This is a genomic window from Fibrobacter succinogenes (genome assembly GCF_902779965.1).
GTDB classification, from domain to species: domain Bacteria; phylum Fibrobacterota; class Fibrobacteria; order Fibrobacterales; family Fibrobacteraceae; genus Fibrobacter; species Fibrobacter succinogenes_F.
The window spans coordinates 1-44867 of record NZ_CACZDK010000029.1 but is presented as its reverse complement, the minus strand read 5'-3'; the positions used below and the strand labels follow the sequence as shown (position 1 = coordinate 44867).

At 45.7% G+C, this 44867-nt stretch carries 29 protein-coding genes, 2 pseudogenes and 1 CRISPR repeat array; of the genes and pseudogenes, 20 read left to right on the top strand and 11 right to left on the bottom strand.

Features of this window, described 5'->3' with window-relative positions:
• Together HUF13_RS17410 and HUF13_RS12975 are read left to right on the top strand one after the other, a co-directional pair.
• On the top strand, positions 1–324 hold a 324-nt coding region (locus HUF13_RS17410), incomplete at its 5' end, for a PD-(D/E)XK nuclease family transposase (RefSeq protein ID WP_304039152.1).
• Between the two features lie 78 nt (positions 325–402).
• Positions 403–1233 (top strand): PD-(D/E)XK nuclease family transposase, encoded by an 831-nt coding sequence (locus HUF13_RS12975; RefSeq protein ID WP_304039150.1) that lies wholly within the window; start codon positions 403–405, stop codon positions 1231–1233.
• A 187-nt stretch (positions 1234–1420) separates the two neighbouring features.
• Here HUF13_RS12975 and HUF13_RS12970 read toward each other — a convergent pair whose 3' ends face one another.
• Positions 1421–2191: a DUF6261 family protein gene (locus tag HUF13_RS12970; protein WP_173475534.1), complete on the bottom strand. Its 771-nt coding sequence runs from the start codon at positions 2189–2191 to the stop codon at positions 1421–1423.
• A gap of 955 nt (positions 2192–3146) precedes the next feature.
• On the opposite strand from HUF13_RS12970, the gene cas12a reads away from it, so the two are divergent.
• The 6 genes and pseudogenes from cas12a to HUF13_RS17610 form a co-directional block, all read left to right on the top strand.
• The gene (cas12a, locus tag HUF13_RS12965) at positions 3147–6935 is read left to right on the top strand and encodes a type V CRISPR-associated protein Cas12a/Cpf1 (RefSeq protein WP_173475533.1); all 3789 of its coding nucleotides are present in this window, start codon (positions 3147–3149) and stop codon (positions 6933–6935) included.
• 43 nt (positions 6936–6978) lie between these two features.
• Complete coding sequence (cas4, locus tag HUF13_RS12960) at positions 6979–7545, top strand: type V CRISPR-associated protein Cas4 (RefSeq protein ID WP_173475532.1); 567 nt, start codon at positions 6979–6981, stop codon at positions 7543–7545.
• Positions 7532–8500 (top strand): type V CRISPR-associated endonuclease Cas1, encoded by a 969-nt coding sequence (gene cas1, locus HUF13_RS12955; RefSeq protein WP_173475531.1) that lies wholly within the window; start codon positions 7532–7534, stop codon positions 8498–8500. The genes cas4 and cas1 overlap by 14 nt, the downstream gene beginning before the upstream one ends.
• 2 nt (positions 8501–8502) lie before the next feature.
• A complete protein-coding gene (gene cas2 / locus HUF13_RS17615) occupies positions 8503–8775 on the top strand; it encodes a CRISPR-associated endonuclease Cas2 (protein WP_173475530.1) in 273 nt (90 codons plus the stop codon).
• Between the two features lie 184 nt (positions 8776–8959).
• Positions 8960–10080: direct repeats of the CRISPR family, unit length 36 nt; unit sequence GCCTAGAAGCTTCATAAAATTTCTACTCTTGTAGAT.
• 479 nt (positions 10081–10559) lie between these two features.
• Positions 10560–10784, top strand: a complete 225-nt coding sequence (locus HUF13_RS17405; protein ID WP_304039148.1) for a hypothetical protein — start codon at positions 10560–10562, stop codon at positions 10782–10784.
• 22 nt (positions 10785–10806) lie between these two features.
• Positions 10807–11016, top strand: a pseudogene (locus tag HUF13_RS17610) (ATP-binding protein); the annotation flags it as partial.
• A gap of 200 nt (positions 11017–11216) precedes the next feature.
• Here HUF13_RS17610 and sfsA read toward each other — a convergent pair.
• The 4 genes from sfsA to HUF13_RS12925 all read right to left on the bottom strand — a co-directional run bounded on the left by sfsA (position 11217) and on the right by HUF13_RS12925 (position 17273).
• Positions 11217–11936 carry a DNA/RNA nuclease SfsA gene (sfsA, locus tag HUF13_RS12940; RefSeq protein WP_173475529.1) on the bottom strand — a complete coding sequence of 240 codons (720 nt, stop codon included), beginning with the start codon at positions 11934–11936 and terminating at the stop codon, positions 11217–11219.
• 161 nt (positions 11937–12097) lie between these two features.
• Complete coding sequence (locus HUF13_RS12935) at positions 12098–13333, bottom strand: PD-(D/E)XK nuclease family transposase (protein ID WP_173475528.1); 1236 nt, start codon at positions 13331–13333, stop codon at positions 12098–12100.
• Positions 13334–13831: 498 nt separating this feature from the next.
• A complete protein-coding gene (locus tag HUF13_RS12930) occupies positions 13832–16162 on the bottom strand; it encodes a glycosyl hydrolase (protein ID WP_173475527.1) in 2331 nt (776 codons plus the stop codon).
• A gap of 109 nt (positions 16163–16271) precedes the next feature.
• Positions 16272–17273, bottom strand: a complete 1002-nt coding sequence (locus tag HUF13_RS12925) for an aldose 1-epimerase (protein ID WP_173475526.1) — start codon at positions 17271–17273, stop codon at positions 16272–16274.
• Between the two features lie 545 nt (positions 17274–17818).
• Between HUF13_RS12925 and HUF13_RS12920 the strand changes: the two genes are divergently transcribed.
• The 4 genes from HUF13_RS12920 to HUF13_RS12905 all read left to right on the top strand — a co-directional run bounded on the left by HUF13_RS12920 (position 17819) and on the right by HUF13_RS12905 (position 24115).
• Positions 17819–19315 (top strand): tRNA modification GTPase, encoded by a 1497-nt coding sequence (locus HUF13_RS12920; protein WP_173475525.1) that lies wholly within the window; start codon positions 17819–17821, stop codon positions 19313–19315.
• Positions 19305–20159, top strand: coding sequence for a GRP family sugar transporter (locus tag HUF13_RS12915; protein ID WP_304039146.1), 855 nt, complete (start codon positions 19305–19307; stop codon positions 20157–20159). The genes HUF13_RS12920 and HUF13_RS12915 overlap by 11 nt, the downstream gene beginning before the upstream one ends.
• 118 nt (positions 20160–20277) lie before the next feature.
• Positions 20278–22458, top strand: a complete 2181-nt coding sequence (locus HUF13_RS12910; RefSeq protein WP_173475524.1) for a M6 family metalloprotease domain-containing protein — start codon at positions 20278–20280, stop codon at positions 22456–22458.
• 187 nt (positions 22459–22645) lie between these two features.
• Positions 22646–24115, top strand: coding sequence for a pitrilysin family protein (locus HUF13_RS12905; RefSeq protein ID WP_173475523.1), 1470 nt, complete (start codon positions 22646–22648; stop codon positions 24113–24115).
• 72 nt (positions 24116–24187) lie between these two features.
• Here the strand turns inward: HUF13_RS12905 and HUF13_RS12900 are convergent, their stop codons facing one another.
• From HUF13_RS12900 to pelA, 3 genes are all read right to left on the bottom strand, one after another.
• Positions 24188–25099 carry a hypothetical protein gene (locus tag HUF13_RS12900; protein ID WP_173475522.1) on the bottom strand — a complete coding sequence of 304 codons (912 nt, stop codon included), beginning with the start codon at positions 25097–25099 and terminating at the stop codon, positions 24188–24190.
• A 19-nt stretch (positions 25100–25118) separates the two neighbouring features.
• Positions 25119–27182: a pectinesterase family protein gene (locus tag HUF13_RS12895; RefSeq protein ID WP_304039144.1), complete on the bottom strand. Its 2064-nt coding sequence runs from the start codon at positions 27180–27182 to the stop codon at positions 25119–25121.
• Positions 27183–27334: 152 nt separating this feature from the next.
• Positions 27335–29074 carry a pectate lyase gene (gene pelA, locus HUF13_RS12890; protein ID WP_173475520.1) on the bottom strand — a complete coding sequence of 580 codons (1740 nt, stop codon included), beginning with the start codon at positions 29072–29074 and terminating at the stop codon, positions 27335–27337.
• A gap of 352 nt (positions 29075–29426) precedes the next feature.
• On the opposite strand from pelA, the gene HUF13_RS12885 reads away from it, so the two are divergent.
• The 5 genes and pseudogenes from HUF13_RS12885 to HUF13_RS17605 form a co-directional block, all read left to right on the top strand.
• On the top strand, positions 29427–30248 hold the full coding sequence (locus tag HUF13_RS12885) for a TIGR02147 family protein (RefSeq protein ID WP_173475519.1): 822 nt from the start codon (positions 29427–29429) through the stop codon (positions 30246–30248).
• Between the two features lies 1 nt (position 30249).
• Entirely contained in the window at positions 30250–31779 is a 1530-nt protein-coding gene (locus tag HUF13_RS12880) for a hypothetical protein (RefSeq protein ID WP_173475518.1), read from the top strand.
• 113 nt (positions 31780–31892) lie between these two features.
• Positions 31893–34121, top strand: a complete 2229-nt coding sequence (locus tag HUF13_RS12875) for an NADP-dependent isocitrate dehydrogenase (RefSeq protein WP_173475517.1) — start codon at positions 31893–31895, stop codon at positions 34119–34121.
• A gap of 85 nt (positions 34122–34206) precedes the next feature.
• Positions 34207–36918, top strand: a complete 2712-nt coding sequence (locus tag HUF13_RS12870; protein WP_173475516.1) for a TIGR02171 family protein — start codon at positions 34207–34209, stop codon at positions 36916–36918.
• A 49-nt stretch (positions 36919–36967) separates the two neighbouring features.
• Positions 36968–37245 (top strand): annotated as a pseudogene (locus tag HUF13_RS17605) (NADP-dependent isocitrate dehydrogenase); the annotation flags it as partial.
• Positions 37246–37824: 579 nt separating this feature from the next.
• Here the strand turns inward: HUF13_RS17605 and HUF13_RS12860 are convergent.
• Positions 37825–39603, bottom strand: coding sequence for an ATP-dependent endonuclease (locus tag HUF13_RS12860; protein WP_173475515.1), 1779 nt, complete (start codon positions 39601–39603; stop codon positions 37825–37827).
• 378 nt (positions 39604–39981) lie between these two features.
• On the opposite strand from HUF13_RS12860, the gene HUF13_RS12855 reads away from it, so the two are divergent.
• Together HUF13_RS12855 and truA are read left to right on the top strand one after the other, a co-directional pair.
• The gene (locus HUF13_RS12855; RefSeq protein WP_304039142.1) at positions 39982–40932 is read left to right on the top strand and encodes a hypothetical protein; all 951 of its coding nucleotides are present in this window, start codon (positions 39982–39984) and stop codon (positions 40930–40932) included.
• Positions 40932–41684, top strand: coding sequence for a tRNA pseudouridine(38-40) synthase TruA (gene truA, locus HUF13_RS12850; RefSeq protein ID WP_173475513.1), 753 nt, complete (start codon positions 40932–40934; stop codon positions 41682–41684). Before HUF13_RS12855 ends, truA begins: the two co-directional genes overlap by 1 nt.
• A gap of 152 nt (positions 41685–41836) precedes the next feature.
• On the opposite strand, the gene HUF13_RS12845 is transcribed toward truA, so the two are convergent.
• On the bottom strand, positions 41837–42565 hold the full coding sequence (locus tag HUF13_RS12845; RefSeq protein WP_173475512.1) for a pyridoxine 5'-phosphate synthase: 729 nt from the start codon (positions 42563–42565) through the stop codon (positions 41837–41839).
• 8 nt (positions 42566–42573) lie between these two features.
• Positions 42574–43683: a divergent polysaccharide deacetylase family protein gene (locus HUF13_RS12840; RefSeq protein WP_173475511.1), complete on the bottom strand. Its 1110-nt coding sequence runs from the start codon at positions 43681–43683 to the stop codon at positions 42574–42576.
• On the opposite strand from HUF13_RS12840, the gene miaA reads away from it, so the two are divergent.
• A complete protein-coding gene (gene miaA, locus HUF13_RS12835) occupies positions 43666–44607 on the top strand; it encodes a tRNA (adenosine(37)-N6)-dimethylallyltransferase MiaA (RefSeq protein ID WP_304039140.1) in 942 nt (313 codons plus the stop codon). The two genes, HUF13_RS12840 and miaA, sit on opposite strands and share 18 nt — an antisense overlap.
• The last annotated feature ends 260 nt before the right edge of the window (positions 44608–44867 follow it).

Sequence of the window (44867 nt, the reverse complement as noted above, 5' to 3'; positions counted from 1 at the left end):
AGGAGAATTATGTCAGAAAAACAAAAAACGCTCGAATTTTCAATCACGACTTCTCGTGACCAGTTGGTTGACAAAACTATCGAAGAAATCAAGAAACACACTTATCTCGATCCGCTCTTTGATGCCGCATTCAAGGCTTTATTAAGCGATGAAGAAGCTCTGATAAATTTCTTGAATGGTGTATTTCACTTAAAAGAGAGTAACAAAATAGAATCGGTTGTCATCAAAAATTCAGAAATCAATGTTATTTTCCCGGCGGTCAAGTCCTTTAGACTCGATATCCGAGCGACAACCTCGAATGGCATACACATTAATGTAGAGTAGCGTGCTAGCCGAACGTTGCAAAAACAAGCTTGCTTGTTTTTATAACTGAGGCGAAGCAGCTGACGCCGTAGGCGTCAAATGCAAAAGGCGAAACCAGACTATTTTGTCGATAGAGTTCTTTTACAACACAGCGCCTTCATGCTCCAAAGCAAATGCGAATGGGACCAGCTGATTTTTGGAAATCTCCCTTCTGACTTGACGAAAGAACAACGCGCCACACGCGAAATTCACCGTTATGAAGTACCTCCGACCTACGCCATCTGGATTTGTGACTTTCCCATAAGCGAACAGAAAAATTTCCGTGGTGATTGGGCTGTCCGCAACAAGGACGGCTTGACGCTGAGCGATAAGATGATGTATATTCTATATGATTTGACGAAGTTCAACAAAACCTTCGAAGAAATCATGACCGCAGAAGAACGCTGGCTTTACCTGCTCAAGCACGCTGGCAAAGCAGAAAAGCTCCCTGACTTCAACGATTCCGTTATTGCGAAGGCTATTCACAGGATCTTAGTGAACCGAGCGTCAGAAAAACTCATCAAGGATCAGGCTAACGATATGGTATGGACAGAAGAGGAATTGGATCATTTGGCCTTGTTGGAAGTCCGTGCCGAACAGAAAGGGCTTGAGAAAGGCTTAAAGAAAGGTCTTGAACAGGGGCTTAAACAGGGGCTTAAACAGGGTCTTGAACAGGGTCTTGAACAGGGCCATGAACAGGGCCATGAACAGGGACTTGAAAAAGGACGTGCTGAAGGTGAGATTAAAGGCCTTGAAAAAGGCCGTATTGAAATGGCTCTCGATATGCTTTCCAATAACGAACCTATCGAGAAAATTGTCAAGTATTCGCATCTGCCTGAAAGCAAGATTCTTGAGCTTAAGGCTTCATCGTCAGGCGATGCTATCAAGTAACAGCAAGCATGTGCCTTTGATTTTCGAACCATGAATGTACAAATTTAGATTGCATAATAGCAACCGTCATCCTCCGTTAGGAGGATCCATACAGTTCTAACCGCGTTTAACTGTAATTTGTAAAAAAAACTCCCGCTTGATTCTTCATCAGGCGGGAGCTATTTTGTATGAATTGTGTGGCTTAATGTTATGCGGCATTTTCCTCTTCCTTCGTTTCGGTATGGAGCTTGGCTACCGCGGTTTCTGGCGTTACGGTAGCTTTACTCTTTCCCTTGCGAATTTTGAGCTGCACCTTTTTCTGGTCGATGTGGTGGTTGATTGCCTTTATAAACTGCGTGCAGGCCTCGTCTTTGTTGACTGTAGCCTTCACTATGGCGAGTGTGGCTACAAGGTTGAACGCTTCCAGGCATTTTTTTCGATAGATCTTGTTGACACCAGTTTCTTTTGAGGCAAGTTCCTTGTTGCGCGTCTGCACGGCGTTCAAGTATTCGGCTTGCTTGCGTTCAAGATTTTCGAGGTATGGCTTGAATCCGCATTTGCTCAGGGTATCGTTGCCGGTGTTCTTGAAGCCTGCGATAAGGTTCTCGTAAATACCGGTAGACTGGTCCTGATTAAGCTTGAGCGGGTCCGCGTTTTCGGTAATGAGTTTCCAGAGCGCCGAGCCGATGGCCTGCATTTCGCTGTCGGGGAGAAGCTTGATACTCTTCACAAAGTTCTTGCAGGCGGTGTAGGCAATGTTGCGTTCCTTGTCAAGGCGGGCAGCAATGCTTGCAGCACTATCGTCAACGGAAACCTCAATCGAATTTGCAAATTCAGTCACGGCGGTACGGTAAGCTTCGATAGGCGTTAAAATTTCTTCTGCAGTGATGTTGGCTGTCAGTTCAACGAAATTCTTGTGGAGACCCAAAAATTCTTCGTTGCGTAATTTCTTGTTGCTGATAGTATTGATTTTCATCATTATTTTATCCTCGTTCTAGAAGGTTTATGGTTTTTGTTTCTGAAAGGCTTTCTAACCACCTTTCAACAAATTAGATGTGCCGGTTGCATAGCTGGTTGCTCTATTTTTGCTTGATTTTGTACAAGTTTTGTCAAGTTTGTGTAAAATAGTGTTTTATTTGTAAAAACTTGTTTAAAAAATGATTTTAGGAACGGGAAAGTGCTTCTACAAAAGTTTGAGAGCTTTCCCGAAAGTGGAAAAGTGCTTCTACAAAAGTTTGAGAGCTTTCCCAAAAGTGGGAAAGTGCTTCTACAAAAGTTTGAGAGCTTTCCCCAAAGTGGGAAAGTGCTTCTACAAAAGTTTAAGAGCTTTCCCCAAAGTGGGAAAGTGCTTCTACAAAAGTTTAAGAGCTTTCCCCAAAGTGGGAAAGTGCTTCTACAAAAGTTTAAGAGCTTTCCCAAAAGTGGAAAAGTGCTTCTACAAAAGTTTAAGAGCTTTCCCAAAAGTGGGAAAGTACTTCTACAAAAGTTTAAGAGCTTTCCCAAAAGTGGGAAAGTGCTTCTACAAAAGTTTAAGAGCTTTCCCAAAAGTGGGAAAGTACTTCTACAAAAGTTTAAGAGCATTCCCAAAAGTGGGAAAGTGCTTCTACAAAAGTTTAAGAGCAATTTCCGAAGTAATTACGAATGGGGTTAGCCGATTATTGAAAACATCCGTTCCGATTTGATAAAAACGTACTGTGAACAAATCGTGAACGCCGAAGAGTGCAGGCATAACCTGCTCAAGCACGCTGGCAAAGCGGAAAAAACACCAAGGAGTAGGCTAACGATATGGTATAGGCAGAAGAAAAATGGAATCACCTTGCCTTATGAAGCACGGCTCGATGATGGGGGGGGATTTTTTTTGAAAAATAAGTTGAATGTCAGTATTTGTCGTGTAAAGATGTTATATTGAAAAAGAATAATATATAGAGGCAAAAATGAACCTAAATACATACTTCTCCCAGTTCACTGGACTTTACCCAGTTTCCAAAACCCTGCGCTTTGAATTGAAGCCAATGGGAAAAACACTTGAAAAAATCAAAGAAACTGGCATCATTGAAAATGATAAAAAACGTCACAACGACTATTTTGACGCGAAAAAGATTATTGACAAATATCATAAATATTTTATTGACGCTGCTCTTAGTAAGTTTCCTTGCATAGATTGGAACCCCCTTAAAGAAGCTATTGAAAGATCTCTTGATAGATCTGACGCAAGTAAAAAGAAACTTGAGAAAACCCAGACGGAATTTAGAAAGAAAATTGCTAAAGCTCTGACTACTCATGGCCACTATAAAGAACTGACCGCATCTACTCCTAAAGATTTATTTTTGAAAGTGTTCCCAGACCATTTTGGCAAACAGCCTGCCATTGATACGTTTGATGGTTTTTCGTCTTATTTTACAGGTTTCCAAGAAAATCGGCAAAACATTTACTCGGACGAAGCCATCAGTACTGCTATTCCATACCGTTTAGTTCATGACAATTTCCCGAAGTTCTTGTCTAATATCGAAGTTTATAATATTTTGAAAGACAATGCTCCCTCAGTGCTGTCTGACGCAGAAAATGAATTAAAAGATTTTTTGAACGGAAAACCGCTTGCTAACATTTTCGAACTTAATGCATATAATGATGTATTGACTCAATCTGGAATTGATTTCTTTAATCAAGTGATTGGGGGGTTCAGTGGTGAAGGTGGCGAGAAAAAGACAAGAGGCATCAATGAATTCTCGAACCTCTATCGCCAACAGCATCCCGAATTTGCACAAAAGCGTCTTGCGACAAAGATGATTCCTCTTTACAAGCAAATTCTTAGTGATCGCGAAACAAAATCTTTTATTTTGGAATCTTATTCCACTGATTCTCAAGTTCAAGAAAGTGTGAAAGAATTCTTCGAATCGCAAATCCTGAATTGTGATATTGCCGGTCGTAAGGTCAATGTCCTTAAAGAATTGTCTTCCTTGATTAAGCGAATCACAGAATTTGATTTGGGTAGCATATATGTTAATCAAGAAGAACTTTCCAGCATTTCTTTGGAACTGTTTAAAAGTTGGAACACAATTAATGCAATTTTATTCAAAAATGCCGAAAATAGAATTGGATCTGCAGAAAAAGCTGCAAATAAAAAGAAAATAGACGCATGGATGAAGAGCAATGAATTCTCCATAGCAACATTGAATCTTGCTATTGCAGAAAGTGATTCTGAAGAGATTTCAAGAGTTAAGATTGAATCATATTGGAATAATTTTGAGGCGAAGGTCCAAAGTATTCTTTGTGGAGATAACCGAAGGAATCTTGATGAATTCATCTCAGCAACTTTTAACGAGAATAACGCATTAAGAGAAGATTCTAAAGTCATTGAAAAACTGAAGGCTTTCCTTGATGCCTTAATAGAAATCATGCATTCAATCAAGCCCTTGATTTCTGATGCAGAAAATCGAGACTTGTCTTTCTACAACGAACTGATGCCGTTGTACGACCAACTTTCTCTCGTCGTCCCTCTTTACAATAAGATTCGTAATTATGCAACCCAGAAACTGACTGAATCTGAAAAGTTTAAGTTGAATTTTGACAATCCCACATTGGCAGACGGTTGGGATCAAAACAAAGAGGAAGCAAACACAGCCATTTTGCTTCTGAAAAATGGATTGTATTATCTCGGCATTATGAATGCCAAAAATAAGCCTAAAATCAAAGATTTCAAGACTTCAGAAAGCGAAGATTGTTACGATAAAATGGTGTATAAGCTGTTGCCTGGTCCGAATAAGATGTTACCAAAGGTTTTCTTCTCCGAAAAGGGGCTAGCAACCTTTAAACCGCCCAAAGATATTCTTGACGGCTATAACGCTGGTAAACACAAAAAAGGCGACTTGTTTGATATTGGTTTTTGCCATCAGTTGATAGATTTCTTTAAGGAATCCATTGCAAAGCATCCTGATTGGAAGAAATTTGATTTCAAATTTTCGGATACTTCTTCCTACGAGGATATTAGTGGTTTCTACAAGGAAGTTACAGATCAAGGCTACAAAATCACCTTCTCCAAAATTCCCACACCCCAAATTGATGAATGGGTGAATGAAGGAAAGCTCTTCCTCTTCCAGATTTACAACAAGGATTTCGCTCCTGGAGCAAAGGGTTCTCCAAATTTGCATACTCTGTATTGGAAGTCCGTATTCTCTCCTGAAAACTTGAAAGATGTTGTTGTCAAGTTGAATGGCGAAGCCGAACTTTTCTATAGACCTAGCAGCGTCAAAAAACCTTATAGTCATAAAGTTGGCGAAAAACTTGTGAATCGAATAGGAAAAGATGGTCTTCCTTTGCCGGAATCAGTCTTTGGCGAATTATTCCGCTATTTCAACGGGAAACTTGATGGCGAACTTAGCGATGAAGCAAAAAGGTATCTTGATGTAGCTGTCGTTAAGGATGTCAAGCATGAAATTGTAAAGGATCGTCGATACACGCAAGACAAGTTTGAGTTCCATGTGCCGCTAACTTTAAACTTCAAGGCCGATTCAAAGAATGAATACATGAATGAACGTGTTCGTCATTTTTTGAAAGACAATCCTGATGTAAACATCATCGGCATCGACCGTGGCGAACGTCATTTGCTTTATATGACATTGATAAATCAAAAGGGTGAAATTCTTAAGCAGAAAAGTTTCAATATCGTTGAGTCAGTCAACTACCAAGCAAAACTTGTTCAACGTGAAAAGGAACGAGACACTGCTAGAAGGAGTTGGAGTAGTGTTGGCAAAATCAAGGACCTTAAAGAGGGCTTCTTGAGCCAGGTAATTCATGAAATCACCACAACAATGATTGAAAATAATGCCATTGTCGTTCTTGAAGATTTAAACTTCGGCTTTAAACGAGGTCGTTTCTGTGTGGAACGTCAGGTTTATCAGAAGTTCGAAAAAATGTTGATTGACAAACTCAACTATCTTGTTTTCAAGAATAAGCCTGAAGGAGATGTAGGTGGCGTTCTTAAAGGTTATCAACTTGCGGAAAAATTTGATAGTTTCCAGAAATTGGGCAAGCAGAGCGGATTTCTGTTCTATATTCCTGCTGCGTATACATCAAAGATTGATCCGACCACAGGTTTCGCAAATCTGTTCAATATGACAGAATTGACGAGTGCAGAAAAGAAAAAAGAATTCCTTTCTCACTTTGAAGACATTACTTATGACGGAAAGAATGACAGATTTTTGTTCAGCTTTGATTACAAGAAATTCAAGTGTTTCCAAACGGATTACATCAAGAAGTGGACTGTTTACTCTCAAGGTAAACGAATTGTGTATGACAAGGAATCAAAATCAGCAAAGGCGATTTCCCCTGTTGAGATCATCAAGGCAGCTCTCGCAAAACAGAACATAGCTTTGACAGACCAATTAGACGTTCTTTCTGCAATCAATTCTGTCGAGGCTTCTCGCGAAACAGCTTCTTTCTTTGGTGATATTTGCTATGCGTTTGAAAAAACTCTTCAAATGCGTAATAGCATTCCAAATACTGATGAAGACTATCTTGTATCTCCCGTAATGAACAAAAAAGGAGAATTCTATGATAGTAGGTCTTGTGGCGACTCCTTGCCAAAGAATGCAGATGCAAATGGAGCGTACCATATTGCACTTAAGGGGCTATATCTAATAAAGAACGTATTTGACGCTGGAGGTAAAGATTTGAAAATTTCGCACGAAGATTGGTTCAAATTTGCACAAAGTCGAAATCGTTAAAACCTCTAACCAATCCGGAGGTAAAATCTCCGGATTTTTGTATATGGATAACTACATACTCATATCTACATTGAATGATTTCATCTTCTGTCCTTATTCCATATATCTCCATAATGTTTATATGGAGACTGATGAATCCATATACTACGCAACACCTCAAGTTCGAGGGAAAATTGCCCATACTGGCATAGACAAGAAAACCTATAGTCCGCGAAACGACTGTATTACCGCTTTGCCTGTTTTTAGTGACAAATACGGTCTTTTAGGTAAAATCGATTTGTTCAAGGTCAACGAAAAGAAATTAATAGAACGCAAATATCAATTAAAGCAAATATTTCGGGGGCAAATCTATCAATTGTGGGCGCAATATTTTTGTATGCACGAAATGGGTTATGACATAGAAAGTCTCGCTTTTTATGAAATATCTACAAATAAAATGCACCCTATTGGCATACCCACCCAAGAAGAAGAAAAAGAATTTTCAGATTTCATAACAAAATTTCGAAACTACAATCCATCTGATTCGATAAGCGTCATTGCTAGCAAATGTCAACATTGTATATACAACAGCTTATGTGACAAAGCGGAGGTTGAAAATGTTTACCAGTAAAGACATTGAATGTCGAAGCATTTTCGTCATCAACTGTATAAAGGAGCGAAACCTAAGGGTTTCTTCAGGAGAACTGCTTCTTGAAGAAGGTGAGGAACACAAAACTCTCACAAAATTTCCGTTCCAAAAGATCTTGGCTCTCTTTATCATTGGGCCGATTACAATAACAACGCCTTTACTGGAAAAATGCAAAAAATTTGACGTGGCTCTTGTTGTAATGAAATCTAATTTGCGACCAGTCTTTTTTTGGGCTAATCATGCCGAAGCCAATTTCTTATTGCATCAAAAGCAATATTTCTTTGAAAAAACAGACATTTCCTTTGCAAGAGAAATTGTTCGAAATAAAATAATGAATCAAAAGAAAACTCTAGAAAAAACAAGATTAAAAAGTTTCGCGATACTTGAAGCAAGGGAATTGTGCGATAAAGCCCTGGACAATCTAGGCGGCATTGATGATTACAACGAACTTATGGGTACAGAGGGCTACATTTCAAAGAAATTCTTTGAAAGTTACTTCGATGGATTCAATTGGACCGTTAGGCTTCCTCGGGCAAAGAATGACGCTATAAACGCAACGCTAGATATTGGTTACACAATTCTATTCAATTACATCGAGGTCTTTCTACGGTTATTCGGGTTTGACCCATATGTTGGCGTTTATCACCGACTTTGGTTCAAGAGAAAGTCTTTAGTATGTGATATCATGGAACCTTTTCGCTGTTTAATTGATGCGAAAGTTCGGAAGGCTTTAAATCTTAAGCAAATAAAAGAGGATGATTTTAATATAGTCAAAAAAGAGTACTTGTTGAAATTTGAGAAATACTCTGATTATGCGGCTCTATTTTATCAAGATTTAGTTAACTACAAAAAAGAAGTTTTCAAATTCGTGCAGTCGTACTATAGAGCATTTATGAAGGAACGTGCTGATTTAATGGACTTGTTCATATTGGAGTAAAAATGCTATTAGTAAGCTATGACATAAAGGACGACAAATTGAGAACTACCTTCTCAAAGATGCTCCAATCAAATGGAGCTATACGACTTCAATATTCAGTGTACGAAGTTAATCATACACAACGTTTTCTTGACATTCTGAAAATGGAAATAGAGACCTATTTCAAGAAAGAGTTTTCTCCAGATGACAGCGTCATATTATTTGATGTTGATGTAAAAAAGACTATCAAATATGGAAATGCTGTTCATCGTGATCAGGACCTGTTATTCTTTTAATGCAAACCTCGGTCTTAACATTTTTGATGGAGTTTCAAGACAACTCCGTATTTCGTTGTATATCATAAAGTTAGCATCAAATTTGTTGCTAGTGCGCATCTAAGCAGTATGTCTAAGAAGTTTTTCAAACGTCGCTCGTTTTCCTTGAAATTCTTACTATTTTAAACTATATTATAAATGTAGAGCCTAGAAGCTTCATAAAATTTCTACTCTTGTAGATGTGCTTTCTGCGTTTTCGACAAACGAGCCGCCTAGAAGCTTCATAAAATTTCTACTCTTGTAGATCCCATACCATCTGCGCACTGGGCACAAGCCTAGAAGCTTCATAAAATTTCTACTCTTGTAGATAATGGCTTGTACGTGCAAACGAGAGTCAGGGCCTAGAAGCTTCATAAAATTTCTACTCTTGTAGATCCTGGTTGGGAATGTATCCGAGGGTACGCCTAGAAGCTTCATAAAATTTCTACTCTTGTAGATTGCTAAAATGGTAAATCCACGTCCTCGTCGGCCTAGAAGCTTCATAAAATTTCTACTCTTGTAGATTACGGAAGCACCTCGTGATAGAAGCTCGCCTAGAAGCTTCATAAAATTTCTACTCTTGTAGATTACAAAGTACATCCTTTAGCAAGCTCGCGGCCTAGAAGCTTCATAAAATTTCTACTCTTGTAGATAAGTCTAACCACGCACCGCCGAAACGATGGCCTAGAAGCTTCATAAAATTTCTACTCTTGTAGATCCGAATGCGATACAGGATGCGTCGCCGGCCTAGAAGCTTCATAAAATTTCTACTCTTGTAGATGTTTATGTATGCGATTGTCGCAAGCGGGCCTAGAAGCTTCATAAAATTTCTACTCTTGTAGATTCAAGCTCACGCCTCATTAATCGTCAGCCTAGAAGCTTCATAAAATTTCTACTCTTGTAGATGTCGGTTGTCATTATTTTGTCTCCTTTATGCCTAGAAGCTTCATAAAATTTCTACTCTTGTAGATTTTGCCATGTTGTTTTTCCCTTTTGTAGCCTAGAAGCTTCATAAAATTTCTACTCTTGTAGATAACAATGTTGGCTCTAACGCTAACTTCGCCTAGAAGCTTCATAAAATTTCTACTCTTGTAGATTTTTAAGTATTCTCCAACAAAGGGATTGCCTAGAAGCTTCATAAAATTTCTACTCTTGTAGATCGTTCCGCCTTTCGTAAGTGCTCTCTTGCCTAGAAGCTTCATAAAATTTCTACTCTTGTAGATGAAAATAAGGATTTTGAATTATTTGTACGCCTAGAAGCTTCATAAAATTTCTACTCTTGTAGATTTGTGAATTGCTTTCAGATTAAGTCATGAATATAGACAAATTTTTTTAGTTGTTCCGTTCTTTAGTGAAAAGACGTCTGACAGTTCAAGCAAGTGGCTTTTTTCGCTGTTTGCATAGATGTATATACGGATGTATGATAATCTGACTATTGGCATAGTTCTCTGTTCTAAGACAGATGAAGATATCAATCGCTATTCTGTATAACATGATTCAAATCAGATATTCAAGGCAAAGTACATGCCCTATATGCCCACGCAAGATGAGCTGAAACTGGCCATTGAACAAGAAAAGAAAAATTTCTATTTGCAACATCCAGATTTGAAAATAGAATATCAAAAGAAAAACTTGCCTAAATCCAAAGGGAAAACTCGCCCCTCCAAAATAAAGTATTGAAATGTCAAATGACCAAGAAAATGTCCAAGAAAATGACTGAGATAATGTCTAAGAAAAAAGCCGGTACGGAAGTAGGATAACGATTAATGTCTGATGTCTTTATCATAGGTGCCGGTTGCAGTGTCCCGTATGGATTCCCTACGGGCCGTGATTTGATGCAGAGCTTAAAAAGATTCAATTATGGCCGAAAATTTTATAGCGACCCTAGCCGAGTTCAAAACGGAAGCTATGTAAAAATAGGCCGGTTTGGTGATGGTGCTGATTTGCAGTACCAGGATACCATTGAAGATTCTCTCATAAAAATCGTATAATGCGATAGTCCATAACTGTTATATGTTCGGTAGTCCCGTTCAGATTCGGGTGGAAAACGAATCCGTTATCATAAGCAATCGTTGCGTTTTGCCGGATGGGTGGACTGCAGAAACGCTGATGAACCCGCATGATTCTATTCCCTATAATCCCGACTTTGCCAGTGTATTCTACCGTGCCGGGTATATTGAAAACTGGGGTCGCTGCATCGAAAAAATTTGCGACGCGTGTCGGAAACTCGGTGTAGATTTGCCCTGGTACGAGATTGTTGGAAACGGGATGCGGGTACATTTTAGCGCCCTAAAAAGTGCCCTAATTGGCGAAAATGAGACAACTGAGTGGGTGAATGTCGGTATAAATGTCGGTATAACCGAGCAAAAGGTAATTGGGCTGATTGTCGAGAATCCCTATGTAAACTTCCCCACCGCGACCTTTCACAAAAACAGGTCAACGGGCTTGTCGGCCACGAGGCTGTCTGGCGTGACTTTGCAGTCCACCGCGAAAATTTCCACACCTGCTTTTTGGGCGCCTCGGAGGGCCTTGCCGAATTCCGGATGGATTTTGTCGTCGGGACCAAAGCGCTTGCAGCCTTTCATCTGTATCAGGAACAGGACGCCGCATTCGTAGGGCGTGCCGTCTTCGGCGGTCATTTGCTCCGATTTTATGCGGGTGAGTTCCGTCAGGTGCTTGATTCCCCTTTCCGTGGGGGCGTCGGGGAAGGTGGCAAAACCGTCGTGTTCTAGGGTAACGCCTTTCACTTCCAGGAACATCTTGCGGCCATTGAATTCAATGTAGAAATCGAATCGCGAATTCCCGAAGGTAAATTCAGGGCGTACTAGTTGCAATTTTGGAAACCGCCGCTTGTTTGCTCGAATCCATTCTGCCGCTACTTTGTTTGGAGCTTGGCTGTCCATGTTTACGAGAATCGTGCCTCGTGGCGTAACTTTTTCCACTGCTATGAGGTCGTAAGGAGTCTTGCGGGCGGGATTGGTAGATTCTTCGAGGTAAACAACAGCGCCGGGTTGCAACAGTTCCCGGCATCGGCCCGTATTTTTCACGTGGACTACGGTCTTTTGCCCCTTGATGTTCACATGGGCTATAAAGCGGTTAGGTCGAGAAATGAATGTCGCCTTTACAATTTGACCGTATTGCATAAATCGTGATGAATATACATCTTTCGCAAAGTCCTTGTCAATCCGTTTCTTTAGCTTTTTGATGGGCGAGCAACAATCTATTATTGGCAAGCTGTGCCAGTATATGAAGAACCGCCGGTTTTGAACTGAGCCGGCGGGAGTTTTTTAGGTGAAAGCGTTTTTTACAGTTTGCGGATTTCGTCTTCGGAGAGTCCTGATCTGCGGACGATGATTTCCATCGGGACTCCGTCATCGCGGAGCCCTTTTGCTATTTCACGAGCTTTCCTCAGTTCGCCTTCGTTCAACCCTTCGGTCTTGCCTTGCGCAAAACCTTCTGCGCGTCCTGCTTCGCGACCTTCAGCGAGACCCGCTTCACGGCCTTCAGCGTGTCCCTCAGTTTTGCCTTGAGCGAAACCTTCCGCACGACCTTCAGCGAGACCCGCTTCGTGTCCTTCGGCGTGTCCCTCAGTTTTGCCTTGAACAAAACCTTCAGCATGACCTTCTTTCTTGCCCTCGGCAAATCCGATTTCATGTTCTGCCATCAAGTCCGTCACGTTTTTTATCTCGCAGTTGAAAAGCTCTTCTGCAAAATTAATCAATTTCACCGAGTCGAGCAACCTTCGGAAGGTCTCGTTCTGCATAATCTTTTCGGGAACGGGTTCCTCGTTGATTGTCACCTTGATGGCGCGAAGCCACTGAGCGGCTTCTGAGTTGTCGTTTGTAGTAATCCCCTTTTCTTCAAGCCTGAAAAATTTCTCGATTTCCACGAAAATCTTCTGGATTTTCGGGAAGAACTTCCTCCCGTTGCACATTTCATCGACATGGTGAATGTATTTCTGAGGCTCCTCCGGGAAAAGTGTAAAGTCCAGGAGCCCGAGGAAGTAAATACGCGGCAACTCATACTTTTCGCTTGTATGCACCTGATTCTCGATGACGCGGGACATGTAATATTCCACACGGTCGCGGTAAAATTCGTCACCCTGCTGCTGTCCTTGAGGCTCCGCAATTTTATTGCGGGAAAGCGGCTTCGCCGCTTGATAGCCGAAGGATGTCTGAATCCATTCCTGTCCAAAACTTGTTTTGGAAACAGGAATGAGATTGTTGACCACTTCCACTAGCACGCGTTCGCCCGCGTTGGTCGTTCCGATAATATCCACGATGCAGTCCTTCTTGGTGAACGCGCCGGGGAACTCCTGCATTTCAAGCGTGATTTCCTTGATGGTTTCACCGCCGTGCAAGTCGAGCATCGCGTTCACAAGCGAAATGAGGAGCGTATGGTCCTTTTCTTCGGCAAACACAATCTTGAAAATGCCGTCGCTGAGGATGTAGGCGTAGTTGTAGATTTCCTGGTACTTGAGAAGGTTTTTCTTGTCGATTTCCATTGCCCTGAGCAAGGAATAATGTTGTGTGCGATTCATCTGAATCTCCGTATAAGTTTGTTAAAGCCCGCATGCGAAAGCTGCAAAGACAACAGCCATAAACCACGGTCGCCGTCAGGCAATCGCTTGCAAATTTTTCAATGACTCGGTTTTAACGTCCGCCAATTCTAAGGCAGACGGTGCTCTACGTTGATAGCCACGGAGCCGGTCCTCCACAGGGCAACTGTCTCGATTCGCGGTGTCGTCGGCACAGCAAAGGGAAACGACCTCAAGCAGATAGTGGAACTTCCTGCCCTGAATAGTACTGAGTCGAGAGTCGCAGTTTCAAGCTTGGAAACTATGACCGAGACTATGATACGGACGCCAACGGCGTCAATTTCTCGGTGTCGGCAGGATTAATGCAATCTACGGGGTAATATATACTTGTCCGATAATGTGTGTCAAGGGGCCGCTTTTTTTCGCGAATCAGATGCAAAAACGAGAAAAGGTGGCCGCTTTCGCGGTCACCTTTGTGTATTTAGCTTTATGTGTAAAAATCTACTTGATGAGAACTTTCTGCGTGGCAGCGATTCCTGCGCCCTTCGCGCGGATGATGTACTGACCCTTGGTGAGGTTCTTGAGGCTGAACGAGTGTTCGCCTGCACTGAGGTTTCCGCGGTAGAGTGTTGTGACGCGCTTGCCGATCATGTTGAACACGTCGATGCTTGCGAAGCCCGCCTTGCCTGCGGTGAGTGCAACGTTCATGCCGTTCACGCGGAGGCTAGCCTTCTTTGTCGCTGCGATGGGCTTGATGGCGTTCGGAGTGAGCGGCGTGCCGTCTTTGTTCAAGAGCTCAATGCTTGCGATGTGGCCCTTGCTTTGGTCTGCTGCGGTGAAGAGTTCTGTTTTCTTGTTGAATCCGTTGATGATGATTCCGTTGTCGGTGACCATGTTGTCGAAGAGCACTGTGCCTTCAAAACCGTTTGCACCAGCCAAGATGAAGGTGACGGAGAATAGGTTGTCGAGATCCATCGGGTGTTCGACGCCCTTATCGTCGGTGTAAGTCGTGATGTCAAATTCGCAGGTCAATTTGGCACCGTCGTTGAGCCAGCAGCCGTCAGACGGGGACTGTTCCCAGGTCCATTCCTTGTCCTTGGACCCGTCGCGGACAAAAGCCATGCCAATCCAGATGCCGTTATCGGCTCCGCCAGAGCCCTTGTTTTCGATGGTCACGGAGATGCTCTTTGCGCCTGTTAAATTAGGTACCTTTCTGTATTCGATATTGGCACCGCTGTCATTGATGGCCTTGTAGGTTACGCCCATGATAAGGTCTACGTTTTCTGGGTTTGCCTTGGCTGTGTCGGCACCGAACTTGGCGTTAGCGGTAGACGTTGGGCAAACGTTTGTTGCGGCGGCAGCTTCGTTGTAGTTGTCCCAGCCGGGCATTTTGTCGAGGGTGATGATGCGTTCGTCGGCGAGATTCTTCTGCCATACGCTTGCGGAAGTTTGGCTAACGTATCCGCCTCCCCAAGATGGGGATTCGTACCATGGCATCCACCAGCTCCATGTGGCTCCATCTTCGTACATTTTTTCGACGTCAGGAATCGGGCCGTTTTCGCTGAGCGAGATGAGCTTGTTTGTGCCAGCCTTGTTCGTGAGGTCGATGAATGCGGAGCTGTTGCTCTGGTGATCGTTTGCGGCGTTGTAAATGTCAACGCTTAGAACGTCATAGTAGGTTTCGCCCGGAGTCCAGGACATGGTTGCGGCGTCTTTCGGGTTAAAGTCCCAAATGAGGTTGTTCACGCCGTTCGTGAATACCATGCGTTCGTAGAGCAACTGGTAGAGGGCTGCGAACTGCTTGCCGGTATGCGTGCTCCACCAGAACCAGTTCCCGCCGGATTCGTGCAACGGACGGAAGATAGCTGCGACGCCTTCTTTCTGCAAGTCAAGGAAAATTTTAGAGACGAGGTCGATGTCGCCGATGAGTGCTTTATAAGCGGTCGAAACGGTATCCCAATTGGTGGTGCCGGTAATGAATGCTTCGGTGAAATCGAATTCGGTGTAGGTTTCGCCTTCTTTGCGTGCGCTCTTTACGTAAAAGTCGGTTTCGTCACCTGGGCGCCAGTGCCATGTGAAAGCGGGAATGCCGCCCTTCTTCCAGGTGCTCTTGGCGATGTCGATGGACTTTTTGGTGTATTCCTGGAACCATGCGTTGTCCTTGTCTCCGCCGGTGGCGTTCATGAGGTCAACGCCGACGAGGGCGGGGTACTTTCCGCCTGCTGAGAACACGGCCTGAACGTCTTCGTGCTGGGTGGCGTCGCCCACGGTGTAGGCGTCCATGTTGCCGGTCATTACGCCAGAAATGGTCTTTTTACCAAAGTTATTGACGAGGAAGTTGTAAAGCTTGATGGCAGACGGGGTGGCGGTCTTGGTTACCGGAGCATTGCAGAGGTTGAACGCTTTTGCTTCGTAGCCCTTGATGTCGATGTAGTCCACGTCGATCCAGCCCCAGCTATTGGTGATGGCGATGGTGTTCTCGCCGGCGGCGAGGTTCATGACTGTTTCGACATCGACGAATTTGCCTTTATCGGTCACGTCGAACGTGACTGCAGAGGAGGCTCCGCCGACTTCGACGTTGTTGATTTTGGAGCCGCCGTAATTGTTCATGTAATGGATTACGATGGTGTATTTACCTGCTTTTTCGACTGTAACCTTAGAAAATGTGATGTCGCCACCGTTCATCTTGACGTACTTGCCGCCGGATGCTGCTGTGCTATTGCCAACGGCTGCGTCCCCGGAAAGGGTTGCGCTCTCGGCTTCGTACTGAGCCGCAAAGACGGAACATGCTGCAGAAAGGCCGCATGTTAACAAAACTTTTTTGAATCCCATGTTCACTCCTTAAAAGGTATGTTCTCAAAATATATAAGAAAAAGCAAAAATGCAACCGCATTTTTGCTTGAAAGGAAAAAATATGTTTACTGGTAGCTCTTAGGGGCGCCTAGCCGATTTTTTCCACCGTTGCGCCAAAGCTGAACGTCTTGGTTTCGCCCGGCTTAATTACAATTAAGTCTCTATGGTGGTTTAAAGTATCGGGTTCTGCGGTCATTGGTTCAATGGCGATGCTCATGCGGTCAGGGGGTGTGTAGATCTGGATGGCGTTATATTGTTCGTCGCCGGCTTTCTGCCAAATCTGGAGGGATTTTGTGTCGCTTTTGAGCTCTACAGTAGCTAAAATGTTCTCAAAATTTTTCTTGTTTTTGAGGACGTAGGGGCCGTTGCCCTGGTTTAAGCAGAAACAGTCGTTGATGAATTCGTCTTTGATGAGGCGTCCACCTACAAAACGGGTATCCGGCTTAAATTCTCCTGTTGGGATGTCGGCCTTGTCGAGGAGGGCGAGGTTTGTTTCGGGGAGGGTCATGGTGAGGTTGTCGATTTTCTCGCCAAGCGTGTAATAGGGGTGCCAGCCTTCGGAATAGGGAAGGTCGTTTGCGCCGATGTTCGTGACGGTGGATTCTACGGTGTAACTTTCGCCGGTAAACGTGATTTTGTTAATCGCGCGGAAGGGGAACGGGAATCCGGTAAATGCTCCTGGCCAGTCGATGGAGAATGTCGCGGTGCATTTTTCGTTATCGCTTTCGAAGCTCACGAATTTCCATTCTTTGTTTTGCAAAAAGCCGTGGAGAGCGTGCGGGGCCCAGCTCACGTTGTTCACGAGCTGGTAATCGTTGCCGTTCCAGTTAAATTTGGCGTAGGCCACGCGCCCTGGGAATGGGGCGAGTCGGCAACCGGCGTTGGTGTCCGGGCCCATTTTGTAAATGTCGTCGCCTTCGCGGTAGCCGAAAAGGAGGTCGGTGAGTTTGCCGCTTGCGTCGGGGATGCGCCAAGCGTTCAGGCCTGCGCCGTAACCGCTTAAAATTTCAAATTCAGCGCCGTCGTCGCGCTGTAAAACGTAGCACTCGACGGTGCCAATGGGGCGGGAAATAAGTTTGAAGTTGCTCATTGTATAGTTATTAGTTAATAGTTATTAGTTACTAGAGAATTTAGTAATAAGACGAAAGAACGCTCGTGGGCTCGCTATAGGCGAGAGTGTGTTTAAACTGTCACTTTTTTCTTGATTTTGAATTTTTGCCATTTTTTACGTCAAAATGATGGAAAAATTTCGTTTTTTTACGTAAAATTCTGTACAAACTAACTGATTTTGCGCGAAAATGTCGTGTTTTGATGTCGCCGGGCTTTTTTCCTTTAAAAAGTTATTTGTTTCCGTCTGTTTTTGAAGGATTTGCCTCCAAAATCCTGAAAACTTCATAAAAAATTGCAGACAACATTAAAATTTTACGTCAATATCTTTGAAAATACACCATTTTTGACGTAAATTTCGCCCTTTTTTCAATTTCATCCTTTCTGATGAGCTCTCGTTCCCTTTCCAAACTACTTATCGCAACTTGTTGCTGATTACTGACTGCTGTCTACTGCGGCGGAGCCGCGATTATAAACCGGCTACTGTCTACTTCCAACTGCCAGCTGAAAAAAGCTATCTTTCCCTTCATGGATTCCCTGACGATTGTTGCCCCGATGACGCCTGCGGGCGTGAGTGCCGTAGCTGCTATTCGAGTTAGCGGTTCTCGCGTACGTGAGGTTGTGCGCTTGCTTTTTGGCGAGGCTGCGTTAAAAAATTTGAAAGCCCGCGAAGCTAAGTTGGCGACTGCGAGGGATTATCGCACGATGGCAGGCGATGACCGTGCCACGGCGCAAGTCATTGATAGTCTCCTCTACATCTTTTTTGAAGGTCCGAATTCCTACACAGGCGAAGATGTTCTGGAACTTTATCCGCATGGCAATCCGATTATCGTGCGCGAACTGATTCAAGTTATTAAAAGTGTTGATGGGGTTCGCCTTGCCGAACCCGGCGAGTACACGCGTCGTGCTTTTTTGAATGGCCGGATGGACTTGGTGCAAGCAGAATCCGTTGCCGATGTGATTCACAGTGCCAATCGCGATGAGCTCAAGAACGCCCATCGCTTGCTCGGCGGTGCCCTCTCGAAAAAAGTCAAGACGCTTACGGAACAGGTCATGGACATTTCGGCGCGTCTCGAATTAGATGTTGATTTTGCCGAAGAAGAGGCGGACCCGGATTATGCGACTTGGGGTACAAAGATCGAAGCCATTCGCGAAAGCGTGTTGTCTATTTTAAAAAGTTTCAGGGAAAAGGCGGCCGTGAGTCGCTTGCCGCTGGCGGTGCTGTATGGCGCTCCGAATGCAGGCAAGTCGAGTCTTGTAAATGCGCTCCTTGGCGAAGACCGCATTCTCGTGAGTGACATTCCGGGGACAACCCGTGACTTTGTCGAAGTTCGTTTGTTCTTGGATGGCGGTGAAATTCGCTTGGTGGACACTGCGGGTATCGCAGACAAGGCTGCTGATGCTCTCGATGCGCTTAGCATGGAAAAAAGCCGTGAAATCCTCGCCGAAGCGGACATGAAAATTCTCGTCCTCGACGGGGCCAACGAAAATTGCGCATTTTCGCCATCCTCGACTGGTTTGCCTGCGTCATCCTCGACCGATTTGCCTGCGTCATCCTCGACCGATTTTCCTGCGTCATCCTCGACCGAAGGGAGGGGATCCATTATTTCTAGTCTTCGCCATAGTGACGATGCAATCCATCCGGACTTTATCGTCATTTCAAAGAGCGACTTGGGCGCATCTCGACAGGGCAATGCTTGCATGGATATGACGAATTCGATCCACATTTCTTCCAAGACCGGTGCGGGCCTTGTGGAACTGCGCCAGACGATGAATGCCGCGCTTTTCAAGAAAACGGAGAATTCTGAAGATCTCTGGATTACGAGCGAACGCGAAAAGACTTGCCTCGAAGAAGCCCTTGCGGGTATTGACCGCACACTTTCGCTTATCCGCACGAATCCGGCAGTGGAGCTTATTGCGTTTGAAATGCAGCTGGTGCGCCGTGCGCTCCAAAGTATAACGGGCGAAATTTCGTCCGAAGATGTTTTACAAAAGATTTTTGCGGGGTTCTGCATTGGGAAATAGTTATATCGGCGTCGTTCTCGCAATTGTTGCGTTTGGAACTTACATGGTCCCGCTCAAGGCGTGGCCAAAGTTTTCGTCTTGGGCGTACCTTGCGTGTGTTGCATTAGGCCTTGCCTCTGGTGAACTTGTCATCTCTCTTTTGACGGGGACTTTGTGCATTTTGCCTGTGGGAATCCTTTGCGGGTTCCTTTGGGTCCTTGGCGGCGCGTTTTGTTTTTGGGCGGTGCAGACCGAAAAAGATTTGGCGGGTGCGGGTGTCCGTTCGATGGGCATGAGCATTCTAGCTTCGTTCTTGAGCGGCGTGCTGATTTTTTCGGAATCCACGTTGCTTTATTTCTCGATTCCGGCGATTGTGCTTTTGCTGTTCGGACTTAAATTGCTAGCTCCGCCGCAGGGGAATATTTTAAGGAATTGGCGTTCGCTTTTGGCGGGTATGGTGTTCGGACTTTTTCTGATTCCGTATAAGTTTGCCGAAGTCCCCTTGCTCGAATTCATGAGCTCGTTTACGATCGGTATTTTTATCGCTGCACAACTTTTGGTTGGAATTTTGTGTATAAAGCGTCGTGCGATTTTTGAATTTCGCTTGGCTCCTTCCATAGTCTCCATTCTGATGGGACTTTTGTGGGTAATCGGGCAACATGGCTGTTTTTGGGCGATTGATACCAAGGGCGCTTTGGGCTATGCTGTTGGCTATCCGCTTACGCAGTTGAACTTGCTCGTCAACTTGCTTTGGGGCGTTGTCGTTTTCCACGAATACCCTACAAAACCGGAGCGGATTAGACTTGCTATTGCGACCATGGTCATTCTTGGCGGTGCCGTATTGCTTGCAATGTCCAAAATGTGAGGATTTGTTTCGATTTTTTTGTGATTGTTGTCGTTTATTGGCTTTCTGTCAACGAAAAAAATCGTAAAAATAACATATAATTTAAAGCAAGTCTCCCATAAAAGTATATGTTTATGGTATGAGATTTGGGAAATATTTTTTAATTGCGTCTTTGCTGGGGGCCGCTTCGACGTGGGCTATTAAAGCTGCACCGTTTTTGATTAATTCCACGCAGCCGGATGGCTCTGTGGTGCAGATTCGAAAAATCGGAAACGAGCGCTTTAATTATACAGTTACTGGTGAAGATAGCGTGCTTGTGGTACGCGATTCCAGTGGTTATTGGAACTATGCTGACGAACATGGCAAAAAGACGGGAATGAGGGTCCATGCCAAGTCCAAACGTACCCCAAAAGAGCGAAATTTTCTAAAAAAACGCAATTCTCGTGAAATTCTTGAAAAATTCCGCGAAAAACGCTTGAAACAGCTTGAGGAACAAAACTCCTCCGAGCCCCAGATCCTTCGGTCCTCTTCTCCCATGAAAGCTAATGCTTGGGGGGGCGGTGGAACCAAAAATACCAATACCCCAACTCGACCGAACTTAAATTCTGTTAAAAAAGAGGGCGATGTTCGCGGGCTTGTTGTCCTTGTCCAGTTTAGTGATGTAAAGTTCAAACGCGATAATGCCAATGAGGAATACCACGATTTCCTCAATAAAGAAGGCTATTCAAATTACTATATGAAAGGTAGCGCCAGAGACTTCTTTATTTTGAATTCTTCTGGAAAATATCGCCCTACATTTGACGTTTTTGGACCAGTGACGCTTAAGGGTAAACGCGATTCGTATGGCGCCTTGGTTGATCCCAATAACATCGCGGCGGGTGCAGTCAAAGCTGTCAGTGAGGCGATGGATTCTCTCGTGGCTGCGAATGTTGATTTTACGCCTTATGATAGTGACAACGATAGAATTGTTGATTTCGTCTATATGATTTATGCGGGTGTCGGTTCGGCGGATACTGATGTGCAGTCAGCCATTTGGCCCCATTCTTACAATATAAGCAAGCGCCTTACGCGCAATATGTCCATGTACCGTTATGCCTGCTCTCCAGAAATTGATGGTCAGGCGTATTTGTACCGCAAAAGTACCGATGCGTTAAATGGCATTGGAACGTTCTGCCATGAATTTAGCCATGTCCTTGGCTTGCAAGACCACTATGATGTTGGCGTGAATGAATCACGCACGAAGGTTCGTTATACGCCGGGTGCTTGGGACTTGATGGATGCTGGCTCTTACAACTGTCCGCAAAATAAGTATAAGTCTACATCTTGCTCGCCTGCGAATTTATCTGCTTTTGAGCGTTTTAGCTTGGGCTGGCTCGAACCGCGCCGTTTGGAAATTTCGGATACGACATTTATCTTAAATGCAATTCAAGAAAATGACGGTTTGGTATTGACTTCGAAAAATGATAATGAATATTACTTTGTTGATTTTCGCCTGAAAAATGATTTTGACGAAGGCCTTCCGAATCAGGGAATGTTGATTTGGCATATCAATTATGACAGGTATTCTTGGATGTACAACGAAGTCAACACTTCGGATCCTATGCGTGTCGATTTGATTGAAGCTGATGGCAAAGCGGATGGCTATACGACGAAGGATGACGCTTTCCCGACGAAAAGTGTGAATCGCTTTAATGGCTTTGTAACTTGGAGTGGCGATAGCCTTGGTCTTGAAGTCTATGATATTAAAATTGTCGATGACCATGTAGAATTTGAAACTCGCGGCAGTCGTGTGGCTCCTGTTTTGTCATCTTCGAGTGTTGCAAAGTCATCTTCAAGTTCTGCAAAGTCTTCGTCGAGTTCTGCTAGGTCTTCGTCAAGCAAGGTGGTTTCTTCATCAAGTAAGCCTGTATCGTCATCGTCTTCTAGAGTAAGCTCTTCGTCGGTTGCATCGAGCAGTTCTGTAAAGGTTTCGTCGTCTTCTGTTTTGTCAAGTTCATCGAATGCTTTGAGTTCATCCAGCAGTGTCCATGTATTTAAACAGAGTTCCTCTTCTGATGGCGTGATGATTTCGGAAAGTAGGATTGCTTCTTCTGCGGTTCGATTCTTCGTGGATAATCGAATTTTGAGAGTGGATGCGAATCTTGAAGGGCGTAAGACGGTCAATTTGTTCGATGCTAACGGAACGCTCCTTTTGAGCAATACCTTTGCCGATAAGTATTGCGAAATTAGCATGGATGCCTTGCGTGGAAAATCGTTTGTGATTGTAACGCTAGAATCCGGCGGACAACTCATAAAAACAAAGAAAATTCGAGTGAAATAAATTTGGGGCGTAAGCCCCTTTTTTATAGGGTCATTTCGGCTTAAGTCTTGGAAACGTCATTCTTTTGTACCGTCTTCCTGAACGGAGTGATATATGAAACTTGGCACTTTAGTGCCTTAGTTGAATTAGGTTCGTAGGAGCAGGATCCAGTGCATATTTTTTTTGAAAAATATCTAAATTGTTTTATATGAAAAAACTTTTCGCCCGAATTGCTTTAAGTTGCGCCTTGGTTCCAGCATTGCTTGCGGGAACATCCATGGCAGCTGTAAATTTACCCGTGCATAAAGAAGTTCTGGATAATGGACTTACGGTGCTTTTATACCCCAACAAGCAGGCTCCTACAGTGAGTTTCCGTCTGTTTTATGTGACCGGTTCTGTTCACGAAGTTCCGGGCAAGTCCGGGCTTGCTCACATTTTGGAACATGAACTGTTCAAGGGAACGAAAAAGGTCGGCATTTCGGATAGCATTGCCGATGCCAAGTTCATTGCAACTCAAGACTCCTTGCAGGCGCTCATTCGCCCGGCAAAGTTGGCTCACGATACGGCTCTTGTCAAGAAGCTGACTGCCGAGCACGATTCTGTGTTGAATGAACACCGCAAGATTTTTGTGAAGGATGAACTTTGGGGCGCTTATCAAGCTGCCGGTGGCACTGGGCTTAACGCCTTTACAAGCGATTTGCTGACAGCTTACACGGTCACGCTCCCCAAGAACAAGATTGAACTTTTCATGTGGCTTGAATCGGACCGCATGCAGAATGCCGTTTTGCGCGAGTTCTATTCGGAACGCTCTGTTGTGCGCGAAGAACGCCGTATGCGCTATGACGACCGCCCGACAGGCCGTTTTTACGAAACGCTCAATTCCATGATTTATGAAGCGTTCCCGTACCGTGTGCCGACCATTGGCTGGCCAAGCGATATCGACAACTTGACTCGTGAACAGGCGGATGAACATTACCGCAAGTACTACAAACCGCGCAATGCGATTCTCGTTATGGCGGGTGACCTTGATACGCTTGAAACGATGGAACTTGTCAAGAAGTATTTTGGACCGATTCCGACGGGCGATGCTTTCCCGGATCTTACGGTGCGCGATCCGGAACAGGCGGGTGAAAAGCGCTTGGTCGTAAAGCGCAAGGACGCTCCGAATTTGTATACGCTTGTCTTCAAGACTCCAGCCGTTGGCGATAGCACTCTCTATGCACTCGACATTGCCGAAGGCGTTTTGAACGGACGTTCCGGTCGCCTTTACAAGCGCCTTGTCGAAGAAGAAAAACTGGCTGTCGGTGTCAGTGCAAGCAATAGCCCGAACAAGTATGTTTCAGAGTTCTCTGTCCGCGTGAACCTCCGCCCCGATGCTAACCGCGAAAAGGTCGAGAAAATCGTGTGGGAAGAACTCGAAAAGCTCAAGAAGGAACAAGTCAGCGAACGAGAATTCCAGAAGGTGAAAAACCGCGCCTATGCAGGCCTTATCCGCAGTTTGACCGATATGGAAAATGTGGCGACCATGCTTGGTTGGTACGAAGTCTATGGAGACTACCGCCTGTTCCTCAACTGGGCTGACAATTTGGACAAGGTAAATGTTGCCGAAGTTCAGGATGTCGCTAAGAAAACATTCGTTCGCGAAAAATCTGTTGCCGGATTCTTGGTGAAAGAATAAAACGTAACTTTTCCGCCGAGCGGAAAAATTTCATTATAAAAAACGAGCGACGCTGATGCGCCGCTTTTTTAATTACACCCCTTCGATGGCTTCGATCTGCTTCCCGAGTTCACTAGCGAGCTGCGAATCTTCGTTGTAGATGGCGTTGATTCTTTGGCAGCTGAGTTCGAGCAAGTGGCGAGCTTCGATAGAATCGCTTTGCTTGCGGAGAATTCTCAATGCCTTGTCGATTCTTTCGATGTCGTTCTGGTCGGGGTAGCCCTTCATGAACGTGTAGAAAAGCTGGATTTGCGTGTTGTATTCGCTGTCAGATTCGCAGGCGAGCAAGAACGGAATCACTCGCACGTTGAGGAGCTTTGAAAGATCGCCCATGAACGTGTTGAGCGTAAGCCCTTTCGGGAATAGCTCTTCTGTGTTTTTTTGAATGTCTTCGGTGTTGACGAAATCGCCTTCTTCGAATTGCGAAAGCATTTCGTTGAGCATGTCCATTTCGCTTCGCTTTGCTTGTTCGCGATACTTCGCCTGATAGTAAATCGGGAGTGTCGTGAGGCAATAGTGCGCCTGATTTGCACCGATGAATTCACCAATGTAGTAGATGTCGGCATCTTCTTTGAGGATGTCTTCTTCGTTGGTGAAGTTTCCGATGCGGGCCGGAATAGGAATCACTTCCATGTTCGAAAGTTCATGGAGGCGTTCGCGCATGGCATCGACGTCTAAATTTTCGGGAAGTTCAACGCCGTTTTCTTCCATCGTCTTGAGAAAGTTGTTGAACTTTGCATCGACGGCGCGGTTGACTTCTCTTTTACTTGGCGTGTGGGCAAATTGGCGAAAATCGCCTTCCAACGTCAAAAGACCGTTTTTGATCATGTCGTCAAACGGAGTTTCGTTGGGTTCGGCATCGGGGGAGGGCAAAATGCGCGCATAGGCAATCATTCTGCCGCACAACTGATCGTCATTTCCTTTTTTCTGTTCAATTCCAAGCATGCCCTAAAATTAACAAATTCTAATGGACTTGAACCAATGTTTGTTTATTATAACCTTTTACAAAGGTTTTTACGACGTAAATTCCGGGGGCAAGACCGGTCAAATTGGCGTCCCCTTTCGCATAGCGCACGAGTTTTCCGTTCGTATCGTAGATGCGTGATTCGGTGACTGCTGCGTTTACGCGGTTGATTTTCACGATGGCGACGCTTCCTTTATCGACGTCTTTTTCGGTGAGTTTGATTTGGTCGAGGTTCGGACCGTCATTGCCGTCAACGATGGAAAACGTGATGTAGCTTGCGCCTTTGGGGAGTGTAATGGTTGCTTCTTTTGTTTGGTATGTGGTCCACTTGTCGGTGGCTTCGAACGAAATGACTTCGGCGCCTTTGCATCCGTCAACGCCTGTGGTGCATGTGCCGGGTTCGGCGAAGGCAAGGCTGCGAGCTTTGCCGCTGCCGTTTGCGTAAGTCATTTCCATCGTGTATTCGCCGGGATATTCTACATAGACGGGAACTTGGACGGTTGATTTTCCCGTGCCGAAGTTGATGTAGCCCGTGCCTGCAAAGCCTGCGTTTGTGCTTTCGTTGATGGCGTTATCGATGATGCCGTCTTCGGCTTGGAATGTGGTTGTGCCTTTGGCTTCGAAGATCGCGCCGAGTTCGATGTCCTTGGTCATCGTTGTTTTCCATGTGCTTTCGCTGCCGGCATCGCTTGCGCTTTTGCCGGTCCAGCCTGCGAATTTCCAGCCGCTGGCGGGTTTTGCGGTAAATGTGACTGCGGTGCCTTCGGCGATTTTTTCGCGGTTCGGGGAGGCGACAATGGAGCCACCGATAGAAGAATTAATTGTTAAGTTGTAGTAAGTGACGTTTGCTTCGAGAACGGTAATTTCGTTGGAACTTGCGCCGAGGCCGCCCATGGAATTTGCGGCGCGGACGGTGACTTTGGAGCCTGTGGCAATGCCGCCGATGTCAATGGAATTTGTGGTAGTGTTGCTGTGGTATTTGCCGTTCACAAAGATGGCCCAGCAAATGGCGTTGTCGTCATCGTTCCATACAATGTTGGCGCCTTCCTGAGAAATCTTTGGCGCAGAGACTTGCGCTGTGAGTTTGTTCGGTTCCCAGTTGTCGCTACCGCCAAGGACGTTTTTGAGCGTGTATTTAGCAGCGTCGCTTGCATTCCAAACAGTCTTGAGCGTCGTTGCAGTGGATTTGTCCTTGCCGCCATCAAAATACGTTTTGCGTTGGCTTGTGTTGATGGCGCCACCATTCCCGTTTTTGCTGTTGTATTCGCCAAAAATCTGCGGAGCGGAATTCATGTCGGGACCCCAGCCTTCGGCTCTGGGCTCTGCACGCATGATGGTATTTAAGAAGACGACTTTTGCACGGCCCCAGGAGCGTCCGAGATAAAATGTTTTATTGAAACTAGAATTGCTGACTTCGATAATGGCGTTGTTGAAAACGTAGCCCCAGGTATCTGGATTTTGTGAAGCGGTAATGTAGCCGCCGTTTCGCGTCATCACAAGCTTCGTGCCTTCGAAGAATACGTCGCCGCCACCACAGATAAAATCTACCGTTCCGTCAATTTCGCCGCCTTCCCAATAGGTGCGGCCTTTCTTGGTGTAGTAAGTGTCTTGGCCGCTCAAAAGGCGTACGTTTTTGTAGATAAATTTATCGCCCGCATTTTGCTGCAAGGCGACTTGTCGCGCTGCATTTGAAGAGCTAACGGAACTTCTGTTTTGCAGGGTGATGTCCTGCATGTACATGTTTTTGTTGCTTGGGAAGTATATTGTTGCCGTGGTGCTTATGCCTTCGGTATCGGTCGTGTTCCAAATAATTGTTTTATCAGCCGATTGCCCGATAATGGAAATGTTCGAACCGCTGAAAGTCGATCTGCCATGTTCATCGCCGGTGATCTTGGTGATATTGTATTCACCGTTTGGCACGAATAAAATAAAGCGGTTTGATTCGCTTGCGCCCGAAGAAGATGCCTTTGCGATTGCCGCCTTGAAGTCTCCATCGACGCCCAATACAAAATCAAAGCCGTGCTTTGCAATTGCGGAAGCGCTCACCGTCATTGCAAACGGCATACAAACTGCAAACCTGTAAAACCAATTATTCAACATATTACCTCAATTCTAATGCATGGATTGCTTCGCCAGGCTCCCACGCTTCGCTCGGAGTAAGTGTAGCTCGCAATGACGTTTTTTTTGCTTGTCGCCCGGCCTCTGTGCCGGGGCGCCTATTTTGCGTTCCTTCCGTTTACTCTGTACGTTTTTCCATTTCCTCTCGTAAAGTAAGCTCCCGCGCCATTGGCTTTGCCGCCAAAGTCCACAAAGTAGCGGTTGCCTTGTTTCGTTTTGCGGATTGCGCGCATTGCCTCAATGGATGTGCGTGGAACTTCAACTTCGCCAATTTTCAAATCGTCGCTCATCCAGCCGATGTAATCGATATTGGACATGCCATCTTTCGAAAGGCTTGTGAACTTGAGTTCGCTGTAGCCAATGGGCAATTTAATCTCGATTTTTTGCATTTTCCATTCGGTCCAACCGCCGGTCGATTCCATGCTGCCGTTGGCGAGTAACGTGTCGTTGCCTGCAGAAACGTTGAATCCGCGCGCGGAACCTCCGCCATTTGCGAAGCTGATGAACAATGTGTATTTGCCTTCCTTGAATGCGGTAACGCCGTAGGTCACGTAGCTTCCGGTGGAGTTGTCTACGTTGGCGTAACCTTCGCCGACGAATCCCGTGTTGCTTGCTTCCTTGACGCCCTGAATATCGATAAAGTCTACGCCGTCAATGTATGTCTTGCAAGTGTCGCTCCCGCACATGGCGGGTGCGGGTGGGGGCGGGACATAGTTGTCGTCCATCTTGGCGAGCGCTTCGAGATAATTTTTTTCGGTGTTGATGATGCCGGTGCCGTAATCACCTGCCCACTGGTATCCCGTGCGGCGTTCTTCGCTAATCTTGGTAAAATCCTGCGTCTTGGTGCTCGCGCCATCGCGGTCGCAGAAAAAGTAATTGTCGTTGTTGACTTCGTAGAATCGGTACCAGAGAACGTTACCGTCGCGCTTTTCGAATGTTCCTGCTTTTTTGTTGAAGTAGAGTCCGGTCACACGTGTTTTCTTGTACCATTCAATCGCGCCCTTGATGGATTTTTGGATGGCTTCGGTTTGTTCGGGCCAGTTCATCAAGAACCATACGGCACCTGCGGATTCGCTGCCGGACTTGCTGGCGAGTTCATAAGCGCGTGCGCCAACCGGGGCAAAGCTGTTGGTGTCATGCTGGGCGCACCAGACTGTGAGTTTTCCGTCATTTACGATTTGTGCCTTGAGCAAGTAATCGACTGCTTTGTCGAGAGCCGATTTCATCTTGCTACGAGTGGCGTCGTCGATGATGTCACTGTCGAATGGACTCGTTTTGTTGGCGATATCCATCATGGTGACCATTGCGCGGATCATGGCGTTGTCATTCAGTGTGATTTGGTCGGAATAGTTGCCGCGCTTGGGCCAAACTTGTGGGAGCCCGCCTTTGGAGCGCTGCATTGTCAAAAGAAAATTGACGGCCTTGTTGAAACTTGTCTTGAATGCTGATTTGTAATTGTTGTTCGTCGTCTCTTTGTAACGCACGGCGAGCAAACGCATTTCTTGAACGGTGGCGTTGTTGTCGATCGTGCCGAGGTCACCGCCGCCTTTTGCCGTCCAAGAGGATTTTGCACCGCCTGTGTATGCGTTCTTGTACTTGTCGGCGTGGGCTTTGTCAAAACCTCCATTTGCGATTTGCCAAGTGGTCATGTTGTAAGTGTACTGGTCAATATCCATGCCGGATGCCGCCGAAGTCAGCTCCGAATAGCCTCGATAGCTGTTGATTTTCGAAACTGCTGTTGATGGGGGCGCATAGCTTGCTGCAAATGAATAACAAGCGACCGACAAAGTCGCGCAAAAAAGCCTGTAATTGACAATTCCAAACCCAAAATTCTTCATAAAAAACCTATAGAAGAGTTTTTATCCACACCACACCTATAATTTATATTCTGACGGGTCAATATTTGTTAAGAAATGCTTTTTAAACATTGAATTTTTGGCAATGAAGTCTGCATTTTGGGGACCACTTGCTTTAAATGTTGAAAATAGACCGCTTTGATGGCCTACTTACTTTTTTTTGAGGGGCGCGCGTGGCGTGGAGCGTCGTCTTCTCGTTTTTATAATACGCTCTGTATAATATTTTTGTAAAAATTTTTGAAAAATTCAAAAATCTTTAAAATTTCTTCAAAAATCTTGATTTTGTATAGTAAAATCTGTTGCGGAAGCTATAGAATGAATTTATTTTATAGGTATGAAACCGATAACAGAATATCAAGATTATCGAAAATACATGCGCGATTTTTACGAAGAACGTAAACGCAGTTCTTTGTTCTCGTGGCGTGAATTTTCTCGTTTGGCGGGGTTTACTTCGCCCAACTACATTCAGCTCGTTTGCGATGGAAAAAGCGGTTTGAGCAAGAATGGTGTCGAGGGTGTTGCCAATGCCATGTCGATTGAAGGTATTGATCGAGATTTTTTCCGTGCGATGGTGCTTTTTGGCGACGCCAAAAGCGATGCAAAGAAAACCCAGGCTTTTAAAGAAATGCAAAGAATCGCGAAGGAAAATCACTTGCGAGTTGTGGACTCCGAGGCGTTCAAGTATTTCGAAACGTGGGTGAATCCTGTGATGCGGGAACTTGCGCCGATTATGCCGGGAGCAAAACCGTTGGAGCTTGCGCACCAATGCTATCCAGTCGTAAGTGCGGCCGAAGTGCGCTATGCGTTGGACTTTTTGTGCCGTACTGATTTTTTGAAAAAGGTTGACGAGGATACCTACAAACAAACTGAAAAAATTGTAACGGGATCTTCCGAGGCGATTCCTTTGGCGTTGCGTTCCATGAACCGCCAAATGTCAAAGCTTGCTGTTGATGCCATTGACGAAATCCCGCCGGAAAAGCGCCATGTCGCGGGCGTGACGCTTGGCATGTCCGATGCGACGTACAAATGGCTTGTGCAAAAGCTTGAAGTTCTCAGGCAGCAGGTGGTTGCCATGGCTGCTAAAGAAAAAGATTACGATAAAGTTTATCGCTTGAATTTACAACTGTTCCCGTTGACAAAAGGGAAGGAGAAATGAAATGAAAAAAATAAATAAAACAATCATGACGGGACTTACCGCTCTCTTGATGTCATGCTCAAATGACGTCTTTACACCTGATTTTACGGGTGCGACTACCGAACCGAATTCTTCGCCGATAGGGCTGACGGAAGAGCAGAAAGCTATTTTGGCGAGGTCGCTCATTTCTTTGGCGGACCCATCGATGGCAGATTCATTAGAACGGCTTTTTGATTCTTTGATGGTGTCTATGGGCTCTAATACAAATAAGTTCTACTTTGATTATGTCAATACGCTTCCGTGGAGCATAAAGAATAGTCAGGTATATCATTATCCCAGCAAGGATCGGCGTAAAGTTTGTGACGTTGTGACTTATTCAAAGGAGAACAATTTAGAGAGGAATGGCGTGTTGCGCGCAACATCGTATGACGACGATCATGAATGTGCTCATGACGTTGATCCGTATAAAAGATGCTACTCGGAGGAGGCCGCGCAAGACTATTTCTATAACCATCCTAATGAATCCATCGAAGCTACTAAAATTGTTGATGTTGATGGAGTCCCAGTCGTGATAAATACGATGGGGTCAAGGAAAATGAGAAATGGTTTTTGGGGATATGGTGTTTCATGTGCCGAGAAGTTGAATCTATTTAAAAAATCTTGCAAAGATGCGAATGGTCTCTTTTGGGATTTTGGAGATGGGTGTAGCGAAGATGACTTGGAATTGGCTTGCGCATCATTTATCCCTGAAGGTCAGGCATGGTATGATGTCTTGAATGATTATACGGCTCAGTATAAAAATCAATGTATTGATGATTCCATAAATTACGCTCCGTTTGATGACGAAAATTACGTTCGCATCAATCCTTTTACGTATCAGCCCTATTTGGATAGTATGAATAGAGTTTACTTTGCTGAAAGTGATTGGGCTAATACTTTAAAGCGTACAACGTATGCATATAAGTGGCAGTTTTCGATAATCGATAGTACCGTCAAAGTTAGTTCGGATGGCAAAGTTACTTACAAAGAAATAGATGATAGTAAGCTTTATGGAGGATTGAGTCTCGCTTATAATACGTTGCCAAATACTCCAATCGCAGATACGTATCGCAATGAGGGTGTTTATATATTGCCAGATTCGTTGTTAACAACATTCTTCCCCAAGTTGGCAGAATATCCAGGCCGATTGGACGAGTTTAGGACGTATCGTTCTTCTAAAAACTCCATTTACTACCTAGTTGTTCTAAAAGATATTGGCGCTAAGGGACATTTAATAACTCGTATTGATGAAAATGGAATTTATGTGACAGATATCGTGAAGAGCGGGAACAACTGCCCTGAAGATACGACGGTTTACTATCCTATAATTTTGTTGGCGGATTCACCGGATTGGGATGGTTTGAATCACCCCATTGTGAAAACGACTTATGCGAGCGACAAATGGAATTGCGACAAGCCGGAAACTCTTGCGAAAATAGAGCCGTACGGTGAGTGGATTATTTCTACGATGTACGATTATGGCAAATATGTAAAACTATTTGGTGTTGACTAAATTCACCTTCTAAAAAGAACAGACACCATCAGGAGGGGGAGCCTCGCTGACTACCTAAGTGTCATCTCCGACTTGTTCGGGGGTGACTTTTGTTTTTCTATCTTTATCGCTGTATGAATACTAAAATCTATTACACCCTTACGGACGAGTCGCCATTCTTGGCGACTCAGTCTTTGCTTCCTATCGTATCTGCTTTTGCAAAGACCGCAGATATCGATGTCGAAACCAAGAACATCTCCTTGCCTGGCCGCATTCTTGCCGCTTTCGCGGACACGCTCCCGGCAGGAACGACGTTTGCTGGCAAGCCGGTGACGGACGACCTTGCATTCCTCGGTAAGCTCACGCTTGAACCGGATGCAAACATCATCAAGCTTCCGAACATTTCTGCCTCGGTGCCGCAGCTCAAGGCCGCCATCGCTGAACTCCAGAAGAACGGCTACGCTCTCCCGGACTACCCGGATGCTCCTGCCAACGACGAAGAAAAGGCAATTCGCGCTCGCTACGACAAGGTGAAGGGCTCCGCTGTGAACCCGGTGCTTCGCCAGGGCAACTCCGACCGCCGCGCTCCTAACGCTGTCAAGAACTATGCTCGCAACAATCCGCATAGCAACGGCGTGTGGAACGAATCCGTGAAGACTTATGTCGCCAGCATGCAGGCCGATGACTTCTACGGTAACGAAAAATCCATCACGATGGCCGAAGCCGACTCCTTCAAGATTGAATTTGTCGATGACGCTGGTGCCGTGACGGAACTCCGTGCCGCAAAGCCGCTCCTCAAGGGCGAAATCATCGATGCGACCGTCATGCGCATGGCTTCTCTCGAAAAGTTCATCGCCAATGCAATGGCCGAAGCCAAGGCCAAGGGCCTCCTCTTCTCCGTGCACCTTAAAGCTACGATGATGAAGGTCTCTGACCCGGTGCTGTTCGGTGCATTTGTCCGCGTGTTCTTCAAGGACGTGTTCACGAAGTACGCAGACCTCTTTAAGGAACTCGGAATCGACGCCAACAACGGTCTCGGTGACTTGTTCAAACGCCTCGAAGGCAACGCTCGCGAAGCCGAAGTCAAGGCTGCTATTGATGCCGCTTTGGCTGCTGGCCCGGACCTCGCCATGGTCGATTCTGCCAAGGGCGTTACGAATTTGCATGTGCCGAGCGACGTGATTATCGACGCTTCGATGCCGGCAATGATCCGCAATTCCGGCTGCATGTGGAACAAGGAAGGCAAGCTGCAAGAAGTTGTGGCTTGCATTCCGGACCGCTGCTACGCTGGAATTTACGATGAAACGATTGAATTCTGCAAGCAGAACGGCGCATTCGACCCTAAAACCATGGGCACCGTGCCGAACGTGGGCCTCATGGCTCAGGGTGCCGAAGAATACGGCAGCCATGACAAGACGTTTGTTGCTAAGGGCAAGGGCGTCATTCGTGCTGTGAACGGCAAGGGCGAAGTCCTCTTGCAGCAGAATGTGGAAGCTGGTGATATTTTCCGTATGTGCCAGGCTAAGGACGCTCCGGTGCGTGACTGGGTGAAGCTTGCTGTAACGCGCGCTCGCCTCTCGAACACGCCGGCTATTTTCTGGCTCGATCCGGAACGTGCTCACGACCGCGAAATCCAGAAGAAGGTGGAAGCCTACTTGCCGGAACACGACTTGAAGGGGCTTGACATCAAGATTATGAGCCCGCGCAAGGCTATCGTCGAAACGATGAAGCGTGCCAAGGCTGGTCTTGATACCATCGGCGTGACGGGTAACGTGATGCGTGACTACCTCACGGACCTTTTCCCGATTCTCGAAGTCGGTACTTCTGCAAAGATGCTATCCATCGTGCCGCTTATGGCTGGTGGTGGTCTCTACGAAACAGGTGCCGGTGGATCTGCTCCGAAGCAGGTGCAACAGTTCCTCGCCGAAAACTACCTCCGCTGGGATTCTCTCGGCGAATACTTCGCTCTCGTGCCTGCATTCGAACAGGTCGCGCTGAAGGATGGCAACAAGAAGGCTAAGGTCTTGGCCGATACGCTTGACGCCGCCAACGGCAAGATTCTCGAATTCAACCGCACGCCGGCTCGTAAGATTGGCGAACTCGACAACCGTGGTTCCCACTTCTACCTCGCACTTTACTGGGCCGAGGCTCTCGCCGCCCAGAAGGACGATGCAGAACTCGCCGCCAAGTTCGCTCCGGTCGCTGCCGCTCTCTCCGCGAAGGAAACGGAGATTGTCGCCGCTCTCGCTGCCGAACAGGGTAAGCCTGCCGATATCGGTGGTTATTACATCCCGAAGGCAGAACTTCTCAAGAAGTGGATGCGCCCCGTCGAAGCGTTCAACAAGGTGATTGACGAAATTTAGGATACTATATTTAGCGGGGTAGCCCAATTATGCTGGCATATGCCGGTTCATTGGACTCCCCGCTTTTAATTTATGGAGAAACAAAATGATTCGGTTGCTATTGTGCCTGCTTTTTTTGATGGTTTCATGCCATGACTCGTCTAGTACAGGCCCGGAAGAGGAAGGCTCCAAGGTCGCATTTGAATTGGACGACGCACACAAGGGAATGGTTCTCGTTAAGGCTTCGGATAGCCACACTATTTTGGGGACAAATTCCAGCAGCGCTTTGGCCAAAGAACGCCCTGCGATGAAGGCTCTTTTCACCTATGACTTTTCTATCTCGGAACATGAAGTCACAAGGGGTGAATACGCGGCTTATATGAGTGGGGGACCGAATGTGGCTAATAGCGATCTACCTATTACCAACGCGACCTTTGGCGATGCGATTCTGTTTGCCAATGCGCGTTCGAAAAGCGAAGGCTACGACACCGTCTATACCTACGATGCCATTACATTTGATGAGCAGCATCATGCACTCGTCTTGGAGAACTTTTCATTTCTTCCCAATGTTGAGGGGTACAGGTTGCCGACGGAAGCAGAATGGGTGCTTGTGGCATCACAAGATTGGAATCCACAGGAATCCTGGAACAACAAGAATTCAGATTATAAGTTGCACCCTGTTTGCGAAAAGAAAAAAGATGAAACCCAAGTTTGCGATATGGCCGGCAACGCAATGGAATGGGTAAATGATTGGCTAGGCAATTTTAAGGATACTACCATTGTAAACTATGTTGGGGCTCCTAATGGAGGTTCACTTGGAGAACGAGTCGTGAAGGGAGGCAGTTATCGGAATGCTCCGGAAAACATGACCGTCTATTCACGGAGTGATGTGTATACCGTGACATCATCAACGATGGCAGAATATGTGGGTTTTCGATTGGCGTTTGGCGCCATTCCTGACCCCGTGTGGATGAACCCCAATGGCTCTGTTACAACTTCGACATTTACCTCTACGGCAACTACGGCGATACTTCGCGAAAAAATTAAAACTTTGAGGGCAAAGCTTGTTTTTAGGAATGAAATGTCCGGCAATCTTGTCTATCTAGATTATTTGAATGGTAATTCGGCTTTTATTGAAATTGTTGATTCTTTGGATGCTTACCATCCGGATGTTTCTCCCAATGGCCATCATGTTGCTTTTTGTACAAAGTTGGAAGGCGTTTCAGGACAGTCTAGCTTGTATGTTCGAGATTTGAATGAAAAAGGTTCCAACCTTGTAAAGCTTGATGTAGAAAGTGCGGCAATCCCGCGTTGGCGCGTTCTTCCATCTGGAGATACAGTTATTGTTTATACAAACGATGCGGGAAACAATAAAGATGGGGCGACCTTTGCCTCTATGAGTACTTGGCAGGTCAAATTCGAAAACGGGAAATTCGGCAAAGCCCAAAAGCTCTTTGATGGTGCTTATCATGACGGCGTTTCACCTGATGAAAAACTTGCTGTTTCTGGCGCACGCTTGTTGAGGGCCCGTATAAATGGTTCTGACACCGTTTGGTATAATGGAGAACAGGCTTGCAATGTATCGTTGGCAAAGGATGGCAGCAAGCGATCGTTATTCCTTGATTTTGCAAGCTCTACTGGTAAGGATTTCGTTGGAACAAACTATGGCGTTCATGAACGGATCTTTGTTGTCGATAGTAGCGGAAAGTTGATACAGTCTGTTGCTGCGCCGAAAGGATACAGTTTTGACCATACGGAGTGGACCGATGTCAGCGATATTGCTGTGGCAACGCTTACTGATGCAGCCGGACTTCATGGCAAGATTGTTTTAGTGGATTTCAAGGATTCTTCGATTACGGAGTTGGCGCAAGGCGACGACCTATACCATCCTTATTTGTGGTCACGAATTAAAAGTAGTGATGTCGGATCCCTTGACTTGGACAGCGCGGGAGCTTACCGAGACCAGACAGCAGAAATCAGTGAAATAATCATGAACCCCAAGATGCGCATGTTCTGGGACATGAAAGATACTCTGGAACTTGTGATGCTGGGGTCCTCCCGTGTTCGTAGGGGTTTTGACCCACGCTATATGACTCGTCCATCCTTAAACCTTGGTTATGACGGCAGTGAACTTTGGGGAGAACTTTATATGGCGGAAAATTACGTAATTCCTCACGTAAAGAACTTGAAAACTCTGGTCATTGAAATAGCTCCTGACCTGCAGTCGAATACGCCTGAATTTAAAAATACGGTTTTATTTGAACGGGCTCCTGGCTATATCTACGATGCGAGCCAGAATTTTTGGAAGGACAGCTTGCCAAATAATTTTGTGGATATGGTGGATGAAAATGTCTCCTATTCACAGTTTGACCTGGATTCTTGTGTATCTACGGGGGGCTTGTACAGCCAACCTTGTTTGGGCTGGGGAAAAACTGGCGAAGTGACCAGGGATTCCAATTATAGTGAAGCGGAAATGAAGGTGTATGATGACGTCTTTAAGGAATTTGATGACTTTATCGAAAAAACGAAGAATGCGGGCTTCCTTGTTGTGGGACTTGTTTTCCCTCAGTCTCCTCTTTTTGCGAAAACAGGATCTTTTGGCCGCCATGGTCCTCCCAGAAGCGTAGCCCAGAAAACTTTAGTACATCTGGATTCCCTTGCTGCGAAGTATTCCCATTTTGTAATGATGGACGAATACCATTATGGCGCACATGACTATACGGATGAAATGGCGCTGGATTTCGATCATTTGTGTGTCGCTGGAGCAAAGAAACTGTCTTTGCGGCTAGATTCCCTATTGAATAAACTGCAACGGTAGCTTTCAGAGGGCTTTTTGAAACAGCGAAAGGTGATTGTCGAAACGATGGAAGCGCGCCAAGGCTGGCCTCGATACAATCGGTGTTACCGGTAACGTGATGTGCGACTACCTCACGGACTTGTTCCCGATTCTCGAAGTCGGTACTTCTGCAAAGATGCTCTCCATCGTGCCGCGCTCTCCGCGAAGGAAAGCGAAATCGTCGCTGCCCTCGCTGCGGAACAGGGCAAGCCTGCCGATATCGGAGGATACTACGTTCCGAACGCAGACCTTCTCAAGAAGTGGATGCGTCCGGTTGAAGCGTTCAACAACGTTATCGATAGCATCTAAAGCGTAAAAGCCCGCAAAATAATTGTCATACCCGCGCCTGTCCTCGCGCGGGCTTTGCTGTTTTTAGAACGATTCCCAACTTCCGTTGATGATCCGCTGGCAAAGAGCGGGTTCAAGTTCTTAAGCTGTTGTGCCGGCCCTAATGCCGGCATCAGCTGTTTTGGGGAGGCTAAAAAAAGCTGATTTTGAAAAAATGGCGATTTTTACGTGAAAAAGCCCTGTTTATTTAACTTTTTTACGTAAAATTTTAACGTTGTTTGTGATTGTTTGCGCTTTTAACGTTGTTTTTTGGTCGCATGAGGGGCTAAAACTCTAATTCCCCCTCCTTTTTTAGAAATTTTATCAAAAAAATTTAGAATTATGTCCATTTTTTTTGTTACGGTTGATTATTTTGTATGAAAAATTACGTAAGAAACTCCAGTTTTTCACTGTTTCTTACGTAAAAAAAAGACGAAAAAGTGTTTTTTATTCTGTAAAATGTGTTTTGCGGTTGTCGCCTTAGACGTTGTTTTGGGGAAATGTTGAAAAAAAAGGAGTGTCGCAGAAATGCGCACTCCTTTTTGCTTCGCTGTGAAATTCTTAGAATTGCCCGCGGCTCCCGTTGATAATCCATTGGCACAACGCTTCAATGCCTTCGTAATCGGGGAGCGTCTGCACAAAGTTCTTGGACTTGCTGCGTTCAATAAAATTGCGCCATACCATCTCGTTTTTGCCATTTAGCCCAAGGTGTTCTTCAATTGCGCCACGAGTCCAGACCCAAATGCCTTGCTCGCAAAGTTTGTTGTGGATATTGCGGATGGGGCGTTCGGCTTCTGGCATAGAGGCCATCATTGCATAAGCAGTGGAAGCGCTGATATTGCTGTGTTTGTTGACGGGGAGGCCGTTCACCAAGCGCAAATGGTTGTGGCAGGCAAGCTCGCGGAACAAGTTACGGCACTCGGTAATATCCGGGTCATTGGCGCTCAAGAATCCATCGCGAGTTGCCGTGGTAAACGCGTAGTCCAAATCGACAATGGCGCGCACGGGAATGTCCATGGCGCTCAAAACCTGCATACTCTTGCGGGTGTTGCTTACGCCGCCTTGACGCACGAGCGCGCACTTGATTAGTGCAAAAGATTGCCCGGTAATGCGCTCGAAAAGGGCGGGTAGCACACGCCATTCCGTTTTACCTTCGGTAAGGAGTACGTAATCGGCGAATAAAAGCTCGTTGCTGTTAGACAAACTAAACAGCATTTGCAATTGGCTCGGCGCATCTTTCACGACTTGGCGAACGGCATCTTCCATTCGCTTGCGCATGAACGTGCCGCGTTCCCTGTTCTTGCGGATCAAGAGAGACGTACTTACATCTTCGCTCGTGACCATCTGTGCGGAATGCGTTGCGAATATAACTTGGTAGCCTTCGTTCGAAAGGTTCTTCAATGCCACACGCACGAGCTCAACTGCTTGCGGATGCAAGAACAGTTCCGGCGAATCAATCAGCAAAAGCTTGCGGCTCAGGTAATGATTGTTGTGGTGCTTCTTGATTTCGGCGAGGTAACGGACAAGCGCCATTTGGATGGCTCGTTGCGAGCCAGCGCCCATGCGCGAAATATCGCGCTCGAAACCGTCATCTTCGTCAACGACCTTAATCGTTGCGCTCTTGAGGAATGTTTCAAGAGTTGGCACGGGAATATCGAGCTCCACTTTAACGCTTGGAAATAGCGGACGCAGCGCTGCGTTGACTTCTTTGTCGAACGCCTGGATTTCGTCGGCTCGTTTGTCGCTTCCGGGGGCGAGCAATTCCGTAAATTGTTCGATGACTTGACTCAGTTCGCCACCGAATTTGCGTTCGAGCGGCTTGAAAATCTCGTGCATCAATTTTGTGTAGGCGTTGTTCCCTTCAAAATCCCAAATTGCGATGGATTCCGGGAATATGCGGTTGAACGCTGTTATAAAGTGGTCGTTGACGCGGACCCAATCTTTGCCTTTCCGCTTGCCGTTAGTAGGGCTGAATGCCCAAAATTCAATGTTGCCGGGGAGTTCGCCCGGAATGCGTTGGACTTTCTTGACGCGGAGTGTGGTGCCCGAAAGGTACGGCATGAGTTCGGCCGCTTTTTCGTCGCCAAGGCGGTTCAAAATTTGTTCTGTAATACCCTCAAAAATCCCTTCGGCTTCGACGGGGTGGTTCGGGTCGTCAAAATACGAGATGTCTAGCGAAAAATGTGCCAGTAACCAACGAATACCCATCAAAATATTCGTTTTTCCGGCATTGTTGTATCCAATTAAGGCGGTAAAATCACTAAGCGGAAACGTCTCGCGCTGTATGGAGCGGAGATTTGAAATCGTAATTCGGGACAATCTAAGTGCTTGCGGCTGCATAGCTTGAAACTATAAAAACTTTTTCCAAAAAGTCTTGTTTTGAGCGATTGGAAGCTAAAAAGTGCATTTATTAACAGTATAAAATGGAATGGGTTTGCCGAAATTGCGACAAAAAGGAAAAAACACCATAGCTGTTGGGGCTATGGTGTTTTTTTTGGGGTTAGGAGGAGAACAAAGAGTTCTTGAACATAAAGGTATTTAATGTTGAGGTCGATTATCGTTTTTTGGGGCTTTTCGTGTTGAAAAGTGTTGTGAAACTCTCAATGAACCGTTGTGAATTTTTCTACAATTAATGGCAAGTATGTAAAAAAGAGGTTTTGTTCCGTGTCGAACTTTCAAAATGAAAATGTTACGGGAATAATTTCTAGATTTCCTGGTATGAAGAAATACGCAGCTCCAGTTATTCTTTTTGTTTTGGCTTGTGCCTTAATTGTTTATCTCAAAGTTGATTTTTCTGGTTCGTCTTCATCGTTCGATGTTAATCGGTACATGCAGACGCGCGCCAAGATTGATTCGTTGGAAATGGCCTTGTGGAATGCTCAGGGTAATGTCGATTCTCAGGTGAAAATTCGCGATGAACTTTCCAATGCTTGGGAAGATCTTTCGGCAATGCGGTCAAATACGGCGAGTGAAACAGAAACGCCCGAAGAAAACGTGGGCGGTTTTTCTGGAGGCGTATGGCTTTGGATTATCGGTGGTACGCTTTCCGTACTTCTCTGCTGTGTAATTCTCGTGCTTGTGCTTATCCACCGCAAAAAAGTGGTTGAGACTCGAATGATGGAAGCACTTGCAAAAGCAAGAGAAACTGGCGAGCTTCCTGCTATTGACGATTCTGAAACGATTGCAACGACTCGTATTCATTCTCCTAAAAAGTCCATTATTGACGAAGCTGAAGAATTTGCAGCCAGACGTCGCGAGACGATGGAACTTCAAACGAAGTCCGGAGACGCTTCGAAGGCTGCGTTTGAAGATGAACATGGAGTTCCCGAAAATCGAATTTTGACATCTCCGTTTAACGGAAAGACGGTGCTCCGTCCGACCGCAAGAGAACGTATTACCTCGGCCATGCAGTCGCTTTCTGATGTGCTGCACCACGACCGTACAAAGGTTCGTGCAAAGGAACAAACCCCACCAAGACCCGAAGTTGTAGCTACGGCAGTCGCACATCCGCTTGAAATGAACCGATTCGATCGCGAATCGTCGGTGAATAGCAAAGTCTTGCAAATGTCCCGCAGAGGCTTCCCGGCTTCGGCAATTGCTTCGAAGCTAAAGATTCCTCAGGCGAAGGTCGAAGCTGTTATCAAGGAAGCTGTAGAAGCAGGTAACTAATGCGTTACCGCTTTCGTTGTGAATATTTAGGCAGCGCTTTTTACGGCTGGCAAGAACAAAATTGCGGAGGCAAACTCCGGTTTGTAACGGTGCAATCTACGCTCGAAGAGGCGTTGTCGATTGCCTTGCGTACGCCAATCCGCGTAACGGGGTCGGGCCGGACGGATACCGGCGTGCATGCTCGTGGGCAGTGTGTTCATTTTGATTTTGACGGTGAACTTGATCCGATGAAGGTTGTTCGTTCTGTCAACGGTCTTACAAAACGTCTTATCCGTATTCGCGATTTGGAAGCTTGCGCCCCGGACTTCAATGCACGCTACGACGCTGTGTTGCGCTATTACCAGTACACGATTTTTACACGACCTGTGGCGTTGATGCGTGACTTTGGTTGGGAGTGCGGTTCGCTCAATCTCGATATCGAGGCGATGGGCCGCGAGGCGGCTTCGTTCCTTGGCGAACATGATTTTATTGATTTCTGTATTCCGCGAAACGATGGAAAGTCAACGCTTTGTACGTTAAGCGAATTCCGCTTGGAACGTTTGAACGACTGGAGTTGCATGTTCCATATCAAAGGGAATCGTTTTTTGCATCGTCAGGTTCGTGCCATGGTCGGCACACTCTTTGATGTCGGGCGAGGCCGCTATCCCGAAGGAACGGTCAATCAAATTTTCGCCAAGCAGTTCAAAGGTGAACGCACATGGGCGCCCCCGCAGGGGCTTGTGCTGGAAAACGTGGAATATAGGGATTATTAGAGCGGTATGGGCTATGGGCTCGGTCGCCTACGGCTCCCTTTGAGGTATGAGGTTATTGAATTAGAAATGCCCAAAGCCTTGCAGAGCAAGGCGACCCCAAAGCGAAGCGACCTCAGAGCGAGTTTACGAGCGTGCCCAGAGCGCAAAAGCCGCTAATGCCTAATCGCTTCGAGCATTTCTTTCACGGCGCGTTCCATGCCGACTAGTGTTGCGCGGCTCACGATGCTGTGCCCGATAATGATTTCGTCAATCCCGTCAATTTTGGCAACTGGCTGCACGTTTCTGTAGTTGAGCCCGCGTCCGGCGAGAACGTTCAAGCCGTACTTGTGGGCGAGAACAGTCATGTCTTGCAATGCCGAAATTTCACGATCGACTTCTTCGCGGCTGCCGAGTTCGAATGCCGTCGCGTACTTGCCGGTGTTGAATTCCACAAAGTTTGCGCCGACCTTCTTTGCTGCTTTAACCTGTTCGGTTTCGGCATCAATGAATACGCTTACGAGAATATCGTTGTTCCTGAGCGTCATGACGTACTTGGCGAGTTCGTCGATCTTTGCTGAAACGTTCAGTCCGTCTTCTGTGGATAGTTCGGTGTGGACTTCCGGGACAAGAGTCACCATATCGGGCTGGCGGTTGATGGCAAACTGCACCATTGCCTGAGCCGGAGCCATTTCAAGATTCAATTTTGTCGTAACGATTCCGCGGAGGAGTCTGATGTCTCTGTCCTGGATGTGGCGCTTGTCTTCACGGAGATGGGCGGTAATCCCGTTACAACCGGCGAGCTCCGCGATCATAGCGGCGGCGACTGGGTCGGGTTCCTTGCCTTTACGGGCTTCACGGATTGTAGCAATGTGGTCCACGTTTACACCGAGTTTGATAGACATAAGCTCTCCTATTTAGAATTGAATAAAGTCGATAAGTCAACGAGGGTCGTGCCTTGCTTGGCTGCCTTTTTGGCGATGTCCTCAATTTTAGACAAATTTTGTTCTGTCAGCGGGAGAATCATGATAGATGTTCCGCTTTTGGGCGCTTCCCTGAGTTTTTGGTGGACATAATCCTCAACGGAACTGTTGTCCGGATTGTACGGGAACGCTATTTTACAGATAATCTCAAAGTCTTTGCAAGATTGCGGAACGACGGTTCGTTCTTCCATGGATAAATCTAAAAACCACATGTCCTTCTTTTCGGCTGGTTTTAGAATGGCCTGTAACAGTTGCTTGTGCTTGACCGCCTGTTCCCCATAGCGAGTGGCGATGCCTGCTGCGTTTGGAAGGATTTCTTTTGCATCGTTGATGGTTTCTTCGATTTGTTCTTCGGTATGGTGGATGCGAAGCGGGCGAAGCTTGTTGTGGACTTTATTTAATTTAGTTGATTCCATGGCTAGCCATAGAACGATTTCTTTGTTGGTTATTTTATTTAAATCCTTGTAGAAATCGTCGTTTAGGCCGAATGGCGGAACAAGCAAGTCGAATGGAAAATCTAGATGGTTTAGTTTTTCAATAATCTCTTGCGTGAGGCTCGTCGTTTGGAATGCAATCGACATCAGTGATGCATTCTTCATGAAAATATTGTCCGAAACCTGAAGTGTCAGATGAAGCGAATCGCCTTTGGGCGTTAAAATTTCCACCTTTGCGGATTGATAAGAATTTGGATTATCATTGAGTTCTTCCATCAAGAGGATTGTACCGCCTCGTTTTTGGATAAACTTTTGAGCCTGCATTAAATAGACAACGATTGTCTTTCCGCGAGCAAGTGTCCAAATATTTCGCTTGGATCTTTTAGAATAATTCGATGAGATTATTTTCAGTTCGTCTTGCAAACCTTTTTCGAAAGGAGTCGTGTCGTTCACAATTGTTACTGCATCGGGAGGGCTTATGCCTGTGGTTTCCTCTATTTTTTCGAGAAAGAAGTATGCGTTGTCTTGGTTGTTCAAAAAAAATGCCAAGCCGGCAAAAATCCCCGATGCTAAAAAAAGAGCGACAATGTGTTTAAGCTTAATCATTACGCCTACAAATATAACTACATTGAGCGCATGCCTATTCTCTTTGCACTTGTTGGAGCTACTGGTGTTGGCAAGTCTCGCCTTTCACTGGAACTGGCGGAACGCTTTAACGCCGAAATCATTGGCGTAGATTCCCGTCAGATATACAAGGGCTTTGCTATTGGAACCGCGCAGCCATCTCTTGAAGATATGGCTCGGGTAAAACACCACCAGATTGATTTCCTCGATCCGCGTAAGGTTTACTCTGCTGGCGACTTCTGTGCAAATGTGAAAAAGCTTTTGTCTGAAAATCCGGACCAGAATTATATCTTGGTTGGCGGTACAGGCCTCTATCTCCAGTCTTTAATGCTTGGGCTTCCGCAAATTCCAAAAATTGATGAATCGATTCGAAAATCATTCGAAGAAGATGCCATAAAGTTTGGAAGTAATAGTTTGTATAAAAAAGCGAAGGAAGTGGACCCCGAAGCTATGGAAAAGGTAGAAGAAAATAATGTGCAGCGCATTATTCGCATTTTGGAAGTCTATCAGTTGACCGGCCGCAAGCTTTCGGAATGGCAAAAGGAACGCGAAGGTGGGATAGGGGAACTGCCGGTGTTCTGGCTGAACCGCGCTCGCGAAAATCTTTATGCAAGGATTGATGCTCGTGTGGACCAGATGATAGCTGATGGTTGGCTCGATGAAATTCATGAACTTGCTAAAACGGTGCCGCTCGATGCTCCGGCTTGGCAAAGTCTTGGCTATAAAGAACTTTTGTGTGCAAACGACGGCATTCAGGTAAAGACTGTTCTTGAAGAAGTAAAGCGAAAGACGCGAAATTATGCAAAAAGGCAGTTGACTTGGTTCCGTTGGCAGGTGAAATCCACCGAAATGGACTTGGATACGTGCGCAAATCCTGTAGAATTTGTCTTAAAACGACTGGATTAGGTGCAAAAAAGCGTTTTTTTGAACGCTCGCCGAAAAATTTTTTATAAAAAATAGGGGGCAAAAGGCTAAATCTGCCTTGTTGAAATTTTATGGTCCTAAAAAATAGGTGAATAGAATGTGAATATCATGATGTAGAAGCTGGATAGAACCCGTTTTTATCGAAAAAAATGAAAAAAAGTGAATTTTTTTGCCGATGACCCCTTGTTTTTATTCCTGAAAATTCTATAATTGGTCTCACCCTCGAACGGGTCACCCAAAAC

Excerpts from the sequence above, each read along its gene's own strand:
- cas12a (WP_173475533.1), top strand. The coding sequence starts at position 3,147 with ATGAACCTAAATACATACTTCTCCCAGTTCACTGGACTTTACCCAGTT.
- HUF13_RS12880 (WP_173475518.1), top strand. The coding sequence starts at position 30,250 with ATGAAAAAAATAAATAAAACAATCATGACGGGACTTACCGCTCTCTTG.
- HUF13_RS12905 (WP_173475523.1), top strand. The coding sequence starts at position 22,646 with ATGAAAAAACTTTTCGCCCGAATTGCTTTAAGTTGCGCCTTGGTTCCA.
- cas2 (WP_173475530.1), top strand. The coding sequence starts at position 8,503 with ATGCTATTAGTAAGCTATGACATAAAGGACGACAAATTGAGAACTACC.
- HUF13_RS12920 (WP_173475525.1), top strand. The coding sequence starts at position 17,819 with ATGGATTCCCTGACGATTGTTGCCCCGATGACGCCTGCGGGCGTGAGT.
- HUF13_RS12930 (WP_173475527.1), bottom strand. The coding sequence starts at position 16,162 with ATGGGATTCAAAAAAGTTTTGTTAACATGCGGCCTTTCTGCAGCATGT.
- HUF13_RS12885 (WP_173475519.1), top strand. The coding sequence starts at position 29,427 with ATGAAACCGATAACAGAATATCAAGATTATCGAAAATACATGCGCGAT.
- HUF13_RS12900 (WP_173475522.1), bottom strand. The coding sequence starts at position 25,099 with ATGCTTGGAATTGAACAGAAAAAAGGAAATGACGATCAGTTGTGCGGC.
- HUF13_RS12925 (WP_173475526.1), bottom strand. The coding sequence starts at position 17,273 with ATGAGCAACTTCAAACTTATTTCCCGCCCCATTGGCACCGTCGAGTGC.
- HUF13_RS12970 (WP_173475534.1), bottom strand. The coding sequence starts at position 2,191 with ATGATGAAAATCAATACTATCAGCAACAAGAAATTACGCAACGAAGAA.
- HUF13_RS12875 (WP_173475517.1), top strand. The coding sequence starts at position 31,893 with ATGAATACTAAAATCTATTACACCCTTACGGACGAGTCGCCATTCTTG.
- HUF13_RS12895 (WP_304039144.1), bottom strand. The coding sequence starts at position 27,182 with ATGCCGTTTGCAATGACGGTGAGCGCTTCCGCAATTGCAAAGCACGGC.
- HUF13_RS12870 (WP_173475516.1), top strand. The coding sequence starts at position 34,207 with ATGATTCGGTTGCTATTGTGCCTGCTTTTTTTGATGGTTTCATGCCAT.
- HUF13_RS12845 (WP_173475512.1), bottom strand. The coding sequence starts at position 42,565 with ATGTCTATCAAACTCGGTGTAAACGTGGACCACATTGCTACAATCCGT.
- HUF13_RS17405 (WP_304039148.1), top strand. The coding sequence starts at position 10,560 with ATGTCTGATGTCTTTATCATAGGTGCCGGTTGCAGTGTCCCGTATGGA.
- HUF13_RS12860 (WP_173475515.1), bottom strand. The coding sequence starts at position 39,603 with ATGCAGCCGCAAGCACTTAGATTGTCCCGAATTACGATTTCAAATCTC.
- cas1 (WP_173475531.1), top strand. The coding sequence starts at position 7,532 with ATGTTTACCAGTAAAGACATTGAATGTCGAAGCATTTTCGTCATCAAC.
- HUF13_RS12935 (WP_173475528.1), bottom strand. The coding sequence starts at position 13,333 with ATGAATCGCACACAACATTATTCCTTGCTCAGGGCAATGGAAATCGAC.
- truA (WP_173475513.1), top strand. The coding sequence starts at position 40,932 with ATGCGTTACCGCTTTCGTTGTGAATATTTAGGCAGCGCTTTTTACGGC.
- HUF13_RS12855 (WP_304039142.1), top strand. The coding sequence starts at position 39,982 with ATGAAGAAATACGCAGCTCCAGTTATTCTTTTTGTTTTGGCTTGTGCC.
- pelA (WP_173475520.1), bottom strand. The coding sequence starts at position 29,074 with ATGAAGAATTTTGGGTTTGGAATTGTCAATTACAGGCTTTTTTGCGCG.
- HUF13_RS12840 (WP_173475511.1), bottom strand. The coding sequence starts at position 43,683 with ATGATTAAGCTTAAACACATTGTCGCTCTTTTTTTAGCATCGGGGATT.
- HUF13_RS12975 (WP_304039150.1), top strand. The coding sequence starts at position 403 with ATGCAAAAGGCGAAACCAGACTATTTTGTCGATAGAGTTCTTTTACAA.
- cas4 (WP_173475532.1), top strand. The coding sequence starts at position 6,979 with ATGGATAACTACATACTCATATCTACATTGAATGATTTCATCTTCTGT.
- HUF13_RS12910 (WP_173475524.1), top strand. The coding sequence starts at position 20,278 with ATGAGATTTGGGAAATATTTTTTAATTGCGTCTTTGCTGGGGGCCGCT.
- sfsA (WP_173475529.1), bottom strand. The coding sequence starts at position 11,936 with ATGCAATACGGTCAAATTGTAAAGGCGACATTCATTTCTCGACCTAAC.